We start from the raw sequence: 53780 nt of genomic DNA on the forward strand, positions 1-53780 counted from the left end.
AGGGCCCGGAGGGGCAGGCGTGGCTGGCGCGTGCCGAGGCGGAGTGGGCGCGGGCCGTGTCCGGGCCGGACGCGACGGCCTGGGCGAAGGCGGTCGCCGCGTTCGACTTCGGCGACGTGTACGAGCGGGCACGCTGCCAAGTGCGGTTCGCCGAGGCCCTGTTGGCGGCCGACCGGCGCGAGGATGCGGCCGTCGAGGCCCGCGCGGCGAGGGAGACGGCGGCCCGGCTCGGCTGCACGCCGCTGCTGGAGCAGGTGGACGCCCTGATCCGTCGCGGGCGCCTCGCGGACTCCCCGGCCGCCGATACCCGGGCCACGATGCTCACCGCCCGCGAACAGGACGTGCTGCGGCTCCTCGCCCTCGGCCGCAGCAACCGGCAGATCGGTGAGGAGTTGTTCATCAGCGGCAAGACGGCGAGCGTCCACGTCTCCAACATCCTCGCCAAGCTGGGCGCGGCGAGCCGTACGGAGGCGGTGGCCGTCGCCTACCGCGAGGGCCTGATCGCGCCGGTGCCGACCAGCCGCGGGCAGTCCTGAGCCACTGCCCTCACGCGGACAGTCCTGAGCCACTGACCTCGGCTACGGCGTCGCGTCGGTGCCCGGCGGGTCGGCGCAGTCAAGGCTCTGCAGGTCGACGGCGTCGGCCATCGCCCGCATCCCCTTGTCGTTGGGGTGGAGATGGTCGCCGCTGTCGAAGACGGGCAGGATTCGCTCGGGGTCCTGGGGGCTGCGGAGGACACGGTCGAAGTCGGTGACGGCGTCGAACTCCCCGCTGTTCCTGATGAACGCGTTGACCTCATGGCGTACGCCCGCGGTGCCGGCTTCCCATTCGGACCAGCCCTTGAAGGGCAGGACGGTGGCCGCGACGACGCACTTGCCGGCCGCGTGCACGCGCTCGACGATCTCCCGGTAGCCGTCGATCAGGTCCTCGGCGGTGACGCCGGGGTAGGCCTTGATGTCGTTGACGCCCTGGAAGAGGAACACGGTGCGCACACCCGGCTGGGAGAGCACGTCCCGCTCCAGCCGGTTCAGGGCGCTCTGGCCCGGGCCGTCCGTGAGGACCTTGTTGCCGGCCATCCCCGCGTTGGCGACGCCCTTGACGTGGGTGTCCGCCTGTAGGAGGCGGCGGGCGAGGTGGTCGGGCCAGCGGCGGTTGAGGTCGCTGGTCGACTGCCAGCCGTCCGTGATGGAGTCGCCGAGGGTGACGACGGCTCCGGTCCTCGCGGCCGCCCGCACGGAGACCGCGTCGAGGTAGAACCAGGAGCCGATGGCCTGCGTCCAGTGGGTCGCGCTCTCCTCGGCGGTGTGGTCGCCCTGTGTGGCGTAGGACGTCTGCAGGGCCATCCAGTGGCCGGTCGCCGGTCCGGCCGCGTCGGGCGAGTGGAAGCTGATCACCAGGTTGGTCGCGGCGGGCAGGCTGCCGGGCAGCGGATCGCTCAGTACGACCTCTCCGGCGGGGACGGTGACGGAGGGCGAGCCGTCGAAGGTCAGCCGCCGGTTGCTGCCCGGCACCAGTTCGGCGCCTCGCTGCTGGATACCGGCGTAGACGTTGTCGAAGGTCACGGGCCGGTCCCCGAAGGCGTTGGTGAGCCGGATCCGCAAGTCACGGCCCGCGACGCTGGTGTGCACGACGAGCCGGTAGCCGCGGTCGGCGGCGGCGGCTGCGCCCATGCGGTCGGCGCTCGCCGCCCAGGTGATGACGCCCTCGGGGACGTCGTACGCCCGGGCGGACGTGGACCGGCAGGCGGATGACGCCAACAGCACGGCCACCACGCCGCACGCGAGCGCCGAGCGGGCCGTCACCTGGCGGACTCCGCCGCGATCAGGACCTCCCGCGAGGTGCCCGGCCGGGTGGTGGTGAGCAACCTCGCCTCCCAGAACTCGTACTCGCCCTTCACCAGCGGGTTGATCCTCTCCGGACGGGATGACGGTCGGGTGAACTCGTAGTGTTCCCACAGAGCGGACGGGAACCCGCGTGCCCTGGTGCGCGTTCTCCGGACGACCCCCCGGGGTCCAGGACGACGACATCAGGGCGGCACGATGAGCGAGTTGGTCCCCGGCGGCAATGTGCCCCTCCCGAGCGGTGCGGTGACCGTCCGGGTCCCCGGCCCTTTCGACGTGTCCGCGCTCATCACGGACGACGGCGGCAAGGTCCGGGGCGACGACGACTTCGTGTTCTACAACCAGCCGGCCGCTCCGGGCGCCCGGCTGCACGGCGACACCCTGACCGTCGACCCGCCGCGGCTGCGCTCCGGAGCGAGCCGGGTCACGGTGGTCGTCAGCCCCGCCGACCCCGGCACTCCCCTGGGCCGCCTGCCCGCCCCCACGCTCCACGTCACCGGTGCGGGCGGCCGCCCGCTCGCACGGTTCGCGCCGCCCCGCCCCATACAGGAGACCCTGCTGCTGCTCGCGGAGATCTACCGGCGCGGCGACGGCTGGAAACTGCGGGCACTGGGCCAGGGGTACGCCGATGGTCTGGCGGGCCTCGCCCGTGACTTCGGGGTCGACGTCGCCGACGACACGCCGACGCCTCCGGCCTACCCCACGTCGCCCACAGGCCCGGAGCCACCCCTCCCCTCCCCCGACCCGGACGGCTTCCTCGGCCTGGTCAACTCCGCCCGTACCGCGGCCGGTTCACCGCCTGTCGTTCTCGACCCCCGTCTCACGGCCGCGGCCCGCGCCCACGCCTCCGTCATGGCCTCGGCGGGGCGCCTCGGCGTCGAGGGCCCGGACGGCGTCTCCCTCCACCAGCGGGTCACCGCAACCGGATACGCGTACCTCACCGTCGGCGAGCACCTGGTCTCCGGGTCGCGCACGCCCGCGGAGTTCGTCGCGTACTGCCTGCGCACGGACCAGCCCCGCCGCACCCTGCACGACCCGGTCTTCACCCACGCCGGTCTGGCGTACGTCGGTGACGGCCGCTCCGGCGACACGTACTGGACCGCGCTGTGGGCGAGCCCCTTCACGCCCGCCGGTCTGGCGCGGACGCAGGCCGACGTCGTCGACCTCACCAACCGGGAGCGCGCCCGGGCGGGGCTGCGTCCGCTGGCGGTGGATCCGCTGCTCACCGTCGCCGCGCAGGCGCACAGCGCGGACATGGTGGCCCGGGCCTTCTACTCCCACACCTCGCCGGAGGGTTCACAGCCCTGGGACCGGGCGGCCGCCGCGGGCTGCCGACGGCGTTCGATCGGCGAGAACATCGCCTGCGGCCAGCGCTCCCCCGCCGAGGTGGTGGAGGGCTGGATGAACAGCCCGGGCCACCGCGCCAACATCCTCAAGCCGGACTTCACCCACATAGGCATCGGCTTCGAGGGCGGCGGTCCCGCGGGCACGTACTGGACCCAGCTCTTCGGCGCCTGAGAAGGCGCCGAAGGCGGCGACACGACCACGAGCCGCGATCTTGGCGGAGCGCTCCCTTCCGGGACAGGATGCCTCCATGAAGGGTGACCTGTTTTCCAGCGAGCACATGGTGCAGCCGGCCACAGCGCCGGGCATGACGGTCGAGAACTCCAAGTGCATCAGGTACGCGGTGCACGGCGAGATGCTCGCCCGCCAGGGGGCGATGGTCGCCTACCGCGGCAATCTCCAGTTCGAGCGCAAGGGCCAGGGCGTGGGCGGCATGCTCAAACGCGCGGTCACCGGGGAGGGGCTGCCGCTGATGGCGGTGCGCGGGCAGGGCGAGGCCTGGTTCGCGCACGAGGCGCAGAACTGCTTCGTCGTCGAGGTGGACCCCGGCGACGAGTTCACCGTGAACGGCCGCAACGTCCTGTGTTTCGACTCCTCGTTGTCGTATCGGATCTCGACCGTGAAAGGGGCCGGCATGACCGGCGGCGGTCTGTTCAACAGCGTCTTCTCGGGGCACGGCAAGTTGGGGCTGGTGTGCGACGGCACTCCGCTGGTCATCCCGGTCTCGCCGCAGTATCCGGTGTTCGTCGACACGGACGCCGTCGTCGGCTGGACGGCGGGCCTGGACACCTCGCTGCACCGGTCGCAGTCCATCGGGTCGATGCTGCGCGGCGGTTCCGGGGAGGCCGTGCAGCTGATGCTTCAGGGACAGGGCTATGTCGTCGTACGGCCGAGTGAGGCCACGCCGCAGAAGGCCCAGCAGCACTGAGCACTCCCGTGAGGTGATCTGCGCCTCACGGGCAACCCGTTCGGCTCCGCCCGCGTCTTGATCGACAACAGTCCACGCCCCGGCCACTCGATCTCGCCGACCACGCCAAGGTATGGACGGAACCGGCCGCCGGCTGTCTGCTTCCCGCGGCCCGGCGGGTCCTGGAGCGGGTCGGTGACGGGGCCCGGCTGGGTCTCGTGGTCTGCGGGGGCAATGCGACGACCGGTGATGTCATGGCCTGGTCCCAGCGGTTCGGGCTGCGTTGAGCCGGGTCAACTCCGGTCAGTGGATGGACAGTTCTTACTGACTTGTCGTACAGCAAGCGAACAAAAGAAAAGAGGCGCCTTTCCGTTGAGGATTCATTGAACGCACCCCGCCGCGGCCGCCGTACCACTGTGAAAGGTGAGAGCCAGGGGTTCAGCGAGGGATGACCATGGTCAAGGCGCACGTCTCCACACACGAGTTGGTTGCCGGCAGGTACCGGCTCGTGGAGGTCCTCCACCGCGAAACGAACCGCATCTGCTGGTACGGCGAGGACATCCAGGTCGAACGCCCCTGCCTGCTCACCCAGATCGGGCTGCCGGTCGGCCTGGACGAGGAGACCTGCCGCCGGGCCACCGCACGGGTCGTCCGGATGTCGGAGACCATGGGGCTGCTGTGCCCCGGCCGGGTCGCCGTGGTCGTCGACGCCGTCGAGGAGTCCGGCACCCTGTGGACCGTCACCGAGTGCATCGACGGTATCCCGCTGGGCGAACTCATCGCCCGGCAGGGCACGTTCAACTACGTACGGGCGGCCCGCATCGGCCTGGAGCTGCTCGACGTGCTGGAGGCCGCGCACGGCGAGGGCATCACGCACGGCGAGCTCAGCCCGGGTCAGGTGTTCGTGCAGGAGGGCGGCTCCGTCGTGGTCACCGGCTTCGGGCTGGCCGGCGCGACCCTCGCACCCCGGGTCAGCGCACCCTCGTACGCCTCCCCCGAACAGGCCCGCGACGAGCGCATCGGACCGGCCGCCGACCTGTGGGCGCTCGGCGCGATCCTGTACACGATGGTCGAGGGCCGTCCGCCCTTCCGCGACCGGGACCGGCCCGAGACCACCCTGAAGGGAGTGGACCGCCTTCCACTGCGCTCGCCGGTGCGCGCCGGCCCGCTCACCCAGACCTTGCAGGGGCTGCTCCGCAAGAACTCCACAGAACGACTGACCCGCCCCGTGGTCCGCGAGGCGCTTACACGTGTCCTCACCGAGGACCCCGAAGCGGCCACGCCCATGGTGGGCAGGCCCCGGCTGCGCGGCGTGTACGGCGCGGGCCCGGGGTGGAGCAGGCGCACCATGGTCGCCGGCACGGCCCTGGCCGTCGTCACGGTCGCCGTCTCCGTCCTCGCCGTGACCCGGCAGCTGCCGGGCACCGGCACCTCCGCCGGCGAAGCGCCCCAGCCCTCCGTCTCAGCCTCGGCGCCCGACGACGGCACCGACGGACAGCAGCCCTCCCGGCCGCCGGCGACACCCACGCCCACCCCTACGCCGACACCGACACCGACCCCGACGCCCACACCCACACCCACACCCACACCGACGGCGTCCCCCACGGGCACGCCGCTGCCCCCCGGATTCCGCCTCTACCACTCCCCGGAGGGCTTCTCCGTCGCCCTCCCCGAGGGCTGGAAGCCGCAGCGCACGACGCGCGCGTCCGACCTGGCGTACCGCGTCGTCTTCGGCGCGGACGACGACCCGCGCGCACTGGCCGTCACCTACAGCGAACGCGTGGGCCCGGACCCCGTCGCCGTATGGCGCGACGACGTCGAGCCGGGCCTGAAGGAGAAGGCGGGCGACTACCAGCGGATCGGCGACATCCGCGCGACGACCTATCAGGGACGTGAGGCCGCCGACATGGAGTGGCTCGCCGACGTCAACGGCACCCGCCTGCGCACCTTCGGCCGGGGCTTCCTCATCGGGGAGGGCCGCAGCTTCTCGCTGCGCTGGGCGACCCCGGCGGAGGACTGGAACGACGCCGCGAACCAGGAGGCGCTGGACACCTTCCTGAGAACCTTCCGGCAGGCCTCAGACTGAGCCACGGGGAGCCCGCATCGCGTGCAGCGGCCCTCCGTGCAGCGGCTCGGTGCGCCAGCGCGCCGTGAACGTCCGGTCCGTGAGCGAGCACGTCACCACCAGGTGGTGCGGTGTCTCCAGGAAGGCCACGTCGACGACGAGGGTGCCGGCGTCGGCCCATCCCCCGCTCACGGCCGTCGGGACCAGGCCGTCGTCGTGGACGGTCCAGCCGTCCCCGCCGAACCGCAGGGCGAGCCGGTGACCGTCCTCGGTGAGCGCCAGACTCCAGCCGTCGGCATCCGCGCCGACCCCGACCGCCGTCAGCGTCGGCTGGTCCGCGCAGACACCGCCGTACGGCGTGAACTCGGCGCCCGACCAGGCCTCCGGCCGCTCCGGCGGGGCCGGCTTACCGGCGGCCGGCGGCAGCGCGAGCCGCGCCAGCCGCTCCCCCAGTGCCGTGTCGGCGTCCCGCCCACCGGGCAGCGGTCCGGGGCCGAACGCCGGCAGCAGATGCTCCCAGACCAGGTTCAGCAGTTTCTGCATCTCCTCGGTCGCCGCGGTCGTGGCGATCACGGCCTCGTGCTCGGGCAGCACCAGGCAGAACTGGCCGTACGCCCCGTCACCGCGGTAACCGTGCCGGGACCTCCAGAACTGGAAGCCGTAGCCCTGCTGCCAGTCCGACAGCGCGCCCTCGGGCGTCCCGTCGGCGTTCGGCACATGCGCCCGCGTTGCCTCGGCGACCCATCCCTCGGGCAGCAGCCGCTCGCCCTCCCACACCCCGTCCTGGAGATGGAGCAGCCCGAGCCGGGCGATCGCGTCGGTCGTGGCGTGCAGCCCGCTGAAGCCCAGCTCGCGGCCGGTCCGGCCGCGGATCCAGGCGACCTCGCCGATGCCGAGCGGATCCAGCAGCCGGGGCCGCAGATAGTCGGTCAGCGACCGGCCCGTGACGCGCTGGATGATGGCGGCGAGCGTGTACGTGGCGGGCTGGTTGTACGCGAAAACGGTTCCCGGCTCCTGCTCGGGCGGCAGCAGCAGGAATCCGCGTACCGGTTCCTCGCGGTCGATCGCGCGTGCGCGATCGAACGTCTCGGCGTCGTGTCCGCTGGCCATCGACGCCACGTGCCGTACGAGCATCGCGCGGCTGCGCGGGTCGGTGATGTCGGCCTCGAACTCCGGGAAGTACGAGATCACCGGGTCGTCCAGCCGGATCAGTCCCTCGGCGACGGCGAGCCCCGCGGCCGTCGCCGTGAAGCTCTTGCTGAGCGAGTACAGGAGATGTGGCCGTTCCGGGGTGTACGGCGCCCACCACCCGGACGCCACGACCTGACCGTGCCGCAGGATCATCAGGCTGTGCGGTTCGATGTCCGGGGCGGCTTCGAGGGCGTCGAGGAAGGCGTGGACACCCGACGCGTCGACCCCTTGGGCGGCGGGGGTGCTACGGGGCAGCGGACGTTCGCTCATGCCCGCATCCTCTCCCGGCGACCGGGGGGTGATCGAGGGGGATCGAGCGGTTTACCGGGCCGCGTGCGGCCTGTTTTCGCTTCCGCTGACCGGGGACTCAGCCCTTATGGTGCAAATCGGATACACGATGATGACCGAGCAGGCCGGCCCCCGTGAGCTCGTCGACCATCTGGTCCGGGCCGAGGAGGCGGGCTACGACTTCTCGGTGACCTCGGACCACTACTTTCCGTGGCTGCGCTCACAGGGTCACTCGCCGTACGCGTGGAGTGTGCTGGGCGCGGCCGCCCAGGCGACCTCGCGCATCCCGCTGATGACGTACGTGACGTGTCCCACCGTCCGCTATCACCCGGCGGTGGTGGCGCAGAAGGCGGCGACGATGCAGCTGCTGTCGGAAGGCCGGTTCCGGCTGGGGCTCGGCTCGGGCGAGAACCTCAACGAGCACGTGGTGGGCGGCGGTTGGCCGTCCGTGGACGTGCGGCACGAGATGCTCGAGGAGGCGGTGGAGATCATCCGGGCGTTGTTCGAGGGCGGCCATGTGAATCATCGCGGTCCGCACTTCGACGTCGAGTCGGCCCGGCTGTGGGACCTCCCCGACCAGCTGCCGCCGATCGGCATCGCGGTCTCCGGCGAGCAGTCCTGCACTCTGGCGGGCCGGCTGGCAGACCTGGTCATCGCCACCGAGCCCAAGGCGGGGCTGCTCGACGCCTTCGACCGGCACGGCGGCGAGGGCAAACCGCGCGTGGGCCAGCTGCCGGTCTGCTACGACCCCGACCGGGATGCGGCTGTCAAGCGCGCCCACGCGCAGTTCCGCTGGTTCGGCAGCGGCTGGAAGGTCAACTCCGAGTTGCCGCATCCGGACTCCTTCGAGGCGGCCACGCAGTTCGTCACGCCCGACGACGTCGCCGACGCGATCCCCTGCGGCGACGAGCCGGAGGATTTCGTGGAGGCCGTACGGCCTTACGCCGAGGCCGGTTTCACCGAGATCGCCCTCGTGCAGATCGGCGGGGAGTCGCAGCCGGCGTATCTCGACTGGGCGGCGAAGACGCTGCTGCCCGCGCTGCACGACGCCCTCGACTGAGCGGAGCGCGCACCCCACACGGGTGCAATAGGCTTCTGGCCTGCACATTGTGCGGTCCGACCAGCCTGCCCAGGAGAAACACCCGTGACTCTGTCGATCGTCCCGTCCGAGACGTCCCCCGTGCCCCTGTCCGACCTCGTGGCGCGGGACGCGCGCGAGTTCGGGGTCTACGCACGGACCGGAGGATGGGCCTTCGGCCTGATGGTGGCGCGCAGCGTGCGGCCCGGAGGCCAGAGCGCGGGCGAGACGCCGAAGGTGTCGGCGAAGGAGTTCGCCGAACTCGCCGGCTGCTCGCCCGAGCGCGTCATGCGCTACTACAAGGCCTGGGACCGGGCCGCCGACGACGGTCTCGTCCCGCACTTCGAGGCGCTGACGCCAGGTCAGGAGGTGGAGCTGCCGGACGCGGACGTATGGCTCAGCTACTACGTCTCCCGCAACAGCGCCACCTCCGAGCGCGGCACGGCCATCGCCGAGGCCGCCGAGGCCGAGGGCATCCGGCCGACCAAGGCGCTGGAGGTCGCCGAGAACCCCACCGCGCTGCGCGCCGCGATCCTCGCCGACCCCTCCACCGCACGGGCCGCGCGCGGCGCGCTGCTCGACCGGCTCAAGGAAGACCCGGAGCTCCAAGCCGAGTTGGCGCGTGACGTCGTACGCACCGACGACTTGAAGAAGGCCGTCGCCAATGAGAGCCGGGCCGCCGACCGGATCGGATACGTGCGGCAGATCGCCGAGTCGGGCCAGATCAAGACGCCCGCCGGGCAGACCATCGAGGCGCCCGTCGACCTCCGTCAGGAGGCCGAGCGGCATCTGTCGCTGCTGGACGAGCTGGAGGAGGACGAGGACACCGGCGAGTGGGCGACCGAGGCGTACGACACCATGAAGTCGCTCGTCGTCGAGGCGGTGGAGGCCGATCCCGAACTGCGCGTCCAGGAACGGCGGACGAAGTTCTACAGCAGTCTACAGAAGGCCACCAAGGTCTTCGAGGAGCTCACCTTCGACGACGCCCAGGAGTTCTACGAGGACGACATGGTCCAGCGGCTGGAGGAGCTCCAGCAGGCCATCGCCACGTGCATCACGTCGCTGCGCGGGGCGCGGGGGAATCACGCGGCGGGCTGAGCATCTTGTGCACGGGACGGGTACTAGAGGTCTCTACGACTGTTCTCCCCGGAGGCCCCTCTCGTGAACTCCTTCGTGCACAAGTCCCTGGTCGTGCAGCTCCAGGCGGGCACCACGGACCGCTTTCCGGTGCTCGCCCACCTGGGCTACGACGCGGCGGACCCGTTCGCCGTCACCGCGGTGTTCAGCCACGACGGCCGGGTGCTCGCGCGGTGGCGGCTGGACCGGGAGATGCTCAGCGACGGACTGCAGGGACCGGTCGGGTTGGGAGACGTGCGGCTGCGTCCCGTGTCGACGGGCGTGTGGCAGGAGCTGCGCATGGAGTTCCGCGGCGACGTCCGCCCCGACGGGGGCCGCCAGTGTGCCGTGGTGTTCGCCTGGGCCCCGGCGCTCGCGGCCTTCCTGCGGGAGACCCGCGACGTCGTGCCGCCAGGGTGGGAGGAGCTCCGCATCGACGACTTCCTCGCGGAGGTCATCGCCGGGGGCTGACCCGACCGGCGGTTCGACGCCCTCGCCGTCACTTCGACGTGTGGCGGCGCCGCGTCAGCATCGGCACGACGAACCAGCACAGCAGGTACCAGACGACCACTCCCCCGACCAGCCAGGGCACGTACCTGTCATCGGTCGCGACCCTGAGGATCAGCAGGAGCGCGGCCGTCATGGTGGCGAGCAGCAGCACCAGGCCGACGAAGGTCAACCGGGAGGCCCACTCGACCGCCTGCGGTTTGACGCGCCGCCCCACCACCAGGCGGTGCAGGGACACCGGGCCGATCAAGGCGCCGGTCGCGGCGGCACCCAGCACGACTGTCACGATGTAGATGACCTGGTCCGTGTGGGGCAGGTCCTCGTACTTGGGCGTGAACACGACGGTCAGCAGGAAGCCGAACAGGATCTGCACGCCCGTCTGGGCGACCCTGACCTCCTGGATGAGCTCTCCCCACTTCCGGTCGGCTCTCTCCTCCTCGGTCTCGTGGCGCCCCGTGTACCCCGCCTCTGCTCCGCTTCCGGTGCCCGACACGCTTCCTCCTGCCCGGGTGACCCCGTTCTCCTTCTCCGCACCGTGTTCCCTGCTTCGCGCGGAACGGAAGGTCGTGACGGACAGTCGTGACGGACAGGTCGCGACATCGATGGGCACGGCATGTGACGCAACGTGTTTGCGACGCGGGCGAGCGGCAAACCGGATCCCATGACGGAATCGGACAAGGAAACGAACAAGAAGGCAGCAGCCGCCTCGACCGCCGCCTCCAAGGCGCGGCAGAACGCGGACAGGGCGACGGCCCCGGCGGCGGAGACCGCGCGCGCCGCCGCCACGAAGACGGACGACGCGGCCTCGACGGCGAAGGCCGGCGCGCAGCGGGCAGCCGATTCGACGAGCGCGGCCGCGCACACGGCGGCCAAGAGCGTCGAAGCGGGCCGTCAGGCGATCGTGTCGGCCTCGGGTCAGGTCGCGGCCGGCGCGAAGACGGCGTGGACGGTGCTCAGCCACCGCAAGCTGGTCGCCGCGGGGGTCGGAGCGGGCCTGACCGCGCTCGGCGCGGCGTCCTACGCGGCGGGCCGCCGCGCGGAGCGCCACACCCTCGGGCCAGTCACACGGCTCACCGGCGGACGCTTCTGAGGCGCCGACCGTATGGGCGGGCGGCCGTTTCAGCGATCAGCGGAGGGTTACACGAAGCGCGAGAGGTACGGCGTCGACATCCGAGGAGTCCTGTTGACCATGTCCGGCCCCGAGCTCACTGTCACGCTCAGCGGCGGCAGCGCCGACGACGCGCAGAAGGTCGTCCGGGCCCTGGAGCCCGCCTTCGGCCCCGCGGACGACCTGCCCGCCGACGATCACGCCTCCGTCCACACGGCGACGTTCGCCGACGGTACCGCCGACCGGCCCGCCGGGACTGAGCAGGGCCACCTCGGTCACCTGTCCGCTCCGGTGACCGTCACCGTGCAGGGCACGCCGAACGCCGTGGAAGCGGCGAGCGACATGCTGTCCCGCGCTTTCCCCTTGCACGACCAGGGCTCCGCCTCGGGCGACCAGGAGCAGGAGAGGCAGCTGCTCCTGGCGCCGTGAGCGACGCGCCGTGAGCGACACGCCGGGACCTACCAGCGGCCTTCCACCTGGTCCTTGATCCGCCGGTCGTACAGGTCGCCGATCGCGGTGAGCGTCGCCTCCGACAGCTCCGGCAGCCTGGCGGCGGCCGCGTTGGCGCGGGCCTGCTCGGGTGAGCGGGCGCCCGGGATCACGGTGGTCACGCCCGGCTGCTGGATGATCCAGCGCAGGGCCAGCTGGGCCGGGGTGTACCCCTCGGGGGCGAGCGCGGCGAACTCGGCGGCGGCCTCGACGCCCGTCGTGTAGTCCACGCCGGAGAAGGTCTCGCCCACGTCGAAGGACTCGCCGTGCCGGTTGTAGGTGCGGTGGTCGTTCTCCGGGAAGACCGTGTCCTTGGTGTACTTGCCCGACAGCAGGCCGGAGGCCAGCGGGACGCGGGCGATGATGCCGACGCCGGCTTCCCGGGCCGCGGGGAGCACCTCGCGCAGGGGCTTCATGCGGAACGGGTTGAGGATGATCTGTACGCTCGCCACGCCCGGCCGGGCGATCGCGGTCAGCGCCTCCTGGCAGGTCTCCACGCTGACGCCGTAGGCGGCGATCCGCTGCTCCTCGACGAGGGTGTCCAGGGCGTCGAACACCTCGTCCGTGGAGTACACCGGCGTCGGCGGGCAGTGCAGCTGGACGAGGTCGACGCGGTCGACGCCGAGGTTGCGCCGGGAACGGTCGTTCCAGGCCCGGAAGTTGTCCAGGACGTAGTTCTCCGGGATCTGGTCGACCCGGCGGCCCATCTTCGTCGCGACCAGCACATGCAGGTCGGGCCGACCGCCCAGGAAGGCGGCGATGGTCTGTTCGCTGCGCCCGTCGCCGTACACGTCGGCCGTGTCGAAGAAGGTGACCCCCGACTCGGCCGCGGCCTCCAGCACCGCCAGGGCTTCCTTGTCGTCGACGTCTCCCCAGTCGGCGCCCAGTTGCCAGGTGCCGAGTCCGACGACGGATGCGTGCTGTTGCGACCTACCGAATGTGCGCTCGTCCATGGCGTCAGTCTGTCATCCGTCACCTGCCCACGCGGAACCGGCCGCTCCGGCCGGTCACCCGCATATCTTTCACTCACACGAGTGATGAGGCGCCATGGAAGGCATGCACTTGTCAATCTCTGCCTAGCGTGGGCCCGTGACCGAGCGCTCAGCATGCAACCTCCCGCAGGGAGACCCTTCCTGGACCCGTCGCGGCTTCCTCCGTTCCGCCGCCGCCCTGGCCGCCGTACCCGTCCTGGTGGCGGCGGATCCGGCGGTCGCGGCCGAGGAACTGCCGGACTTCCCGGCGGGTGTCGCCCTGTACCGCTCGGCGTACCGGAACTGGGTCGGCGAGATCACCGCCGACGGGCTGTGGGCCTGTGCGCCGGCCAGCCCCGACCAGGTGGTCGCCGTCGTCAACTGGGCCTGGCGGCACGGCTGGACGGTACGCGCCCGAGGCTCTTCGCACGGCTGGTCGCCGCTGACGATCACCGAGGGGACTGAGTCGGACGCGCGTGTCCTTCTCGTCGACACCGCCTCCCACCTCACCGGGCTGTCCCTGGAGTCCGCCTCCTCCGTCCGCGCCGGCACCGGCGTCACCCTGGAGGCACTGCTCACCTACCTGGAGGAGCACGGCCTCGGTGTCACCGCCGCGCCCGCTCCCGGCGTCCTCACACTCGGCGGCGCGCTGGCCATCGACGCGCACGGCACCGCCGTACCGGCGCGGGGCGAACAGCGGCTGCCCGGGCACACGTACGGCTCGCTCAGCAATCTCCTGCTGTCGCTGACCGCGGTCGTCTGGGACGAGGACAGCGGCGCCTATGTGCTGCGGACCTACCGTCGCGACGAGGCGGACTGCGCCGCGCTCCTCACCCACCTCGGCCGGGCCCTGGTCACCGAGGTCGTGCTGCGGGTGGGCGCGAACACGAATCTGCGGTGCGTGAGCCGTACGGACATTCCGGCCGGCGAGCTCTTCGCGGCCCCCGGCGGTGCCGGACGGACGTTCGCGAGCTTTCTGGAGCGGTCCGGGCGCGTGGAGGCGATCTGGTTCGCGTTCACGGAGTTTCCGTGGCTGAAGGTGTGGAGCGTGTCGCCCACGCGACCGCTCACCTCGCGGCAGGTGACGTCGCCGTACAACTACCCGTTCTCCGACAACGTCCCGACCCCGGTGGCGGACCTGGCCGGGCGGATGGTCTCGGGCGCGGCCTGGTACCTGGCGCCGGTGCTGGGCACCGCGCAGTACGAGGCAGCGGCGCTCGGGCTCGTGGCGACGCTGTCCGCCGACATCTGGGGGCCTTCCAAGAACACCCTGCTCTACCTGAAGCCCACTACGCTCAGGATCGCCACGAACGGCTACGCCGTCCTCACGACCCGGGACCAAGTGCAGCGTGTCGTCGCCGAGTTCACCTCCTTCTACCGGGAGCGGCAGACGGTGTACGCGGCGCTGGGCCGCTTCCCGGTGAACGGCTCGGTGGAGATCCGGGTGACAGGCCTGGACGACCCCGCCGACGCCGAACTGGACGGCGCCCGCACCCCGCTGCTGTCGGCGCTGCGGCCGAGCGGCGAACACCCCGAGTGGGACACGGCCGTCTGGCTGAACGTCCTGACGCTGCCCGGGACGCCGCACGCGGAAGCCTTCCTGCGCGAGCTCGAGCGGTTCCTGCTGCGTTCGTACGACGGCGGACATGCCCTCACCCGGGTCGAGTGGTCCAAGGGCTGGGCGTACACGGGCGAGGAGGTGTGGAGCGACGAGGAGGTGCTGGGCACGTCCGTACCCGCCTCATACGGCGAGACCGTGCGGGGGGAGGCGGCCGGCGTCCTGGACCGGCTCGACCCGCACGGCGTCTACGGCAACGCCTTCCTGGACCGGTTGTTCCGTTGACGCGCCGGACGCGGCCGGGACGGCCGGGCAATGCACGCCGGTCGCCGGTTTGCTCCGCAGGTCACGCGGTACCCGCGCCGGACGACGCCCGATGCGTCCCATGAATGAGTCCCATGACGACGAAGAAGGGAGCGACCCGTGTCGAAGGTCGAGGAATCCATCGAGGTCGGCGTTCCGGTGCACACGGCGTACAACCAGTGGACGCAGTTCGAGGCGTTCCCGGAGTTCATGAACGGGGTGGAGCGCATCGAGCAGCGCTCCGACACGCTCACGCACTGGGTGACCAGCGTCAACGGCGTGCACAGGGAGTTCGACGCCGAGATCACGGAGCAGATCCCGGACGAGCGGGTCGCGTGGACGACGGTCGCCGGGGAGGCCCGGCAGGCGGGTGTGGTCACCTTCCACCGGCTCGACGACGACCACACCAAGGTGATGCTGCAGATGGACTTCCATCCGGACGGCGTCACCGACACCGTCGGCGACAAGCTGGGCTTCGTGAAGCGGCAGACCAAGGGTGACCTGGAGCGCTTCAAGCAGTTCATCGAGGAGCGCGGCCAGGAGACCGGCGGCTGGCGCGGCGCGGTCGTCTGACCCGGCGCCCGCCCCGCTCGGGTAGGCCCTAACCGGCCGCTTCCGTACGGCACTCCGGGTGCCCCCAGCCCTGGGCGTTCTTGGCGATGGGCTCGCCGGCCGCGTAGGACCGTCCGCACAGACAGCGGCCGGGGAACTTCGCCTTGATCGTCCGTGCCGAACCGCCGCGCCCGGCCGACGCCTTGGTCCCGCTGCCGGCCCGGCCCCGCGCGGCACGAGCCGGTACGTCCGGTGCGGGCGGCGGCTCCGGCGAACCGAGGCCGCTGCCCGCGGGCTCCTGGACACTCGCCGCCTGGCTGGCGGCACGGTCGGCGAAGTCGTTGAGCTTGTCGCCGTCGACCTGGTGGGCCGGCACGTAGCGGAACTCGACCGACCGGCCGTCGAGCAGTTCGTCGATGCGTACGACCAGGTCCTGGTTGGCGACCGGCTTGCCGGCGGACGTCTTCCAGCCGTTGCGCTTCCAGCCGGGCAGCCAGGTGGTGACGGCCTTCATGGCGTACTGCGAGTCCATCCGGACCTCGAGCGGCACGTCCGGGTCGGTCGCCGCCAACAGGCGTTCCAACGCGGTCAGTTCCGCCACGTTGTTGGTGGCCTTGCCGAGCGGCCCCGCCTCCCAGCGGACCGGGGTCTCCGACTCGTCGGCGACGACCCAGGCCCAGCCCGCCGGTCCGGGGTTTCCCTTCGAAGCGCCGTCGCACGCGGCCACCACACGTTCATGCATGGACCCGATCATGCCACGGCCGGACAGGGCACTCGGCACAGCCGTCAGGTCACCTCGGTGACCTGCGGCATCTCGCCCTCGGTCGTCGTGACGTCGATCACCGAGAAGCTGGCGCCCTGCGGGTCGCTGAGGGCCGCGAACCGGCCGAACGGGGTGTTCATCGGTCCGAACCTGAGGACGCCGCCCAGCTTGGTGGCCCGGGCGACGGCGTCGTCGCAGTTGTCGACGGTGAAGTAGACGTTGATGTACGGCGGCACCTCGGGCGGGAACTCGTCCGTCATCTTCATGCGGCCGAGGACCATGTTGCCCTCGACCTCGAACAGGCGGAAGTCCATCGTCTCGTCCTGCATCTGCTTCGCCGAGTACGGGAAGACGGCCGGGAAGAACGCGTCCGACTTCTCGGGCTCACGGGTGAAGATCTCGGCCCAGCAGAACGCGCCGGGCTGCTCGGGCGGCGCCTCGAACCCCTCGTGGGTGCCGGCCTGCCACACGCCGAAGACGACGCCGCTGGGGTCGCGGCCCAGGCACATGGTGCCGAAGTCGCCCACCTGCATCGGCTCCATCAGTACCTCACCGCCGTTGTCCCGGATCTTGCCGGCGGTGGCCGCGGCGTCCGCGGCGGCGAAGTACAGGCACCACTGCGACTGCCCCTCCTGGCCGGGCATCGGCGGTACGACGGCGGCGACGGCCTTGCCGTCCGCGTAGGCCTGCGTGTAGTTGCCGTACTCCGACGACGCCTCGCCGAAGGTCCAGCCCAGGACGTCGCCGTAGAAGCTCTTGGCTCCCTCGACGTCCGTGAACATCGCGTCGGCCCAACAGGGGGTTCCCTCAGGTTGTACGGCCATGGCTGTGGCCCTCTCCCGATCGGTGGCTGGTCCGTTTCCTCACGCTAGCCATCGATGCGCCCGGCCGCGCGTCGAATGGTCGGGTCCGTTTCAGACTGGACAGCAGAGGTCTGCTTTCGACGGGATTTCCGGCAGGAGCCTCGGCGGGACGGGGTGCGGTATGGCGGACGGAATGATGGGCGCGTGGTCCGTGGTGGCGCCGGGGCCGGTCGAGGACGGCTCCCTCCAGTTCGTCGGGAAGCCGGTGCCGGCGCCCGGGCACGACGAGCTGCTGCTGCGGGTGCGCGCCTGCGGGGTGTGCCGTACGGATCTGCATGTCGCCGAGGGCGACCTGCCGGTGCACCGGCCGGGTGTGACGCCCGGGCACGAGGTGGTCGGGGAGGTGGCGGGCCTCGGGGCGGCGGTGCGCGGCTTCGTGCCCGGCGACCGGGTGGGCGTGGCGTGGCTGCGCCGCACCGATGGCACGTGCGGCTACTGCCGACGCGGGGCGGAGAACCTGTGTCCGGCCTCCCGGTACACGGGCTGGGACGCGGACGGCGGTTACGCGCAGTACACGACCGTCCCGGCCGCGTTCGCCTACCGGCTGCCCGACGGTCTCGACGACGTGACCGCCGCGCCGCTGCTGTGCGCGGGCATCATCGGTCACCGCGCGCTGCGTCGGGCGGCGCCCCCGCCGGGCGGACGGTTGGGGCTGTACGGCTTCGGGGGCAGCGCCCACCTGTGTGCGCAGGTCGCGCTGGCAGAGGGCGTCACCGTGCACGTCATGACGCGCGGCGCCGACGCGCGGCGGCTGGCGCTCGCCCTGGGAGCCGCCTCCGCGCAGGACGCGTACACCCCGCCGCCCGAGCCGCTGGACAGCGCGATCCTGTTCGCGCCGGTCGGCGAGCTGGTCCCGGTCGCGCTGCGGGCCCTGGACCGGGGCGGGATCCTGGCGGTCGCCGGTATCCATCTGAGCGACATCCCGCCGCTGCGCTACGAGAGCGACCTGTTCTACGAGAAGGAGCTGCGCAGCGTCACCTCCAGCACGCGTGCGGACGGCCGCGAGTTCCTGGCCCTCGCCGCCCGTTACGGTGTGCGCGCCACCACGCACACCTATCCGCTGTCCCGGGCCGACCAGGCCCTCATGGACCTCAAGGCCGGCCGCTTCGACGGGGCGGCGGTGCTGGTCGACGACCTGCCCTGAACGGGCTCGTCGGCGGGGAGCACGCACCGGCTCCGCCAAGCAGGCGGAGTTGCGCGTACGGCAGCCGTGGCCGACGCGTGTCTTCCCCCTGGTGCCCCGCTGTGCTTGCCTGGGGAACCGTTTCGGGCGCCGGGGCGGGAGTGGTCGCATGCGGAGAGCGTGGGTCGTGGGCGTGCTGCTGGCCGGTGTGCTGCTCGGGGCGTGCGGGGATCCCTCGTCCGGTCCGGAGGGCGCGCCGCCCTCCCCCGACGTACCGGCCTCGTCGGCCACCACCGAGCACCGGCGGCCGGCCGCCTCCCCGCGGGCGTCGGCGAAGGCGCCCGGCGCACCGGCCAAGACACCGACCGTGCTCTATCTCGGCGACTCGCTGGCGATGGAGAACCAGCGGGTGCTCGGCGCGGAACTGCGCCGCGACCTGCGGGCGCGGTACACCAGCGCCCCCTATTCGGGCACCACGTTGTGCGACTACCTGGAGGGCACCGGGGCGAAGTCGCTCGTACCGGACCGGGACAAGGCGGCCGCCCTGGTGCGGTCGCTGCACCCGGACTACGTGGTCCTGCAGTTCTGGGGCAACGCGTGGGGCTACACCTGGTGCATGGACGGCATCACCCACGCCGACTCGCCCACCGAGTACTTCGAGCGGTACGCCGCCGACGCCCGGCAGCTCACGGAACAGATCGCCGCGGCCGGCGGTGACCGGCGTCCGCGGATCGTCTGGGTGTCGCAGGGCCCGGACCCGATCACCCCCGACCGGGTCCGGCGCGTGAACGGGCTCTACGGGGAGCGGGCGGCCGCCTCGGGCGACCTCGTCGCCGACGCGGGAAGGACGGTGAGTGCCGCCGGAGCCCGCTACACCTGGGTCCAGCACCTTCCGTGCACCGACTACGAGCACGAGCACCCCGACTACTGCACCCAGCCGGACCGGGACCGCACCGCCCTCCACCTCGACGACGACTACCTGCACTTCTGCCTGGCGCCCACGACGTCCACGCCGAAGCCCTGCCCGGTGCGCTCCCCGGGGATCCTGCGGATCGCACGGGAGATCACGCGGGTGATCGGCGAGGATCTGTAGCGTCGGCCGCCCTGGTGCGGGCGGCCGGCACAGCGTGGCTCACTCGCCCGCGGCCGCCTTCTCCAGGGCGGCGATGTCGATCTTGCCCATCGCCATCATGGCCTTCATCGCGCGGGCCGCCGTCTCCGGGTCGGGGTCGGTGGTCAGCTCCATGAGGCGGTCGGGGACGACCTGCCAGGACAAGCCGTACTTGTCCTTCAGCCAGCCGCAGGGGCCGGGCTCGCCGCCGCCCTCGGTGAGCTTGGTCCAGTAGTAGTCGACCTCTTCCTGGTCCGCGCAGGCGATCATGAAGGAGATCGCCTCGGTGAACTTGAACTCCGGGCCGCCGTTCAGGGCCAGGAACCGCTGGCCGTTGGCCGTGAACTCGACGGTCATCACGGAACCGGCGGGACGTGGGCCGGCCTCGGTGTAGCGGGAGACCTTCCCGACGGTGGAGTTCTTGAAGACCGAGACGTAGTAGTGGGCTGCTTCCTCGGCCTGGTCGTCGAACCAGAGACACGTGGTGAATCCGTCGGTGGCCATGAGTACCTCCTGGGGTGTGGAACGCGGTCATCTGTATCGACCGATCCTCGCCGCGGAACTCATCGGTCGGACCGCCGATTAATCCAGATGGCCGATACACGGGCCGGAACTAGCATGCGGACCATGACCTCTTCGCCCACGGACACGGTCCGGCCCTTCCGCCTCGACATCCCGCAGAGCGACCTCGACGACCTGTACGACCGCCTCGACCGCACCCGTTGGCCGGACAACCTGTCCGGCACGGGCTGGGCATACGGCGTACCGGCGGACTACCTGCGGGAGCTCGTGGGGTACTGGCGGCACTCCTACGACTGGCGGGCGGCCGAGGTGCTGCTGAACGAGTGGCCGCAGTTCACGACCACTATTGACGGGGCGAACGTGCACTTCGCCCACATCCGCTCCCCCGAGCCCGACGCCACCCCGCTGATCATCACGCACGGCTGGCCGGGGTCGATCGTCGAGTTCCTCGACATCGTCGGGCCGCTGACCGACCCGGCCGCCCACGGCGGCGATCCGGCCGACGCCTTCCACGTCGTCGTACCGAGCATTCCCGGGTTCGGCCTGTCCGGGCCGGCTCCGGACACAGGCTGGGAGGGGGGCCGGGTCGCGGACGCGTGGGCCGAGTTGATGCGGCGGCTCGGCTACGAACGGTTCGGGGCGCAGGGCGGCGACTGGGGAGCGGCCATCACCCGCGAGCTGGGCCGGGCCCATCCCGATCGGGTCATCGGCGTCCATCTCAATCTGCTGCCGGGCGCACAAGCGGCCACCGAGCCGACACCGGAGGAGCTGGCGGCACTCGGCCCCGAGGAGCGGGAGCGCACGATCGCCTCCTGGCGCCGGTGGAGCGAGTATCTGCGCGAGGGCACCGGATACGCCGTGCAGCAGTCCACCCGGCCGCAGACCCTGGCGTACGCGCTCAACGACTCGCCCGTCGGTCAACTCGCCTGGATCGTCGAGAAGTTCCGTGAGTGGACGGACTCCGAGGAGCTGCCCGAGGAGGCCGTGGACCGGGACCGGCTGCTCACCAACGTGATGCTGTACTGGCTGACCCGCACCGCCGGTTCGGCCGCCCGGATCTATTACGAGCGGGCTCACGCCACGGGACGGGCCGCGCGGCCGACCGAGCCGTCGACCGCGCCGACCGCGCTCGCCCTCTTCGCGGCCGAGCCGCAGATTCCGCTGCGGTACAAGGCGGAGCGCACCGAGAACATCGTGCGGTGGACGGAGTTCGACCGGGGCGGCCACTTCGCGGCGATGGAGGAGCCGGACCTGCTGGTCGGGGACGTACAGGCGTTCTTCCGGCAGCTGCGCGAGAAGTGAACCGTTGAAGTCCCTCTGCCCGTAGCGAATCTGCTGCGGGCCTAGAAATCCCCGGCAGGGGCGGTCCCCGGCCCAGAGTGGAGATCACGGCGACGCGCACCGCGTCCCGACCATCCTCGACGACTCGACGCCTTGTCATCGGTCGTCATCGGTCGTCATAGCTCGTCATAAGGAGTGCCGATGTCTCCATTCACCGCCGGCCCGGGGCCGGCCCTGCTGCCGCGGGCGGAGGAGGGTGACACCCCTCCGACCCGGTTCGACGACCATCTCGCCGCCCAACTGCTCGGGCAGCGCATCGTCTTCCTGGGCACCCAGGTCGACGAGGTCTCCGCGAACCGGGTCTGCGCCCAGCTGCTGATCCTGTCCGCGGAGGACCCGCGCACCGACATCAGCCTGTACATCAACAGTCCCGGTGGTTCGGTCCACGCCGGCCTGGCCATCTACGACACGATGCGGCTGATCCCGAACGACGTCGCGACGCTCGCCATGGGCTTCGCGGCCAGCATGGGACAGTTCCTGCTCAGCGTCGGCGCGCCCGGCAAACGCTACTCGTTGCCGAACGCGCGGATCATGATGCACCAGCCGTCGGCAGGGATCGGCGGCACCACCGCGGACATCGAGATCCAGGCGGAGAACCTGGAGCAACTTAAGCGGACCATCGAGCGGATCACCGCCGAGCACACCGGGCAGAGCCCGGAGACCATCTCCCGGGACGGCGACCGCGACCGCTGGTTCACCGCCGAGGAGGCCAGGGAGTACGGCATGGTGGACCGGGTCGTCGAGTCGCTCGCCGACGTCCGCCCGGCCGCCTCGAAGCGACGGATGGGGCTGTGACATGGGGACCTACACGATTCCGAACGTCGTCGAGCGGACCCCGCAGGGCGAGCGGTCGTACGACGTCTACAGCCGGCTGCTGGCCGAGCGGATCATCTTCCTCGGCACCGAGATCGACGACGGCGTCGCCAACGTCGTCATCGCGCAACTCCTCCATCTGGAGTCGTCGGCCCCGGAGAACGAGATCGCGATCTACATCAACTCCCCCGGCGGCTCGTTCACTTCGCTGATGGCGATCTACGACACGATGACCTACGTGCAGGCGCCGATCTCGACCGTCTGCGTCGGCCAGGCGGCCTCCACTGCGGCTGTCCTGCTGGCCGGAGGGGATCCCGGGCGGCGGGTCGTGCTGGAGCACGCGCGGGTGCTGCTCGGGCAACCGGCCACCAGCGGCAGTCGGGGCACGGTCTCCGATCTCGCCCTGCAGGCCAAGGAGATGGTGCGGATCCGCTCCCAGGTCGAGGAGGTGCTCGCGCGGCACACACACCACGACATCACGACGCTGCGCGCGGACATGGACCGCGACAAGGTGTTCACCGCCGAGGAGGCGGTGGCGTACGGGCTGGCCGACGAAGTGCTCAGCCGGCGCCCCGTGGCGGTCTGAGACGCCGGCCGACGCCGACGGGTCAGGCGGCCAGGCAGAGCCCGTTGTAGGGCGCGGTGGACGGGCCGCGGCTCCTGCCGGAGTGGCGGGTGAGCTCGCCCTGCGCCAGCGACAGCAGGTCGCCGAGGCCCAGGCCGAGGGCGTGGGCGGCGGCCGCGAGGACCTCCGAGGAGGCCTCCTTGCGGCCGCGCTCCACCTCCGAGAGGTACGGCATGGAGATCCGGGCCGCGTCGGCGACGTCCTTGAGCGTGCGCTCCTGGGCGAGGCGTTCGCGCCGCAGGACGTCACCGATGAGGTCCCGCCAGAGGGGTTCCTTCGGCGCGCGGAGGGCTTGGGGAGCGGGGGCCGACGGCATCGCGCGGGGCGGCGACGCGGCGGGGCGTTCGGACGCTGGGCGGGCGGTCCCGGGGCGGCCGGCAGGCGGGCGCAGGGGGATGACGCGGGCTTCGTTCGGCGCTTGGTTGCTCACCTCTTCAGACTAATTTCTCTGAACCGAAGGGGAAGGGACCGGCATTCCGCCCTGGGTGGAATCACGATCGCTGGAGGTGGCTCCCGGCACCGGCCAACTCACCGTTGCGTCAGCCGAATTCTGGTGCCGGATCACGGCGTTGGAGCTGTGAGCCGCCACTCATTTCCCCTCCTCGGCGATGCGTTCGGGCATGCGCCGTCACAGGCCGGGTACGCACTACGGAGAACAACCGCGAAAACCGGAGCAGGACCCGAGACAACCGAGGCCGAAGAGGCAGACGTCGAGCCGTGACTTTCGTGGGAGAAGGCACAATGGAAACCGACACCGCCGTGATCCGGTCGAAGGCACAGGTCGTGAAGCAGACCGCCGTGACCAGGACGACGGGTGACGGACCGCTGCCGGGAGTCGAGGACCCGAAGACCGTGGCTCCGCGCGACGCGCGCGAGCTGTCCCGCCAGTTCTTCCAGCGGCTGACGGAGCTCGAGGAAGGCACGCACGAGTACCAGTACGCCCGCAACACGCTCATCGAGATGAACATGTCGCTCGTGCGGTTCGCGGCCGGCCGGTTCCGGGGCCGCGGGGACGACATGGAGGACGTCGTCCAGACCGGGATGATCGGTCTCATCAAGGCCATCGACCGTTTCGAGCTCGCGCGCGAGGTGGAGTTCACCTCGTTCGCGCTGCCGTACATCGTCGGTGAGATCAAGCGGTTCTTCCGTGACACCACATGGGCGGTGCACGTGCCGCGGCGGCTGCAGGAGCTGCGCGTGGAGCTGGCCAAGGCGCGCGAGGAACTCGCCAGCCGGCTGGACCGCGAGCCGACGGTCGCCGAACTCGCCACCCTGATGAGCATCCCCGAGGACGAGGTCGTCGAGGCCCAGATCGCCTCCAACGGCTACAACTCCTCGTCGCTGGACGCGGCGCTCACCGGCGACGGGCCCGAGGGCGGAGAGGCGGTCCTCGCCGACTTCATCGGCGTGGAGGAGAACGGGCTGCGGCTGGTGGAGGACTTCCAGTCGCTGGCCCCGCTGATGGCCGAGCTGAGCGAGCGCGACCGGCAGATCATCCATATGCGGTTCGTGGAGGAAGCCACCCAGGCGGAGATCGGCGAACATCTCGGCTGCTCGCAGATGCACGTGTCCCGGCTGATCAAGCGGATCATCACGCGGCTGCGCGAGGGCATGCTGGGCGAGCTGGGCTGCGCCTGACCCGGATACCGGCAGGCGGGTTCCGCCCCAGGTACGGTTCCGGGGCGGCATCCGCGACTCGGCTCACTGTCCGCCGAAGGGCACCACGGCGCGTACGCGCTTGCCGACGGGCACGCGTTCGACGGCGATCTCGGCCGCCAGCGCGTGGACGATCTCCAACCCGTGCCGGCCGACCCGTTCGGGATCCCGGGGGAAACGGCGGGGCAGTGCGGCGCTGCTGTCGTAGACCACCACCACGACCGCGGTGTCCGTGCCCTCCAGCTCCAGGATGTACGGGCCGTTGCTGTGCCGGTCCGCGTTGGTGACCAGTTCGCTCACCACCAGGAGCACACCGTGCTCGGTGCGGTCGTCGACGGTGGCACACCACTCGGTCCTGAGCTGGTCGAGGAAGGCCGCGGCGAAGGACCGCGCCTCCGCTATGGAACCCGGTTCGCCGCTGTAGTGCGCCGCCCGCCGTAGCGGTTCCACGGGCACGTCGAAGCCAGTGGGTATCACTGCTCCGTCCAGGTGCTCGATCATGCGTTTCTCTCTCGGAAAGCCGGACTGGCCGGACGCTGCTGCATCAGTGCTCGTACCCCGAGCCGCGCGCCGCAGTCCCCGAGTCCGCGTGACGGCCCTTACGTCGTCGACGGCGCGACGCGGACGGCCCTCCCGGCGGGCGCGCCGCGCGCGTGCTGCTTAGCGTGGCAGCGTGAGTCCGCGAACCCCCTCCGAGCAGACCGTCGTGGCCCGGCACGGCTGGCTGCAGGCGGCGGCCACCGTCCTGGGCGCACTGATCGTCATGGGCGTGGTCGCCGCGCTGGGGCTGTGGGCGGCCGGTGCGGCCGACCTGCCGGACAACGCCTTCCCCCGGGTGGTCGCGGCGACCGTCGTCACGGCCGTCGGCGGCACGATCCAGCTGTCGGGGAACGCGGGAGAACTCGCCACCACGCGGGCGGGGCTCACCGTGACTCCGCTGTCGGTCACCCTCGTCGGAGCGCTGGTGCTCGCCGCCGGCTTCCTGCGGCCTCTGCGGCACCGTACGGTCACCGGCGCCGGTCAACTGGCCGAATGGGCCGCCCGGATCGCCGTATTGTGGCTGCTCGCGCTCCTCGCCCTGGCCCTGGCGGCCCGCCAGACCTTCGCGGTCTCCCTCGGGGAGGGCACACTCGCCGACATCGGTGAGTTGTTCGGCCTGGCGCCGGAGGTCGGGTTCACCACGGATGTGCCGCTGACGCTGTTCTTCGGCCTGCTGTGGCTGGCCGGTGTGCTGGTGCTGGCGCTGCTGGTGTCGCGCGTGGTTCCGTTGCCGCCCCGGCTGCTGCGCCTCCAGCAGACGGTACGGCCCGCCGCGTACGCCATGGTCGTGCTGCTGCTCGCCTGCGTCGTTCTCGGGATCCTCATCGCGCTCGTCGTCGTGGTGACGCGCGGCCACGCGGCTCAGACGTTCGCGCTGATCCTGCTCGGCATGCCGAACCTGGTCTGGCTCTGCTTCACCATCGGCCTCGGCGCCACCTGGAACGGACGGGTGGAGGGGCCGTTCGGGCTGCCGATGCCGCACGTGCTCGACCAGGTGCTGCGGGGCCAGGAGGTCTCGGCACTCAATCTGAGCACGATCGCCGAGTACGACGGCAGGGTGTGGTGGCTCGTGGTCGTGGACGCCGTGCTGCTGCTGGGCGCCGCGGTCGTCATGGCGAGAGGCTCCCCGGCCCGGATGCCCGCCTGGCGGCAGGCCGTGCACATGGCGGTCGCCCTCGCGCTCACGGTCCTCGTGATCTGCCTCGTCGGCCGCATCTCCGCGCACTACGGCCTGTCGCTCCTCGGCATCGGCGACCTGGCCGGCGATCTGGCCGGAGAGGTGTTCCTGAAGCCGGAGGTGTGGCCCGCGCTCGGCTTCGCCCTGTTGTGGGGGCTGCTCACCGGCTTGCTGGGCGGGCTGCTGGTGCGGCCGGTGCGATGGCGGCGTGCGGACCAGGAGGGCTGGAAAGCGTGACGTGGGACATGGGAGTGTGCACTCGGTCGAGAGAAGGGCAAGGCATGACACTGGCACTCGAAGACCGCTTGGCGGTCACCGAGTTGATCGCCCTGCACGGGCATCTGGTCGACGGCGGGGAGCTGCACCGCTCGGCGGAGGTCTTCACCCCGGACGTCGTCTACGACCTGTCCGACTTCGGCCAGGGCCAGGTCACCGGGCTCGCCGCCCTCACCGAGGCGGCTCTTGCTCTGGGCACCGCGAATCCCGTCGCGCACCACGTCACCAATGTGGTGATCGAAGAGGTGGACGACGGCCGGGTGCGGGCCCGGTCCAAGGGACTGGGTGTCATGGCGGACGGCTCGTGCGGGTCCGTGACGTACGAGGACACCTTGGTGCGTGCCGCCGACGGCTGGCGGATCTGTCACCGCAGGGTGCTGGCGCGGCGCGCACCGCTGAATGGGCTGGGACAGGCCTGACGGTCCAGCACTCCCGCGGGACGCGGCTCAGGCCACGGGCGTGAACAGCGCCGCGGCGGTCCGCTGCATGCGCAGGGCGTCGACCGACTCGGCCAGCAGTTCGTATTCGGTGGTGTCGTCGCTGGCGGCGATCCGTACCAGCCGTCCCGCCGCCAACTCGTCCGCGACCAGCTCCTGTTGGGCCATGTCCCCGCACCAGGCGCGCAGCACGGCGGGTACGTCGGGCACGGTGTCGGCGACCGGGGCGAGCGCACCGGGCGGGAAGTGTCCGGCCTCGGGCTGGGGGTCTAATCGCTCGGCGATCCAGGAGGCACGGTCGCGTAACCACCACAGGGCCAGGGCGAGGGTGGGGGCGCGGTAGGTTCCGAGGGGTACGCCGATGCGCCGGCCACCGCAGGTGCCGTACCCCGTGACATGGCACAGGAATTCGTCGTGCACGATCATTCCCCCGTTGCTTCACTAGCCTGACGGCCGGGCCTCGCTTTCGGTGCGGCTCAGGTGCTGTGCTCGGCTCATGCGCTGTGCGTGACGGGAGCTTCGCTGGATGTGAAGGCTCCTAGCAGATGAGTATGTTCACTACTGAAACACTGTCACCACAACTTTCCGGCCAGTCTCTTGGCATATTCGTCACCCGGACTGGCCGAAATCTGACGAGTGCATGCCGATGCCGTCATCACCCGAGAGGTAATCGACCGCCGCGGGTCGTCCGGGCATGGTTGCGGTACCGGGGTCCCCGCGGTGCGGACCCTGTTCCGACCAGCAGATACGTCCTCGGTGGAGGCTGATGCCCCATGCCCGAGAACACCGCGGGTGCCCGCCGGGTCGTGATGGCGTCCTCGGCGATGAGTTTTCCGGCCGCCGGTGGTCTCTTGAGCAGGAGACCACCGGCACAGGAGGACGTCATGGCCACGACCGGAAAAGTGGACGCGGAATTCACCGCGGAGCTGCGCAGGAGTCCGGACAAGGGCAGCTGGACGTGTGTCCGGTGGCCCGCGTCCGTCGAGTTCTTCGGCACCCGCGGGCTGGTCAAGGTCCGCGGGACGATCGACGGGCACCCTTTCCGGAGCTCCTTCATGGCCCTTGGGGACGGCACCCACATGCTGCCCGTGAAGGCCGAGGTGCGCCGGGCCATCGGGAAGGAGGCGGGGGACACGGTGACCGTGCACCTTCAGGAGCGGCTCAGCTGATACGTGCCGGTACGTCCCCCGCGATACGGGTCAGGCCCTGACGATCTCGTCGATCCGCGCCAGCTCCTCCGCGTCGAAGTCCAGGTTGCGGATGGCGCCGACGCTGTCCTCCATCTGCTGCGGGCTGCTCGCGCCGACGAGGGCCGAGGTCACCCGGCCGCCGCGCAGGACCCAGGCCAGCGCGAGCTGGGCCAGCGTCTGGCCGCGGGACTTGGCGATGTCGTCGAGGGCGCGGAGCCTGCCGACCAGTTCCTCGGTGACCGCGTCGGAGTTCAGGAAGGGGCTGTCGCTCGCGGCCCGCGAGTCCTCGGGGATGCCCTCGAGGTAGCGGCCGGTGAGCAGGCCTTGCTCCAGCGGGGAGAAGACGATGGAGCCGACCTGGAGCTCGTCGAGTGCGTCGAGCAGGCCCTCGTCCTCGGGGCGGCGGTCGAGCATCGAGTAGCGCGGCTGGTGGATGAGGAGCGGGGTGCCCAGCTCGCCGAGGATGCGGGCGGCCTCGCGGGTCTGCTCGGCCGAGTAGTTGGAGACGCCGACGTACAGCGCCTTGCCCTGCTGGACCGCCGAGTGCAGGGCGCCCATCGTCTCCTCCAGGGGAGTCTCCGGGTCCGGGCGGTGCGAGTAGAAGATGTCGACGTAGTCCAGGCCCATCCGCTTCAGGCTCTGGTCCAGCGAGGACAGCAGGTACTTGCGCGAACCCCACTCGCCGTACGGGCCGGGCCACATCAGATAGCCGGCCTTGGTGGAGATGATCAGCTCGTCGCGGTAGGACGCGAAGTCGTCCTTCAGTGCCTCGCCGAAGGCGGACTCGGCGGCGCCGGGCGGCGGGCCGTAGTTGTTGGCCAGGTCGAAGTGGGTGACGCCGAGGTCGAAGGCGCGGCGCAGGATGGCGCGCTGCGTCTCGACGGTCCGGTCGGCGGGGCCGAAGTTGTGCCACAGGCCGAGCGACAGCGCGGGGAGCTTCAGGCCGCTGCGTCCGGTGCGCCGGTAGGGCATGTCCGCGTAGCGGTCGGGGTGTGCGGTGTACAACGCGACTCCAGAGGGGTTGGCACACGAAGGTCGGTTCCGATGAACCGGTATCCACTCTTTCGCGACCTGCGGGCAGTGGTCCAACAGGTAAATCAGATGGAATTCAGCGGATAGGCTTCTCAATCATGGAACTACGTCATCTCCAGCACTTCGTCGCGGTGGCCGAGGACCAGCATTTCACCCGTGCTGCCGAACGCCTCATGGTGTCCCAGTCGGGTCTTTCGGCCTCGATCCGGGCGCTGGAGAGGGAGTTGCAGACCCCGCTGTTCGTGCGGACGACCCGACGGGTGACGCTGACGCCTGCCGGGCGGGCGCTCCTCGGTGAGGCGGAGCGGATCCTGGCGCAGGTGCGGGCCGCCCACGAGGCGGTGGCCGCGGTGCAGGGCGTGCTGCGCGGGATGCTCGCGCTCGGATCGGAACAGTGCATCGCCGGGGTGAATGTGGCGGGGCTGCTCGCCGCGTTCCGGCGGCAGCACCCGGACGTGGAGATCTGCCTGCGGCAGGCGGGCTCGGGCGCGCTCGCGGAGGAGGTCGCGGCCGGGCGCCTCGACCTGGCGTTCGCCGTAAGGTCGGCGCACGGGGAGGACGAGCAGCTGCGCGTCGTACCGGTGACCAGCGAGCCGATGACGGTGCTGTGCCACCCCACCCACCGGCTCGCGGCAGCCGGTGCCGCCGTCACCCCGGAGGAGCTGGGGGGCGAGGTCTTCGTCGACTTCCACCCGGACTGGGGGCCGCGCCGCACCACCGACGCCGCGTTCGCCGCGGCGGGAGTCCGACGGACCGTCGCGCTGGAGGTGAACGACGTGCACAGCCTGCTCGACCTGGTGGACGAGAACCTCGGCATCGCCGTCGTACCACGGCACTTCCGGTGCAAGCGCGCGTCGCTGACCGCCCTGCCCGTGAAGGACACCGCCGAGACGGTGTACGAGACCGTCGCCCTGCTGCCGCCCCCGCAGGCCACCAGCCCGGCGGCCCGGGCGCTGATGGCGCTGCTGGCCACCGAGAGCGCGTGACGGACGCGGATGCGCGATGGTGGATGCATGCATGCCAAGGACATCCTCATCGACGGGTACAGCCGCATCCAGGAAGAGGTCCACGCCGCCGTCGAGGGCCTCGACCCCGACGACCTGCACGCCCGCCCCTCCGACGCCGCCAACTCCATCGCCTGGCTGATCTGGCATCTCACCCGGGTCCAGGACGACCACATCGCCGACGCCTTCGGCCTCGACCAGGTGTGGCTGTCCCAGGACTTCCAGAAGCGGTTCGGGCTGGATCTGCCGCGCCGCGACACCGGGTACGGCCACACCCCGGCGAAGGTCGCGAAGGTGCGGGTCGACTCCGGTGACCTGCTGACCGGCTACTACGACGCCGTGCACGCACAGACCCTCCAGGCCCTGCGCGAGCTGACCGCCAAGGACCTGGAGCAGATCGTGGACGAGCGCTGGGATCCGCCGGTCAGCCTGGGCGTACGGCTGGTCAGCGTCCTGTCCGACGATCTCCAGCACGTCGGACAGGCCGCCTACGTCCGGGGGCTGGTTCAGAGCGCGGGCTCGTAGCCCGGCAGGACGACGTCCTCGATGAGCGCCTTGCGCTCGTCGAAGGGGAGGAACGCGCTCTTGACGGCGTTCACGGTGACCGTGCGCAGGTCCTCGACCGTCCAGCCGGCCTGCTCGACCAGCAGGGACATCTCGCGGGTCATCGTCGTGCCCGACACCAGGCGGTTGTCGGTGTTGAGGGTGACGCGGAAGCCGAGGTCCTTCAGTGCGGTGATCGGGTGCTCGGCGATCGAGATCGCGGCGCCGGTCTGGAGGTTGGACGTCGGGCACATCTCCAGCGCGATACGGCGGTCGCGGACCCAGCCCGCGAGGCGGCCCAGCTTGCCGTCGACGATGTCGTCGGCGATGCGGACGCCGTGCCCGATGCGCTGGGCGCCGCACACCTGGAGGGCCTGGTGGATGCTGGGCAGGCCGTGGGCCTCGCCGGAGGTTATACGTAAAACCTGTGCGCGCCAGTCGGCCGGGGTGGGGAACGCGACCGATGTACCGAACGCACCCAAGCCCTGGCAGACTTCCTGCACACCTACAACCACCACCGCTGCCACACCGCACTCGGCGGTCAGCCACCCATCAGCCGCGTGAACAACCCTGCGGGTCAATACATCTAGTCCCGGGAGCCGGTGTGCAGCACAGCGAACAGCCCCCGTACGCGGGTGCCGTCCGGCAGGTGCCAGGCGCCGGCGACGTGACCGCTCGCGCTCGGCCCCGGCGTGTCCGGGGCCGGCCGCAGGACCCGCTGCAGGCGCAGCGTCGCGTCCTGCGGGAGGGACAGCTCGGTGCCCTCTTCGTCGTCGGTGGCGGGGGCGCGGAAGGCCGCAGAGACGGAGCCGTCACCGGCGTAGGAGCGGACGACGTCCCGGTCGGGGGCATCACTGGTGTTCTGGTCCTGGGCGTGCACCCGGCCCTCGATCAGGGCGAGCAACTGGGTGACCAGCACGGGGTCGTGGCAGCCGTCGTAGGCCCAGCGGCGCCCCAGCACTCCGTGCTCCATGGTGCCGACGAGGGCGTGCTCCGCCCCGTCGAGCGGGGCGCCGCGATAGGTGAGCGGCACCAGATACGCGGCCGGGTCGGCGCCGGACGCGTCAGCTGTGTCGATGACCACCATGAACTCGATCCCGACCTCACCCTGCGGATCGTCCAGCCGGAACCCGCCGGCCTTCGTCAGCACCGGTTCCCCCGCGCCGCCGGTGTACCACGGGCGGGTGGGAAGCCAGGCGGTGAGCAGTTCCAGCTTGGTCGGCTTGAGGGTGGTGTGGTGGATGACGGCCATGCCGAAGTCCTCTCTCTTTCTCTCAGTCGGCCTGCTGGTGCAGTGCGTCGAGCGTGGCCATTTCCTCGTCCGTGAGGTGTACGGCGCCCGCGGCCACGTTCTCGACGAGGTGGTCGGGGTTGCCGGTGCCGGGGATGGCCAGGACGTGCGGGCCCTGCTGGAGGGTCCAGGCGATGCGGATCTGGGCGGGGCTCGCGTCGTGGGCCTGCGCGATGGCGAGCACCTCGTCGTCGTGGGAGGCGGTGGCGCCCTGGGAGCCGCCTTCGCCCGCGATGGCGAAGAACGGTACGAAGGCGATGCCCTGTTCGCCGCAGATCCGCAGGAGTTCGTCGGTCGCGGGGTCGTGGAGGTCGAGCCCGAACCGGTTCTGCACGCACACCACCGGTGCGATGGCCTGCGCCTCGGCGAGGTGGCGGGGTTCGACGTCGGAGATGCCGAGGTGCCGGATCAGGCCCTCCTCGCGCAGCTCGGCGAGGGCGCCGAAGTGCTCGGCGATGGAGTCCTGCCGCATGCGGCGGAGGTTGACGACGTCGAGGTGGTCGCGGCCGAGCTGGCGCAGGTTCTCCTCGACATGGCCGCGCAGGTCGTCGGGGCGGGCCGAACTGCCCCACTCCCCCGAGTAGTTGCGGAAGGGGCCGACCTTGGTGACCACGACCAGGTCGTCGGGGTACGGCGACAGCGCGCTGTTGATGAGTTCGTTGGCGGAGCGCAGGGCGGAGAAGTAGAAGGCGGCCGTGTCGATGTGGTTGACGCCGAGTTCTCTCGCCTTGTGCAGTACGGCGATCGAGCGCTCCCGGTCGCTCGGCGTCCCGAGGTGGAAGGCGGCACTGCCCGTCAGCCGCATCGCGCCGAAGCCGATGCGGTGGACGGACAGGTCGCCGAGCTTCCAGGTGCCCGCGGCGTCCGCGGTGATCGTTTCCGTGGTCATCGGCGGAGTGTCGCACATGCGGCGAGCGCCTGCCCAGGCACGCCACTCCGCCGGCTCCCGGTCCTCAACAGGCCACCGTCTCCTCGCACTTGCGCAGAGCCTCCTGGACATCGCGGCTCCAGTTCCGGGCGGGCCGCGGAGAGGCCGCCGTGCTGCCGTTCGGGGAGGGCGGCGATGGCGTGGAACAGCCGCAGGTTCTGCTCGATCACCTCGAAGGCGTCCTCGGCGCCCTGCAGGGTCACGGTCTCGAACACCGCGGTGTCCATGAGCGTGGCGCGACGGCCGCGGGCTCGGGCGTGGTCGATGACGCGGTTCTTCACCACCCGCCAGGCGTAGGCGGCGGGGTTCTCGGTGCGCAGTATCTGCCGCCACTCCTGGGCGAGTTGGACGAAGGCCTCGTCGACGGCCTCCTCGGCGTCCGCCCGGCAGCGCAGGCAGCGCTCGGCCTCGCGGACGTAGCGCGGGCGGTGCATCTGGTGGAAGGCGGAGAAGTCCAGGGGCAGCTTCTCCGGGGCCCGCGGGTTTCCGGCGGGACGCAGCGACGACTCCTCCTGGGTCACCGATCGCCTCCCGGCAGTCGGCGATCCATCTCGCTGACGCCCACCCGCACGAGGGCGGCCGCGGCCCGGCGCGAGAGGGCGACGACGCCTGGCCCGAAGACCCGCAGGGCGAGAAGGGACAGCGCCACGTCCCGGGCAAACTGTTCGAACTGGTGGTTCACGGACCCTTCGGTCCTCTCCGCTGGCTGGTCGGGGCCCGCGGGCCCCGGAAGGCGACGGTTACACCTTCTGCCCCTACGGCGTCCGGCCGTGGCGTTTCGTGCATGCCGGATTCGAAAGTCTTTGGGAATTGGCTCCGTTTCGGACTACGTACCTTGCCGTTCCGGACTAAGTACCGTGGCGTTCCTACCACTTGGTGGGCTACTTGTGCCCACAGATGTCCGGAAGGCGACACTCAGCCGGTCGACCCAGCCGGATGACTCTCGACCGACCCAGCCGGATGACTCAGCCGGTCGGCTCCGCCGCAGCCCCGTCGAGGGTGTTCACCAGCCGCTCCAGCAACGCCCGCAGCAGGTCGTCGTCGCTCTCGCTCAGCACCGGCCACTGCGCGTGGACTTCACGGCTGATCCGGCGCCAGTAGTCCTGCCCGCGCGGGGTGAGGTGGGCGAGTATGCGGCGGCGGTCCAGGGGGTCGACGCGGCGGTAGACCAGGTTCTGGTCCACGAGGTGGTCGACCAGTTTGGTGAGCGTCGGCGGCGGCAGGAAGACCGCTTCGGCGACCGCCGTCATGTGGTGGCCCTCGCCGTCCGCGAGCAGGGCGAGCACCCGCCAGGCGTCGAGCGAGCAGCCGTCCTCGTCGAGGACGGCCTGCAGCCGCCGCGCGGCAAGTCGTTCGGCCCGCGTCAACAGCTGCATCAGGTCCTGGGGCTGACGCGGAGGTGGGGTAGGCATCCTGCTCCTCGGTCGCGGGGTGCGGACATCGTACAAGTGCCGCCTGGCGAAAGGATCGTGTGCGTCTTCCTCTACCCCGTCTCCCCCTCCCCCTGTCCGCCCCCGCCGACCGGTCCACGAGACGGACTGGAGTTCACCGGGCGGACCCGGAATCATGACCGCATGTTCGAGCTCGATCCCCATCCGCTCGACTGGTTCACAGTCGACGACTCCGCGATCAGCGTGGCGCTGGTGTTCCCCATGCAGGGCGCGGCGGGGATCTTCGGACCCACCTGCGAGCTGTGCGCGCGGCTGGCCGCGGAGGAGGTCAACCACGCGGGCGGGGTGCTCGGCAAGGAGCTGCGGCTGCTGCCGGTCGACGGCGGCGCCGAGCCCGGGGAGATCGCCGACCGTGTCCAGACGCTGGTGGACCTGGGTGTCGTCCAGGGGGTCACCGGCTGGCACATCTCCTCAGTGCGCCAGGCACTGGCCCCGCGCATCGCCCACCGGGTGCCGTACGTCTACACGGCCCTGTACGAGGGCGGGGAGCACACCACGGGCGTCTTCCTGACCAGCGAGACGCCCGACGACCAACTGCGCCCCGCGATACGGCTGTTGGCGCGCGAGCACCGGGTGCGCCGCTGGTTCGTGGTCGGCAACGACTACGTGTGGCCGCGCCGCACCGCACGGGCCGCACGCGCCTACACGCGCGAGTCCGGGGGCGGCATCTGCGGCCAGGACTATCTTCCGCTCGGCACCCACGAGTTCGACGGAGTGCTGCGCCGGATCGAGCAGACCGACGCGGACGCCGTGCTCATGCTTCTCGTGGGCAGTGACGCGGTCCGCTTCAACCGCGCGTTCGCCGCGGCCGGGCTCGATCAGCGGTGTCTGCGGCTGAGCACGCTCATGGACGAGAACATGCTGATGGCCAGCGGGCCCACCGCCACCGTGGACCTCTACAGCACGGCCGGGTTCTTCACCTCGCTCGCCAACCAGGACACCCTCGACTTCCACGGCCAGTACGCCGGGAGGTACGGCATCGAGGCGCCCGCTCCGGGCAGTCTCGGCGAATCGTGTTACGAGGGCGTGCTGCTGCTCGCGGCGCTGATCGCCCGGGCCAGAACGCTGGATGTGACGGCCATCGGCGCGACGGCGGAGTCCGTGTCGTACGAAGGGCCGCGCGGGCTGCTTCGGTTGCGGGGCGGCCACGTCAAGCAGCGCATCTATCTCGCCCAGGCGGACGGGGTGGACTTCGACGTCCTCACGCAGCTGGACCTGGATCCGGCCCGCTCTTGACATGGCCGCACCACAGCCAGATACTTCCCGCAGGAAGTATCTAGAATGCCTCGGGCGACTTGTGAATTCTGGTCAAGAATTCAGCCCGGGGATTTTTTGTTTCCCGCGTTGTTTCCCGCGAAGGGCCGAAGATACAGCCGGGAAAGTAGCGCGAAACGCGTCGGAAACAGGGTGACTTGAGGCTGTGGACCGCACTTCAGGGACCAGCCGGAACACCATCGCGCCTGAAGGGCTGCCGATTCATGACTGATTCCTGCTGATTCCTTCCCTTTCAGGTCTCCTCGTAAGGGGCAAGGGGGTTCTTTTGTCCAGCGTTCCCAGCGTTCCCAGCATTCACCGGCGCCGGCTCCTGGCCGGCACCGCGGCACTCGCGGCCGTCGTCGCGCTCTCGGCGTGCGGCGCGAAGACCGACGCGGCCGACTCGTCCGACAAGGCCGCGAAGATCGACGCCAGTGGCGACACGGTCAAGGTCGGCCTGCTCAACTCCCTCTCCGGCACGATGGCGATCAGCGAGGTCACCGTACGCAACTCGCTGCTGCTCGCCATCGACGAGATCAACGCCAAGGGCGGTGTGCTCGGCAAGAAGATCAAGCCGATCAGCGAGGACGGCGCCTCCGACTGGCCGACCTTCGCCGAGAAGGCGACCAAGCTCATCAAGGAGGACGGCGTCGCGGCCACCTTCGGCTGCTGGACCTCCGCCAGCCGCAAGGCCGTCAAGCCGGTGTTCGAGAAGAACAAGTCGCTGCTCTTCTATCCCGTGCAGTACGAGGGCCTGGAGGAGTCGCCGTACATCTTCTACACGGGCGCGACCACCAACCAGCAGATCGTCCCGGCGCTGGACTACCTCAAGAGCCAGGGCAAGAAGAAGCTCTACCTGGTCGGCAGCGACTACGTCTTCCCGCGTACCGCCAACAAGGAGATCAAGGCGTACGCGAAGGCCAACGGCATGACGATCCTCGGCGAGGACTACGCGCCGCTGGGCTCCACGGAGTTCAGCACGATCGCCAACAAGGTGAAGGCGTCGAAGGCGGACGCCGTCTTCAACACCCTCAACGGCGACTCGAACGTGGCCTTCTTCAAGGAGTACAAGTCCGCCGGCCTGAGCGCCGCGACCATGCCGGTCGTCTCGGTGTCGATCGCCGAGGAGGAGGTCAAGTCGATCGGGACGCAGTACCTGGAAGGGCAGTTGACGGCCTGGAACTACTACCAGACCACTCCGGGCGCGGCGAACACCACGTTCGTGAAGGCGTACAAGGCCAAGTACGGCGCGGACAAGCCGACCAGTGACCCGATGGAGGCCGCGTACACCTCGGTCTACCTGTGGAAGGCGATGGTCGAGAAGGCGAAGTCCTTCGACCCGGAGAAGGTGAAGGCCGCCTCCGACGGCATCACCTTCGACGCGCCCGAGGGCCTGGTCACCGTGGACGGTGCCTCGCAGCACATCTACAAGACCGCGCGGATCGGCAAGATCGGCAGCGACGGTCTGATCGAGCAGGTGTGGGACTCCGGCAAGCCCATCAAGCCGGACCCGTACCTCAAGGGCTACTCCTGGGCCTCCGGCCTGTCCTGACCGCCCGTCACGCGGGGGCCCGACCGGCCCCCGCGTACCGCCCTTCCCGGAGCCGCCGTATGACCGTGATCCTCGGTCAGACCTTCACCGGCATCAGCATCGGTGCCGTCCTGCTGCTCATCGCGCTCGGTCTCTCGCTCACGTTCGGCCAGATGAACGTCATCAACATGGCCCACGGCGAGTTCATCATGGCCGGCGCCTACACCACGTACGTCCTGCAGAAATCCATTTCCGGCGCCGGAATCTCACTTCTCGTCGCGCTGCCCGTCGCCTTTCTCGTCTCCGGTGCCCTCGGGGCGCTGCTCGAATGGCTGCTGATACGGCGCCTGTATCTGCGGCCGCTCGACACTCTTCTCGTCACGTGGGGTGTCTCGTTGATGCTCCAGCAGCTCGCCCGGGACATCTTCGGCGCGCCGAACGTGCAGACCCGGGCGCCCGACTGGCTGACCGGGAACATCACTCTCATCGGCGGTGACGATCCGCTCACCGTCGCCAACAGCCGCCTGTTCATCCTGGGGCTGGCCGTGGCGGCGGTGGTCGCGCTGTCCCTGACGCTGCGGCTGACGCCGCTCGGCCGCCGGATCCGGGCCGTGGTGCAGAGCCGGGACCTCGCCGAGGTGTCCGGGATCTCCACCAGCCGGGTCGACCGCACGGCCTTCTTCATCGGGTCCGGGCTCGCGGGCGTCGCGGGGGTCGCGTTGACGCTGGTCGGGCCGATCGGGCCGACGATGGGCACCAACGTCATCATCGACGCCTTCCTGGTGATCGTGGTCGGCGGCATCGGGCAGCTCAAGGGGACGGTGATCGTCGCCTTCGTGCTGGGCGTGCTGCAGTCGGTCCTGGAGTACTCCACGACCGTCAGCGTCGCCAAGGTGCTGGTGCTCGTCGCCATCGTCGCGTTCCTCCAGTGGCGGCCGCAGGGGCTGTACACGCTGCGCACGAGGAGTCTCGTATGAACCTTCTGAAAGGTGGCTCGGCGCGGGCCTGGGCCGGTTTCGCCGGGGCCGCGGTCCTCCTCTTCGCCCTCGCCCCGCTCGCCCTGTCCGACTTCCGGCTCGGGCTGCTCGCCAAGTACCTGTGCACGGCCATGGTCGCCGTCGGCATCTGTCTGGCCTGGGGCCGCGGCGGTCTGCTGACGCTCGGTCAGGGCGTGTTCTTCGGCCTCGGCGGCTACGCGATGGCGATGCACTTGAAGATCGCCGACGCAGGGCCGGGGAATCTGCCGGACTTCATGCAGTTGTACGGCACCGCCAGCGAACTGCCGTGGTGGTGGCGGCCGTTCGCGAACCCTGTGTTCGCGCTCGTGGCGACCGTGCTGCTGCCGATGGTGGTCGCGGCGCTGCTCGGCTTGTTCATCTTCCGGCGCCGGGTCAAGGGTGCCTACTTCGCGATCCTGAGCCAGGCGCTCGCCGCCGCCTTCGCGATCTGGCTGATCGGCCAGCAGGCCACCACCGGCGGCACCAACGGACTCACCGACATCCAGGGCTTCTTCGGCTACGACCTCAACGATCCCGTCAACCAGCGGATGGTGTACTTCATCATCGCCGCCGCCCTGCTGCTCCTGATCGCCCTCGCGCGCCAGCTGATCCAGAGCCGGTACGGCGAACTCCTGGTCGCCGTACGGGACTCGGAGGAGCGGGTGCGCTTCCTCGGGTACGACCCGGCCAACGTGAAGCTGGTCGCGTACGTCGTGGCGGCGGGCATGGCGGGCCTCGCCGGCGCGTTGTTCGTGCCGGCGGTCGGCATCATCTCGCCCGCGCTGATCGGCATCGTGCCGTCCATCGAGTTCGTCATCGGCGCCGCGGTGGGCGGCCGGGCCAGCCTGGTCGGCGCCGTGCTCGGCGCGGTCGCGGTCGCCTGGGCGAAAACGGCGCTGTCCGAGGAGTTCCCGGCGGCCTGGACCTACTTCCAGGGGCTGCTGTTCATCGTCGCCCTGGCGTTCCTGCCCGGCGGCCTCGCCTCGCTGGCGGTGTTCGTACGGCGGCGCGGGAACGGGCGGAAGACGGCGGCCGTCGTACCGGTGGGAGAAGCGGCATGAGCGAGCTCGCGGGACTCGAGATACGTCAGCTACGGGTCTCCTTCGACGGGTTCACCGCCGTCGACGGGGTGGACCTCGACGTCCGCCCGGGCGATCTGCGCTTCCTCATCGGGCCGAACGGCGCGGGCAAGACCACCCTGGTCGACGCGGTCACCGGGCTGGTGAAGGCGGAGGGCTCGGTGCGCTTCGGCGGCGCGGAGCTGCTCGGGCGGAGCGTGCACCGGATCGCCCGGTCCGGGATCGGCCGTACGTTCCAGACGGCCACCGTCTTCGAGGAGTTGACGGTACTCCAGAACCTGGACATCGCGGCGGGTGCCGGCCGCGGCGTGTGGACCATGCTGCGCCGCCGCAAGGGCGTGCCCGAGCCGGTCGCCAAGGCTCTGGAGACGGTCGGGCTCACCGAGCTCGCCGACTCCCCCGCCGGGACGCTCGCGCACGGCCAGAAGCAGTGGCTGGAGATCGGCATGCTGCTCGTGCAGGACGTAACTCTGCTGCTGCTCGACGAGCCGGTGGCCGGCATGAGCCATGACGAGCGTCAGGCGACGGGCGAGCTGCTGGAGCGGATCAGCGTGGAGCGGACCGTGGTCGTCATCGAGCACGACATGGACTTCATGCGGTCCTTCGCGCGCAGCGTCAGCGTGCTGCACGCGGGCAAGGTGCTCAGCGAGGGCACGGTGGCCCAGGTGCAGGCGGATCCGAAGGTGCAGGAGGTGTACCTCGGGCACGCGGCCGCCGAGGAAACCGCCACCGACGTGGCCGTACAGGAGGCGTGATGCTGCGGATCGAGGACGTCCGGGTCGGCTACCACCGCAGCACCGTCCTGCACGGGGTGAGCGTCGAGGTGCCGAAGGATGGCGTGGCCGCCGTGCTCGGGCACAACGGCGCCGGCAAGAGCACGCTGCTGCGTGCGGCCGTCGGCCTGCTCTCCCCGACCAGCGGCACGGTCCGCCTGGACGGCGAGGACATCACCCGCCGCAAGCCGCACGAGCGGGTGGCGCGCGGAATGGCGTACGTCCCGCAGGGCCAGCAGTCGTTCCCGCACCTGACGACCGCCGAGAACCTCCAGCTCGTCGCCGACGGCCGCAAACGCGGCAGGGAGGCGATCGCCGAGGCGCTGGACCTGTTCCCGGCGCTGCGCGCGCTGTCGAACCGCCGCGCCGGGCTGCTCTCCGGCGGTCAGCGGCAGCAACTCGCCATCGCCCGTGCCCTGGTGACGGGGCCTCGGCTGCTGCTGCTCGACGAGCCGACGGAGGGCATCCAGCCGTCGGTCGTGGCGGAGATCGAGGAGACGATCCTCGCCCTGGCCGCCCGCGGCGGGCTCTCGGTGCTGCTGGTCGAGCAGCATGTGGGCTTCGCGATGCGGGCGGCGCAGCGGTACTACGTCCTGGAGGCCGGGCGGGTCACCTCGTCCGGGGAGGGCGGCAAGGAGGCCGAGGTGGCGGTGCGGGAGGCGCTCAGCGTGTGAGGGCGAGCGGTCACGTCGTGTCGATTTCCCGTCGGCGGCGTTCGAGGAAGGCGCGCTCCGCCGGGTTCTCCGTCAGCGCGAGGGCCGCCTCGTACGCCCGTACGGCCTCCGTGTCGCGGCCGAGGCGGCGCAGGAGGTCGGCGCGGACCGCGTGGAAGACGTGATAGCCGTCGAGGTCCAGATCGAGGTAGTACTTCATGACGGCCTCCTCGGGCGTCGTGGCGTTCTCTCACCTCCTACACGAACAGCGGGCCCCCGGATCGACAGCGCGCACGGCGAGACCGGGAGAATCTTGTTCATGACCACCGCGACCCACCCTCTCGTCACCCGTGCCCGACAGCTGGCCTCCGGCGTACTGGCTCCCCAGGCGGAGCGCGTCGACCAAGAAGGAGTGCCCGCGAGCCATGTCGAGGCGGTCAAGCGGTCGGGGCTGCTCGGGGTGAGCGCACCGACGGAGTACGGCGGTGCGGCCGCCCCCGGCGCGGTGGCGCGGGAGACGGCGGAGATCCTGTCCGGGGCGTGCTGCTCGACGTGGTTCGTGCAGACACAGCACTACACGCCGGTGCAGCTGCTGGCGCGGTCCGAACTCCCCGTGCGGGTACGGCTGTTGCGTCCGCTGGCGACGGGGGAGCTGCTGTCCGGGATCGCGTACGCCCATGTCCGCGCCTTCCCCCGGCGCCCCGTACGGGCCACCCCCGAGCGCGGCGGCTGGCGGTTCGACGGCACCGTGCCCTGGTACACCGGCTGGGGTCTGAACGACGTGATGCTGCTCGCGGGTGTGACGGACGGCGGCGAGGTGGTGTTCGCGTTCACCGAGGCGCGCGCGCAGCCGGGCCTGCGCCCGTCGGCGCCGATGCGGCTCGCGGCGCTCACCGCCACCCGCACGGTGTCCCTGGAGCTGGAGGGCCTGTGGCTGCCGGACGAGACCGTGGTCCTGCGGGCGCCGTACGAGAAGTGGAGCGCTGCCGACCGCACAAAGACCGTGAGCGCCTCGCCGGCCGTCTTCGGGATCGCCGAGGCCGCGCTGGACATGCTGGACGAGGACGTCGCCGGACCGCTGCGCACCCGCCTCGTCGAGGTCCGGCGCCGGGCCTACGCCCTGGCCGATCATCCGGTGCCGAACGAGCACCTGGAGGAACGGCTGGCCCTCAGGACACGGGCGTACGAGGTGATGCGCACGGCCACCACAGCGGCGGTGGTGGCCGGGGGCGGCCGATCGATGACCTTGACCAGCAAGGCCCAACGACTGGCGCGAGAGGGCCTGTTCCTTCTGGTCCAAGGCCAGACGGCAGAGTCGCGCCGAGCACATCTGAACACGCTGACGAACACCATGCCTTAGGGGGCGCGGGGCTGCATCGATATGCGGTCACCTCGCGAACGGGTGCTCCCACAGCCCCTCCGCAGCAAGCCTCGGCAGGATCCCCTCCCCGAACCAGTACGCCTCCTCCAGATGCGGATATCCGGAGAAGATGAACTCCTCGATCCCCAACGCGGCGTACTCCTTGATCCGCTCGGCCACCTCCTCGTGACTTCCGACCAGTGCCGTCCCCGCCCCGCCTCGCACCAGCCCGATCCCGGCCCACAGGTTGGGATGGATCTCCAGCCCGTCCCGGCCGCCACCCCCGTGCAGGGCGAGCATCCGCTGCTGCCCCTCGGACTCGCTGCGGGCGAGCCCGGCCTGTACGGACTTGACGGTCTCCGCGTCGAAGCCCGCGAGGAGACGGCCGGCCTCCGCCCAGGCCTGCTCGGAGGTGTCCCGGGTGATGACGTGCAGCCGGATCCCGAAGCGCAGCGTGCGCCCCTCCTTCGCCGCCAGCGCCCGGATCCAGGCGATCTTCTCCGCGACCTGCGCGGGCGGCTCGCCCCACGTGAGGTACACGTCGGCGTACTTGGCCGCGACCTCCCCGGCCACGGGCGAGGATCCCCCGAAGTACACCTCGGGGATCGGATCGGGCACGCGGGCCAGCTCGGCATCCTCGACCCGGAGGTGCTCGCCGTGCAGATCGACGGTCCTGCCCTCCCACAACTCCCGTACGGTTTCCAGGAATTCGCCGGTACGGCGGTAGCGGGCGTCCTTGTCGAGGAAGTCGCCGTAGGCGCGCTGCTCCTGGCTCTCGCCGCCCGTGACGACGTTGAGGAGCAGCCGTCCGCCGGTCTGCCGCTGGAAGGTGGACGCCATCTGCGCGGCGAGCGTCGGTGAGACGAAGCCGGGGCGGAAGGCGACCAGGAACTTCAGGCGTTCGGTCTGCTGGCTGACCATGGCGGTGGTCAGCCACGCGTCCTCGCACCAGGCGCCCGTCGGCGTGAGCGCGCCGACGAAGCCGAGGTCCTCGGCGGCGCGGGCGATCTGGCTCAGGTAGGCGACCGTCGGCGGCCGGTCCCGTCCGGTGGCGGTGGCCGGGGTGCCGTGGCCGCCGCCGACGACATGGCGGCTGTCGCCGTTGGTGGGGAGGAACCAATGGAAGGTGAGGGACACGGGGGGCTCCGTTCAGGGGATGTCCGCGTGGCCGCGCCGCATCGAAAGGGCGCGGAATATCGCCGTAGTCAGGCGGCGGTGGGGAAATGACGCGGCACGCCACTGTCCCCAGTGGCTGACATCAGCGGAGGACGGGCGCGGCGAGGAAAAGCGGAGGGCGGCGGCTCAGGAGGATCGAGGATCAGGCCGCGGAGCAGCGACAGCAGGCGCTGGAGACGCGCGCGAGATCGACATGGCGTCGCCGCGTGAGGTCCAGTCGCATCGTCATGCCGATGATCGTCGCAGCAGGCGTCGAAGGGCGTCAAGGAGAACGGGGATCCTTGAACGGGCCGTTGCATCCCGGTGCGGGCCGCCTCGCACTCCCCGGTCAGTCCTCGTCGCGAGCCGGGACGACGACGAGGAACGCGTCCGACTTCAGGTCCATCACGACCGTCGCGGGCTCACCCTCGGCGCGGAGCGCCGCGGCGTACTCCTCCGCCGGCCACGATCCGCGCGGAGCCCCCGCAGGAAACCGCTCCAACACCTTCGCGCCCATAGCGGCACCTCCACGTTCCACCACCGACCGGCGTCACCAAGCTCTGGTAACAACCCGCTTGCCCGCGATCTGCGCGGACATGTCATGCCACCTCAAAACTGCCCGTCACCACTGCGACCTCTACACATAAGGAAAAAATAAGCGCAGAATGAACCTACGTGACGCTTACCGCATACCGCACCAGACGCGGTCAGGCCTGTAAGTCAAAGGAGACGAATCATGGCCAACGTCTCGCCCACCAGAGGTGACATAACCAGCCACCCTGATGTCTCAGAAATGCGGGCACGCTACGCCCGTGTGCTCGGCGGTCGCGATGTGGCGCTCGTGGACGGACCGGTGTTCCTGCTCGGTCTGTACTGCGCCGTATCCCCCTGGATACTCCACTTCACGACGAACCAGCCCCCGCTCGTGACCCACAACCTGATCGTGGGCATCGCGATCGGTCTGCTGGCCCTCGGGTTCACCCGTGCTCCGGAGCGCATGTACGGCCTGAGCTGGGCCATGTGCGCCATCGGCGCGTGGATGATCGTCTCGCCGTGGATCGTCGGCGAGAGCCCGGACGCCGGGGTCATCTGGAACAACGTCGTCATCGGCGCCCTGGCCGTGATCCTGGGGCTGATGTGCATCGGTACGGCGGCGAGGAGCGCCAGGAGCTGACCCCCGGAGGAGGACAGGACACGTCGGGCCGGTCCGCGGGGGCGTGGACCGGCCCGACGCATGCCGGGTGCCGTCCGCTCAGCCGGCCGGCACCGCCCACGGCTCCTGCGGCAGCGGCCTGCCGGTCTCCAGGAGCGACTTGAGGTTGGACAGCACGGCCGGCCAGCCGGAGGCCGCGTCGGCGCGCTCATCCTCGTCGTTGAGATCCTCATGGGTGACGGTGAGCCGGACGATGTCGTCGTGCGGCCGGATGTCGAAGGTCACCCGGGAGTGCCGGTCCTGCTGCCCCTCCTCCTCGGGCGCGGCCCAGGTGGTGACGAGGCGGGACGGGCGCTCGCTCTCCACCACGGCGCCGACCACGTCGGCGATGCCGGAACCGTCCGTCCGTACATGCTCCCAGCGTGAGCCGGGCTGCCAGTCCGAGACGTTGCCGTGGCCCCATGTCAGCGCCGGCCAGCACCGTTACTACAGGCAGGCCGACAGTTCCCGACGGTGAGCGCGCACCCACTCCCACGCGGACCGCACCTCGTCCACGGCCCCGCTCTCGCGCAGACCGACCATGGCCGGCTCACCGCGCTCGGCACCCGCCTCGATCCCCCGCCAACAGCGGTCCTGCCACCACAGGATCGTGTCGAGGAGGCGGCCGCGCCCCTCGAGGCCGTAGGCATCGCAGAGGAGCCGGATCCGGCGGGCAGCCTCCGGCACGTCGGTCACCCCGGGCCCCAGGTCCAGGTACTGCCAGCACACATGGGCGACGTCCTGAATGCGCTCCCCCGGAGCGGCGATGTCCCAGTCGATGAAGGCGACCGGCCACCACTCGTCGCCTGTCACGGTGTACACGGTGTTCTTCGGGGCCAGGTCGTTGTGGCACACGACGTCCTGGCCAGCGGCGAGCGGCGTGCCGTGTGTCAGGTCGTGGAACGCGCGGACGAGCCGGGCCACGCGCACGAGACCGGCGTCGGTGCGGGCGGCGGCCCGTTCCCGCGGTGTGAGCGCCGCCCGCCCCTCGACGTAGTCGAAGATCTCCCGGCCCCGCTCGTCCGTCCCCAGGAACCGGGGCGCCCCCGCCCACCCCCGCCGCTCGAACAGCGCGAGCACGTCCCGTACGTACCGTGTCCTCGGCGAGGGCGTTCGCCGTACGGTCGCACCGACCCGGACGACCTCGTTCACCGCGCCGCCGCCGAGCACCGACTCCTCCACCTGACCGCCTCCGCGTCACACCTGCCCCATCCCGGTCGGCCCGATCAGGCGCCCGGGGCAGGATCAACTCATGAACGACAACGGGAGTTTCGCCCCTCCCTCGGCGCTGCGGCTTGAAGGGTACGGGATCCGCCTGCGCGCCTGGTCGGACGAGGATCCCGCCGACCTCGTCGCCCTGTACCACGATCCCGAGATGGCCCGCTGGACCCCGGTCGCCTCGCCCTTGGAACGCGGCGAGCGAGGCGGTGGCCCGTTCCTGCGGGTTCGAGCCCGCGGACGACGCCCCGGTCCGGCGCCGGTCGAGGGGCCGGGAGACCGCCCTGCGGACCTGGAGCCTGCGCGGGTGAAACTCCTGGCCCGGCAAGGCCTTGGGCTGGCACGCTGCCCGTATGGATCACGCGGAGGTACTGCTCATCGGCGGACGCGCCGGCGTCGGCAAGACGACGGTGGGGTGGGAGGTCTCGGCACGGCTGCGGGCGGCCGGGGTCGCGCATGCCGTGATCGACGGCGACTTCATGGGGCAGGTGCATCCGGCGCCGGAGGGCGACCCGCACCGGGCGGCCGTCGCCGAGCGGAACCTGACCGCGGTATGGCGGAACTACGCCGCACTGGGCTACCGGCGTCTCGTGTACACGAACACCGTGAGCATCCTCGAGGAGGCGGCGGACATGTTCCGGCGCGCGATGGGCGACGACGTACGGATGGTGCGGATGCTGTTGACCGCCTCCGACGAGACGGCCGAGCAGCGCCTGAAGTCGCGGGAGCTCGGTTCCGAGCTGGAGCACGAGATCAGAGGCAGCGTCCGCAAGGCCCGGATGCTGGAGGAGCGGGCGCCCGCGGACGCCCTGCGCGTGGTGACCGACGGGCGCACGGTGATCGACATCGCGAGTGAAGTGGTCTCGGCCACCGGGTGGGTCGGGGGTGACGGACGGGGCCTCGGAGCCGGGTCCACTTTGGCCAGTGGTTGACCGGAGCCGGACTGTCCCCGCCCCCAGGGGGAACCCGAACTACAGACGGGGGTCTTGACGAAAAGGGGCGGAGATGGAGATCGACGGCATCATCAGTGCCATCGTGATCGGCATCGTCATCGGTGTCCTGGGCCGGCTCGTGGTCCCCGGGCGCCAGCGCATCGGGATCCTGTGGACGATCGTCGTCGGCATCGTCGCCGCGCTGATCGGTTCGGCGATCGCCGGCGCGTTCGACGTGGCCGACACCGACGGCGTCGACTGGGTCGAGTGGCTCATCCAGATCGGCCTCGCCGCACTCGGCGTGGCCACGCTGGACCGGTCGCGGGCACGCCGCTGACGACGTACGACGGCGGCACGCGGACGGCTGAGCGGGAAAGGTGACGCGCGCGGGCCGGCCCACGGACGGCGGCGCGCGCGTCGCCTCGGCATGCGCGGAGGGGTGAGCGGGTGGTCGCGGCCGCCGAGGCGGTGGCGAAGCGCGGAGCGGTGGAACACCAGCTCGACCTGTAGACCATTGGGCCCACGGGCGGTCAACGGGCTGCCGCACGCATGGCCGCGAGGCCCTCCCGGCTGGACGGGTACACCGGCGTCCAGCCCAGTTCCCGCTCCGCCTTCGCCGTGGAGACCCGCAGCGTCGTCGACATCACCGTGTGCGCGTACGACATCGGCTTCATCAGCCATCGAGGTACGGTCATCGGCTTCGACAGCCCGAACTCCTCGGCCACGCACAGGACATGGGCCCGGAAGCCGAGCGGGACGCGGTCCGCGACGTTGTACGCCTGGCCGGGGCGGCCGCGTTCGACGGCGGCGGCCACCGCGCGCGCCGCGTCGGTGAGCTCCACCCACGGCAGGACCCGGCCGCGGTCGTCGGGGACGGGCAGCTGCCGCTTGCGCAGCAGGGTCAGCAGGGCGTCGGTGCCGCCGGGCCCGTAGAACAGGCCGAAGCGGAGCGCGATGCCGTCCAGCCCCTCTGTTCCGAAGGCGAGTCGCTCCTTGGTGCGCATGGCCGCGATGTGCCGTTCCAGCTCCGGTGAGGTGCCGGGCGGGCCGAAGGGGTCGTCCTCGGTGACCGGGCGGGCGCCGTGGTCCCCGTAGCCGTATCCGAAGACCATCGACTCGGCCACGAAGCGGCGGGCGCCGACGGCCTGGGCGGCCTCGACGAGGTGCGCGGTGCCGTCGATGCGCAGGGCGTTGGTGGCGTGCATGCCGCCGTGGCGCATGGGTGGCTTGCGCAGGGCGGTCGCGGCGTGGATCACCGTGTCGAAGCGGTGCCCGTCGACTGCACGCAGCAGCGCGTCGCGGTCCATGAGGTCGGCCCGGATGCCGTTGTCCTCGCCCCGGCCGAGCCCGGTGACCTTGTGGCCCGCGTCGGTCAGGGCGCGGGCGACGTGCCGGCCGAGGACACCGCTCGCGCCGGCGAGGAGGATGGTCTGGTTCGTGTGCATGGTCGCCATACTCGTGCGACGGACCGGGCGGGCCCGGACGTGACATCCCCCGCGACGGCGTTGTCACCCGGTGGCGGCTCACCGGACGGCGACGCCCTGAGGCACATACACGTACGGCGTGGTCGTGGTCAGCGCGTGGAAGCCGAGGCGTTCCAGGATGGGGCGGCTCTGGCTGGAGGCGTCGACCTGGAGGTAGCGGTAGCCGCGGCCCACGGCGGCGCGGGCCCGGTGTGCGACAAGCGAGCGGTAGATGCCCCGGCCGCGCCAGTCCTCGACGGTGCCACCGCCCCACAGGCCGGCGAAGCGGGTGCCGGGCACGAGCTCCATGCGGGCCGCGCTGACCGGCGTGTCGCCGGCGAGGGCGACGACGGCGACGACGGTGTCCGGATCGTCCGTCAGCCGGGCGAGCAGCTGGTGGCGCAGCCGGGAGGCGTCGGTGCCGAACGCCTGCTCGTGGACGTCCGCCACGAGGTCGACGCCCGCCCGGTCGGTGACGGGCAGGACGCGGATGCCCTCCGGCGGCTCGGCGTCCAGGATCAGGTCGGCGACCTCGCCGATCATCAGCGTCTCCTCGGGCTCGGGCGTGAACCCGGCGGCCCGCAGGCGCTGTCCGAGATCCACCGGCCGGTCGTGCCCGTAGAGCTTCCATTCGAACGCGTGGCCGAGTCCGGTGTAGTGGGCGATCTGGTCGGCGATCGCCGCGTCGGCGCCCGCCGCGTCCAGGTCGGACCAGACGACGCCGTTCCAGCCCTGTGCCGGGGCCACCTGGCGGATCACCTTCCCCACCCGCTCGATGCGGGCGTCGGGGCCGTCGGGCTGGGCGCCTTCGCGCAGGTCCCGGTCGAAGAGTGCGAGTACCGCGGCATGATCCATGCGCTCACTCCACCATTCGGACGCCCCCGCGGCAACGTCGTTTACGACTGCCGTACGCACCCCTCACCGGATGCGCGGCGCCCCGTAGTCTGCGCTGCGGAGACCACCACGTCACGAGGAGGCCGTACGCCATGGTCGTGAAGGACGCCGAACTGCCGTATCTGCGCCGCTGCGTGGAGCTGGCGACCGAGGCCCTGGAGGCCGGGGACGAGCCGTTCGGCTCGGTGCTGGTGGGCGGGGACGGCGCGGTGCTCGCCGAGGACCACAACCGGGTGGCCTCCGGCGACCGCACCCGGCACCCCGAGTTCGAGCTGGCGCGCTGGTCCGCGGCCCACCTGACGCCGAAGGAGCGGGCGGCCGCGACCGTCTACACCTCCGGCGAGCACTGCCCGATGTGCGCGGCCGCGCACGCCTGGGTGGGTCTCGGACGCATCGTGTACGTCGCCTCGTCGGAGCAACTGGCGTCCTGGCTGGGCGAGTTGGGGGCACCCGCGCCGCCGGTGCGGAGCCTGCCGGTCCACGAGGTGGCGCCCGGTGTGACCGTGGAGGGCCCGGTACCCGAACTCACCGAGGACGTCCGCACGTTGCACCGCCGCTTCCATCGAAGCGCGGGCTGAGTCGGCCGCGTACCGCCAGCCCTAGCCCAGTTCCAGCGTCGTGACGCCGAAGACCCGGTCCTGGGCGTACGGCCGTACCGGCCCGGTGTACATGCGGGCCGTCTCGAAGGAGGGCGTGAGGCCCGCCGCCTCGGCGAGGGCGATGCCCGCCCGGTTCGTCCCGGGGACGTCGACGGCGATCTCACTCCCGGCCGCTTCGGCGGTCAGGGCGGCGAGCAGGGACCTGGCGTCCTCGGCGGTGTCGGCGAACAGTGGCCCGATGCGCAGCGCGTCGCGGCCGGGGCGGATCACTCCGTAGCCGGTGACGCGGTCGCCGGTGCGGCGTACGACGGCGCGGTGGCCGCCGGCGGTCAGCCAGGCGGCCACGAAGCGCGGGCGGTCCGCCGGGGTACAGACGCTGTCGTACGCGGTGATCTCCGCCAGGTCGGCCGGCCGCACGGCACGGACGTCGGCCGGGATCTCGGTCGCGGGCGCGGTTCCGGTGAACCGGACGGTGCGGTGAGCGGGTTCGAAGCCGGACCGGCGGTAGTTGGCCTGCTGCGCCACGACTCCGTCGAGGCCGATGGTGCGGTTTCCGGCGTGGGCGATCGCGGTCTTCCACGTGGTGAGGCCGTGGCCGCGGCCGCGCAGGTCGGGCCGTACGAGGTAGAAGCCGAGGAAGGCGTAGTCGGCGCCGTAGTTGACGACGGAGATCGACGACACGGGTTCGCCGTCGATCCGGCCGATGAAGAAGCCGTCCGGGTCCTGGGCGAAGAACGCCGGCCCGTCGGCGAGTCCCGGGTTCCATCCCTCGTCCGCCGCCCATCCGCTGACGACCGACCAGTCGTCGAGGCGTGCCTGCGTGACGACGAGGCCTTCGGAGGCCGGTGAGGTCATGGGTGCGCTCCGTTCCGTGGGGTGGTGGGCGGTGATCGGCCGTACCCGAGCATCCTTGCCGATCTTCCGGGAGGGCGTCAGGGTGCGATCAAGCCGTCGGCCGACGGACGTCGGCCACCGTGGCGTGCCGCCGTACGGCGGAGGGCTCCACCGGTCACCGCCGGTGGAGCCCTCCGTCCTCCTCGGTCGGTCAGCGCTCCGCCCGGGGGCGGAAGCGCCGGTACACCGCGGCCCCGCCCATGATCAGCGCCGCGCTGCCCGCGACGGCGGGCAGCGCCAGGTCCGCTCCCGTGGCGGCGAGGGCCTCCGTGGAACGGTGCCCGTGGGTGTGCGGGGCCGGCCGCGGACCCGGATTCGCCTTGGTCGGCGGGGTCGGCTTCGGTGCCGGCCGGACGGGACGCTCCGGGCCGTCGGGGCGGCCGGGCCGGTCCCCTCGGGTGTTCACGGACTCGTTGCCGACGGCCGCGTTGCCGACGCCGACCACGTTCACCGTGTTGCCGCTGACGTTCACGGGAAGGTCGACCGGGAGCTGCACACCGTTGCCGGAGAGCACGCCCGGTGAATCCTTTCCGCCGCCCTCCGCCACCGCTCCGCCGGACGCCTTGCGCCGGTCGCCGCCGCCTTCGTCGACGTTGGCGCAGCTGTTGCCCGCCGCGGGGTTGAGGACTCCCACCACATTCACGGTGTTCCCGCACACGTTCACCGGGACGTGCACCGGGAGCTGCACGGTGTTGCCGGAGATCACCCCGGGCGAGCCTGCCGTGGCGCCGTCCGCCGCTGAATCGGCGTACACCGGGACAGCCATGGCCATCGCCCCGGAGGCGGCGGCAGCCGCGATCACACCGTTTCGGGTAACCCGTCTCATAGGTTCCCTGCCTTCCAGACATGGACGCGGGCACTCGCCCGCATCGCATAAAACGTGAGTGAACCAATCCGAGTTATGGCTAATCGGCCTTTCACCCCATCGAGTGGCATGGTTGTCGAACTGGTGGCAAAGCCGTCGTTCGCTCATCGAGGGGGCGCAGGGTAGGGCACTTCCCGCGGTCCCGCTCGTGCGGAGGCGTGCCTTCCGAGGTCCGCTTATCGTGATCCAGGACGCCGACTTTCCGGACCGCGGCAGGCGTCCTGGAGGCATTCATGCTGGCCAAGCTGTCGACGCGGCCCACGTTCCGGCGCTGCGCCCTCTCCTCGGGCGTGGGCCTGGCTCTCCTCGGCGTGGGGCTGCCGGTCATGACCGCGGGTGACTCCGAGCCCGATCTGTCGCGGTTCTACCGGCAGAAGGTCACCTGGTCGAAGTGCGAGGGCGTGGAGATGCCCGAGGACCTCCAGTGCGGGAAAGTCACCGTCCCCCTCGACTACGCGAAACCGGAGGCGGGCACCCTCGAACTGGCCCTCGCCCGCTACCGGGCGACGGGGAAGTCCCGGGGCTCGGTGCTGCTGAACTTCGGCGGGCCGGGCAGCGCGGGTGTCAGTGAGCTCGCCGCCGGATCCAAGGACTTCATGGACCTGACGGACGGCTACGACGTGGTGAGCTTCGATCCCCGGGGCGTCGGCAGGTCCTCGCCGGTCAGCTGCGGCGACTCCACCTACGGGGCCGCGGCGGTGATGGACGAGGACGCGGATCTCGGTGGCGACCCGCAGGCCGTCCTGCGGCGGCTGCGGAAGGCGGCCGACGCGTGCGCGAAGCACTCCGGGCCGGTCCTGCCGCACATCGGCACGGTGAACGCCTCACGGGACCTGGACGTGATGCGCCAGGCCCTCGGCGACGACAAGCTCAACTACCTCGGCTTCTCCTACGGAACCCGGCTGGGCGCGGTGTACTCGGCGCAGTTCCCCAAAAAGGTCGGCCGGTTGGTGCTGGACGGCGTGGACACGCTCACCGAGCCGCTGTCCGAGCAGGGCGTGGCGGGCGCCGCGGGGCAGCAGACGGCGCTGGAGGACTTCGTCGACTGGTGCGTGAAGGACATCGCCTGTCCGTTCGGTACGGACGCCCGCACGGCCCGGGAGCAGGTCGTACGGCTCGTCGAATCGCTCGACCGGGATCCGGTGCCGACCGACTTCGGCGACGAGTTCACCGGGCAGGACCTCGTGGGCGCCATCGGTCAGGCGCTCTACAGCAAGGAGATGTGGCCGTCCTTGGAGCGGGCGCTCGCCGCACTGGTCGAGGACGGCGACACGCGTCCGCTCCTCGGGTTCACCGGCCGAGGGGCCGGCTCCCGCGCCGGGACCGCGACCGACGGCGGCCTGGTCGATCAGGAGGACGTGCCCCTCGACAATCTTCCGGCGGCGCTGATGGCGATCAACTGTGCGGACGATCCCGATCGCCCCGACGCCGACCGGATCACCCGGGACCTCGGCAGGTTGCGCGCCGCGTACGAGCAGGCCTCCCCGGTCTTCGGCCGTTATCGGCTCGCCGAGTACCTGATGTGCTACGGCCGTCCCAAGGGCACCGACTTCATCCGCGAGCGCGTGCGTGACGTCCGTACGCCGAAGATGCTCCTGGTCGGCACTCGGGGCGATCCGGCGACGCCGTACCGCTGGACCGTTCAGACGGCGCGGCGGCTCGGCGACTCGGCCGTGGTGCTCGACAACAAGGGCGAGGGCCACACCGGTTACGCGTCCTCCAAGTGCGTACACCGGAAGGTCGACGCCTTCCTGCTGTACGGCTCCCTGCCGCCCGACGGCAGCTCCTGCGGAGCCGAGGACGACCGCGACTGATGTACGGCCGCCACGGACGGCCGGCTCAGGACGGGGCCGCGTCGCTCCCTCCGGGTTCCCAGTCGGCGAGACGGCCCATCGCGCGAGCCGCCTGCGTGAAGCCGTCGTCGCCGAGCAGCGCGCGCAACTCGGCGTTGAAGCGGTCGATCTCCGGCTGCGCCGCCCGCAGCGCCGCGGTACCCGCCTCGGTCAACTCCAGGACCACGGCCCGGTGTTCGCTCGGGTGCGCCCGCTTGGCGAGGAGACTCGCCGTGGTGAGCCGTCCGACCAGCCCGGTGACGGCGGATTCGCGCAGGCCGAGCGTGTGGGCGAGGTGCCGCTGGGTGATGCCCGGCTGGTCCCGCACCGCGAACAGCGCGCCGAGCTGGGCCGTGGTGATCCCGGCCGCGGCCAGACAGCGCCGGTCCGCGACGGTTCGCAGCCGGTGCGCGGCCTGCTGCAACAGGAAGAACAGGCGCTGATCGGGCTCGGACATGGCCCGATCTTGGCAGAGGCGGCAGACCCGCGCCACGCCTACTTCACTAGTGAAGTGAGGTCGATGTGAACGACTCCCCGGATGACGTGAACGACTCCCTGGATCTCGTGCTCGCTCGGAAGGTCCTGGCCGCTCAGCCCTTCAGCGTGCTGCTCGGCACGCGGCTGGTGGCCTTCGGTGACGGTACCGCCACGCTGGAACTGGACATCCGTGACGAGCTGCGCCAGCAGTACGGCTTCGTGCACGGCGGAGTGCTCGGCTACGCGGCGGACAACGCGCTGACCTTCGCGGCGGGCTCCGTCGTCGGCGCCCGGCTGATCACCGCCGGTTTCACCATCGACTACCTGCGGCCGGCCCAGGGCGACGTCCTGCGCGCCGACGCCCGGGTGGTCCGGGCCGGTCGCACCCGTGTGGTCTGCCGCTGCGACCTGTCCACCGTCGAGGGCGACGGCACCCCGACCCTGTGCGCGGTGGCCCAGGGCACGATCGCCGTGAACGGGACGGGACAGTCCTCGGCCTGAGCCGGCAGCCGTCAGCCGTCAGCCGTCAGCCGTCAGCCGTCAGCCGTCAGCCGTCAGCCGTCAGCCGTCAGCCGTCAGCCGTCAAGGCATTGCACCATCGCGAGTC

General features: G+C 71.0%; 60 protein-coding genes and 4 pseudogenes. 36 read left to right on the plus strand and 28 right to left on the minus strand.

Annotated elements, in window-relative coordinates:
• Window positions 1–536: response regulator transcription factor (locus tag CLM62_RS47940; protein WP_143659306.1), on the plus strand; the 536-nt coding region annotated here is incomplete at its 5' end.
• 42 nt (window positions 537–578) lie between these two features.
• On the opposite strand, the gene CLM62_RS47945 is transcribed toward CLM62_RS47940, so the two are convergent.
• Window positions 579–1802: an SGNH/GDSL hydrolase family protein gene (locus CLM62_RS47945; protein WP_095756217.1), complete on the minus strand. Its 1224-nt coding sequence runs from the start codon at window positions 1800–1802 to the stop codon at window positions 579–581.
• A 237-nt stretch (window positions 1803–2039) separates the two neighbouring features.
• Between CLM62_RS47945 and CLM62_RS47950 the strand changes: the two genes are divergently transcribed.
• The 4 genes and pseudogenes from CLM62_RS47950 (at window position 2040) to CLM62_RS47965 (ending at window position 6178) form a co-directional block, all read left to right on the plus strand.
• Window positions 2040–3359, plus strand: a complete 1320-nt coding sequence (locus CLM62_RS47950) for a CAP domain-containing protein (protein WP_095756218.1) — start codon at window positions 2040–2042, stop codon at window positions 3357–3359.
• A 76-nt stretch (window positions 3360–3435) separates the two neighbouring features.
• Window positions 3436–4113 (plus strand): AIM24 family protein, encoded by a 678-nt coding sequence (locus tag CLM62_RS47955; RefSeq protein ID WP_095756219.1) that lies wholly within the window; start codon window positions 3436–3438, stop codon window positions 4111–4113.
• 86 nt (window positions 4114–4199) lie between these two features.
• Window positions 4200–4379 (plus strand): annotated as a pseudogene (locus CLM62_RS52590) (threonine/serine dehydratase); the annotation flags it as partial.
• A 161-nt stretch (window positions 4380–4540) separates the two neighbouring features.
• The gene (locus CLM62_RS47965) at window positions 4541–6178 is read left to right on the plus strand and encodes a protein kinase (protein WP_095756220.1); all 1638 of its coding nucleotides are present in this window, start codon (window positions 4541–4543) and stop codon (window positions 6176–6178) included.
• Here the strand turns inward: CLM62_RS47965 and CLM62_RS47970 are convergent.
• The gene (locus tag CLM62_RS47970) at window positions 6170–7618 is read right to left on the minus strand and encodes a serine hydrolase (protein ID WP_095756221.1); all 1449 of its coding nucleotides are present in this window, start codon (window positions 7616–7618) and stop codon (window positions 6170–6172) included. The genes CLM62_RS47965 and CLM62_RS47970 overlap by 9 nt on opposite strands.
• Window positions 7619–7724: 106 nt before the next feature.
• On the opposite strand from CLM62_RS47970, the gene CLM62_RS47975 reads away from it, so the two are divergent.
• The 3 genes from CLM62_RS47975 to CLM62_RS47985 all read left to right on the plus strand — a co-directional run bounded on the left by CLM62_RS47975 (window position 7725) and on the right by CLM62_RS47985 (window position 10301).
• The gene (locus CLM62_RS47975) at window positions 7725–8696 is read left to right on the plus strand and encodes an LLM class F420-dependent oxidoreductase (RefSeq protein ID WP_095756222.1); all 972 of its coding nucleotides are present in this window, start codon (window positions 7725–7727) and stop codon (window positions 8694–8696) included.
• 84 nt (window positions 8697–8780) lie between these two features.
• Window positions 8781–9812, plus strand: coding sequence for a hypothetical protein (locus CLM62_RS47980; RefSeq protein WP_095756223.1), 1032 nt, complete (start codon window positions 8781–8783; stop codon window positions 9810–9812).
• A gap of 63 nt (window positions 9813–9875) precedes the next feature.
• Entirely contained in the window at window positions 9876–10301 is a 426-nt protein-coding gene (locus tag CLM62_RS47985; protein WP_095756224.1) for an SsgA family sporulation/cell division regulator, read from the plus strand.
• A 28-nt stretch (window positions 10302–10329) separates the two neighbouring features.
• Here the strand turns inward: CLM62_RS47985 and CLM62_RS47990 are convergent, their stop codons facing one another.
• Window positions 10330–10830: a DUF6328 family protein gene (locus CLM62_RS47990; protein ID WP_095756225.1), complete on the minus strand. Its 501-nt coding sequence runs from the start codon at window positions 10828–10830 to the stop codon at window positions 10330–10332.
• Between the two features lie 168 nt (window positions 10831–10998).
• Between CLM62_RS47990 and CLM62_RS47995 the strand changes: the two genes are divergently transcribed.
• The gene (locus CLM62_RS47995) at window positions 10999–11427 is read left to right on the plus strand and encodes a hypothetical protein (protein WP_095756226.1); all 429 of its coding nucleotides are present in this window, start codon (window positions 10999–11001) and stop codon (window positions 11425–11427) included.
• A gap of 99 nt (window positions 11428–11526) precedes the next feature.
• Window positions 11527–11874, plus strand: a complete 348-nt coding sequence (locus CLM62_RS48000; protein WP_095756227.1) for a hypothetical protein — start codon at window positions 11527–11529, stop codon at window positions 11872–11874.
• A 29-nt stretch (window positions 11875–11903) separates the two neighbouring features.
• Here CLM62_RS48000 and CLM62_RS48005 read toward each other — a convergent pair whose 3' ends face one another.
• Window positions 11904–12887, minus strand: a complete 984-nt coding sequence (locus CLM62_RS48005; RefSeq protein ID WP_095756228.1) for an aldo/keto reductase — start codon at window positions 12885–12887, stop codon at window positions 11904–11906.
• A gap of 136 nt (window positions 12888–13023) precedes the next feature.
• Here CLM62_RS48005 and CLM62_RS48010 point away from each other — a divergent pair, with 136 nt between their 5' ends.
• Together CLM62_RS48010 and CLM62_RS48015 are read left to right on the plus strand one after the other, a co-directional pair.
• The gene (locus CLM62_RS48010; protein WP_095756229.1) at window positions 13024–14748 is read left to right on the plus strand and encodes a cholesterol oxidase substrate-binding domain-containing protein; all 1725 of its coding nucleotides are present in this window, start codon (window positions 13024–13026) and stop codon (window positions 14746–14748) included.
• Between the two features lie 138 nt (window positions 14749–14886).
• Complete coding sequence (locus CLM62_RS48015) at window positions 14887–15339, plus strand: SRPBCC family protein (protein ID WP_095756230.1); 453 nt, start codon at window positions 14887–14889, stop codon at window positions 15337–15339.
• 28 nt (window positions 15340–15367) lie between these two features.
• On the opposite strand, the gene CLM62_RS48020 is transcribed toward CLM62_RS48015, so the two are convergent.
• Entirely contained in the window at window positions 15368–16072 is a 705-nt protein-coding gene (locus CLM62_RS48020) for a ribonuclease H (protein ID WP_095756289.1), read from the minus strand.
• Window positions 16073–16104: 32 nt separating this feature from the next.
• The gene (locus CLM62_RS48025) at window positions 16105–16905 is read right to left on the minus strand and encodes a VOC family protein (protein WP_095756231.1); all 801 of its coding nucleotides are present in this window, start codon (window positions 16903–16905) and stop codon (window positions 16105–16107) included.
• Window positions 16906–17080: 175 nt separating this feature from the next.
• Here CLM62_RS48025 and CLM62_RS48030 point away from each other — a divergent pair, with 175 nt between their 5' ends.
• Together CLM62_RS48030 and CLM62_RS48035 are read left to right on the plus strand one after the other, a co-directional pair.
• Window positions 17081–18088, plus strand: coding sequence for a zinc-binding alcohol dehydrogenase family protein (locus tag CLM62_RS48030; RefSeq protein WP_179382544.1), 1008 nt, complete (start codon window positions 17081–17083; stop codon window positions 18086–18088).
• 148 nt (window positions 18089–18236) lie between these two features.
• The gene (locus CLM62_RS48035; RefSeq protein WP_095756233.1) at window positions 18237–19160 is read left to right on the plus strand and encodes a hypothetical protein; all 924 of its coding nucleotides are present in this window, start codon (window positions 18237–18239) and stop codon (window positions 19158–19160) included.
• Between the two features lie 39 nt (window positions 19161–19199).
• Here the strand turns inward: CLM62_RS48035 and CLM62_RS48040 are convergent, their stop codons facing one another.
• Window positions 19200–19682, minus strand: coding sequence for a VOC family protein (locus CLM62_RS48040; RefSeq protein WP_095756234.1), 483 nt, complete (start codon window positions 19680–19682; stop codon window positions 19200–19202).
• 123 nt (window positions 19683–19805) lie between these two features.
• Here CLM62_RS48040 and CLM62_RS48045 point away from each other — a divergent pair, with 123 nt between their 5' ends.
• From CLM62_RS48045 to CLM62_RS48055, 3 genes are all read left to right on the plus strand, one after another.
• Complete coding sequence (locus tag CLM62_RS48045) at window positions 19806–21002, plus strand: epoxide hydrolase family protein (RefSeq protein ID WP_095756290.1); 1197 nt, start codon at window positions 19806–19808, stop codon at window positions 21000–21002.
• 180 nt (window positions 21003–21182) lie between these two features.
• Complete coding sequence (locus CLM62_RS48050; protein ID WP_095756235.1) at window positions 21183–21836, plus strand: ATP-dependent Clp protease proteolytic subunit; 654 nt, start codon at window positions 21183–21185, stop codon at window positions 21834–21836.
• 1 nt (window position 21837) lies between these two features.
• The gene (locus CLM62_RS48055; RefSeq protein WP_095756236.1) at window positions 21838–22440 is read left to right on the plus strand and encodes a ClpP family protease; all 603 of its coding nucleotides are present in this window, start codon (window positions 21838–21840) and stop codon (window positions 22438–22440) included.
• Window positions 22441–22462: 22 nt separating this feature from the next.
• Here the strand turns inward: CLM62_RS48055 and CLM62_RS48060 are convergent, their stop codons facing one another.
• A complete protein-coding gene (locus CLM62_RS48060) occupies window positions 22463–22909 on the minus strand; it encodes a helix-turn-helix domain-containing protein (RefSeq protein ID WP_095756237.1) in 447 nt (148 codons plus the stop codon).
• 311 nt (window positions 22910–23220) lie between these two features.
• Here CLM62_RS48060 and CLM62_RS48065 point away from each other — a divergent pair, with 311 nt between their 5' ends.
• On the plus strand, window positions 23221–24117 hold the full coding sequence (locus CLM62_RS48065; RefSeq protein WP_095756238.1) for an RNA polymerase sigma factor SigF: 897 nt from the start codon (window positions 23221–23223) through the stop codon (window positions 24115–24117).
• Window positions 24118–24180: 63 nt separating this feature from the next.
• Here the strand turns inward: CLM62_RS48065 and CLM62_RS48070 are convergent, their stop codons facing one another.
• Window positions 24181–24636, minus strand: coding sequence for an ATP-binding protein (locus CLM62_RS48070; RefSeq protein ID WP_095756239.1), 456 nt, complete (start codon window positions 24634–24636; stop codon window positions 24181–24183).
• A gap of 172 nt (window positions 24637–24808) precedes the next feature.
• Here CLM62_RS48070 and CLM62_RS48075 point away from each other — a divergent pair, with 172 nt between their 5' ends.
• Both CLM62_RS48075 and CLM62_RS48080 read left to right on the plus strand, forming a co-directional pair.
• Window positions 24809–26089 (plus strand): streptophobe family protein, encoded by a 1281-nt coding sequence (locus CLM62_RS48075; RefSeq protein WP_095756240.1) that lies wholly within the window; start codon window positions 24809–24811, stop codon window positions 26087–26089.
• A 44-nt stretch (window positions 26090–26133) separates the two neighbouring features.
• The gene (locus CLM62_RS48080) at window positions 26134–26547 is read left to right on the plus strand and encodes a nuclear transport factor 2 family protein (protein WP_095756241.1); all 414 of its coding nucleotides are present in this window, start codon (window positions 26134–26136) and stop codon (window positions 26545–26547) included.
• A gap of 27 nt (window positions 26548–26574) precedes the next feature.
• Here CLM62_RS48080 and CLM62_RS48085 read toward each other — a convergent pair whose 3' ends face one another.
• Window positions 26575–26985 carry a hypothetical protein gene (locus CLM62_RS48085; RefSeq protein WP_095756291.1) on the minus strand — a complete coding sequence of 137 codons (411 nt, stop codon included), beginning with the start codon at window positions 26983–26985 and terminating at the stop codon, window positions 26575–26577.
• A gap of 464 nt (window positions 26986–27449) precedes the next feature.
• On the opposite strand from CLM62_RS48085, the gene CLM62_RS48090 reads away from it, so the two are divergent.
• Window positions 27450–27734 (plus strand): DUF1905 domain-containing protein, encoded by a 285-nt coding sequence (locus CLM62_RS48090; RefSeq protein ID WP_095756292.1) that lies wholly within the window; start codon window positions 27450–27452, stop codon window positions 27732–27734.
• 30 nt (window positions 27735–27764) lie between these two features.
• Here CLM62_RS48090 and mgrA read toward each other — a convergent pair whose 3' ends face one another.
• Complete coding sequence (gene mgrA / locus CLM62_RS48095) at window positions 27765–28760, minus strand: L-glyceraldehyde 3-phosphate reductase (protein ID WP_095756242.1); 996 nt, start codon at window positions 28758–28760, stop codon at window positions 27765–27767.
• A 125-nt stretch (window positions 28761–28885) separates the two neighbouring features.
• Between mgrA and CLM62_RS48100 the strand changes: the two genes are divergently transcribed.
• Window positions 28886–29773, plus strand: coding sequence for a LysR family transcriptional regulator (locus CLM62_RS48100; RefSeq protein ID WP_095756243.1), 888 nt, complete (start codon window positions 28886–28888; stop codon window positions 29771–29773).
• 27 nt (window positions 29774–29800) lie between these two features.
• The gene (locus tag CLM62_RS48105; RefSeq protein ID WP_095756244.1) at window positions 29801–30316 is read left to right on the plus strand and encodes a DUF664 domain-containing protein; all 516 of its coding nucleotides are present in this window, start codon (window positions 29801–29803) and stop codon (window positions 30314–30316) included.
• Here CLM62_RS48105 and CLM62_RS48110 read toward each other — a convergent pair.
• From CLM62_RS48110 to CLM62_RS48135, 6 genes and pseudogenes are all read right to left on the minus strand, one after another.
• Window positions 30298–30750: pseudogene (locus tag CLM62_RS48110) on the minus strand (adenosine deaminase); the annotation flags it as partial. The gene CLM62_RS48105 and the pseudogene CLM62_RS48110 sit on opposite strands and share 19 nt — an antisense overlap.
• 170 nt (window positions 30751–30920) lie before the next feature.
• Window positions 30921–31586 (minus strand): 1,4-alpha-glucan branching protein, encoded by a 666-nt coding sequence (locus tag CLM62_RS48120; protein WP_095756245.1) that lies wholly within the window; start codon window positions 31584–31586, stop codon window positions 30921–30923.
• Window positions 31587–31608: 22 nt separating this feature from the next.
• The gene (locus tag CLM62_RS48125) at window positions 31609–32514 is read right to left on the minus strand and encodes an aldo/keto reductase (protein ID WP_095756293.1); all 906 of its coding nucleotides are present in this window, start codon (window positions 32512–32514) and stop codon (window positions 31609–31611) included.
• The gene (locus CLM62_RS48130; RefSeq protein ID WP_257004528.1) at window positions 32511–33074 is read right to left on the minus strand and encodes a sigma-70 family RNA polymerase sigma factor; all 564 of its coding nucleotides are present in this window, start codon (window positions 33072–33074) and stop codon (window positions 32511–32513) included. The genes CLM62_RS48125 and CLM62_RS48130 overlap by 4 nt, the downstream gene beginning before the upstream one ends.
• Window positions 33071–33235 carry a hypothetical protein gene (locus CLM62_RS50605; protein WP_179382541.1) on the minus strand — a complete coding sequence of 55 codons (165 nt, stop codon included), beginning with the start codon at window positions 33233–33235 and terminating at the stop codon, window positions 33071–33073. Before CLM62_RS50605 ends, CLM62_RS48130 begins: the two co-directional genes overlap by 4 nt.
• A 283-nt stretch (window positions 33236–33518) precedes the next feature.
• The gene (locus CLM62_RS48135; RefSeq protein ID WP_095756246.1) at window positions 33519–33965 is read right to left on the minus strand and encodes a MarR family winged helix-turn-helix transcriptional regulator; all 447 of its coding nucleotides are present in this window, start codon (window positions 33963–33965) and stop codon (window positions 33519–33521) included.
• Between the two features lie 162 nt (window positions 33966–34127).
• Between CLM62_RS48135 and CLM62_RS48140 the strand changes: the two genes are divergently transcribed.
• The 6 genes from CLM62_RS48140 (at window position 34128) to urtE (ending at window position 40313) form a co-directional block, all read left to right on the plus strand.
• Window positions 34128–35240, plus strand: a complete 1113-nt coding sequence (locus tag CLM62_RS48140) for a substrate-binding domain-containing protein (RefSeq protein WP_095756247.1) — start codon at window positions 34128–34130, stop codon at window positions 35238–35240.
• Between the two features lie 304 nt (window positions 35241–35544).
• Window positions 35545–36810, plus strand: coding sequence for an urea ABC transporter substrate-binding protein (urtA, locus tag CLM62_RS48145; RefSeq protein WP_095756248.1), 1266 nt, complete (start codon window positions 35545–35547; stop codon window positions 36808–36810).
• Between the two features lie 59 nt (window positions 36811–36869).
• Window positions 36870–37766 carry an urea ABC transporter permease subunit UrtB gene (urtB, locus tag CLM62_RS48150; RefSeq protein WP_095756249.1) on the plus strand — a complete coding sequence of 299 codons (897 nt, stop codon included), beginning with the start codon at window positions 36870–36872 and terminating at the stop codon, window positions 37764–37766.
• A complete protein-coding gene (gene urtC / locus CLM62_RS48155; protein WP_095756250.1) occupies window positions 37763–38848 on the plus strand; it encodes an urea ABC transporter permease subunit UrtC in 1086 nt (361 codons plus the stop codon). The genes urtB and urtC overlap by 4 nt, the downstream gene beginning before the upstream one ends.
• Complete coding sequence (gene urtD / locus CLM62_RS48160) at window positions 38845–39621, plus strand: urea ABC transporter ATP-binding protein UrtD (RefSeq protein WP_095756251.1); 777 nt, start codon at window positions 38845–38847, stop codon at window positions 39619–39621. Before urtC ends, urtD begins: the two co-directional genes overlap by 4 nt.
• Window positions 39621–40313, plus strand: a complete 693-nt coding sequence (gene urtE, locus CLM62_RS48165) for an urea ABC transporter ATP-binding subunit UrtE (protein WP_095756252.1) — start codon at window positions 39621–39623, stop codon at window positions 40311–40313. Before urtD ends, urtE begins: the two co-directional genes overlap by 1 nt.
• 10 nt (window positions 40314–40323) lie before the next feature.
• On the opposite strand, the pseudogene CLM62_RS48170 reads toward urtE, so the two are convergent.
• Window positions 40324–40494, minus strand: a pseudogene (locus tag CLM62_RS48170) (RNA polymerase sigma factor); the annotation flags it as partial.
• A gap of 117 nt (window positions 40495–40611) precedes the next feature.
• On the opposite strand from CLM62_RS48170, the gene CLM62_RS48175 reads away from it, so the two are divergent.
• On the plus strand, window positions 40612–41652 hold the full coding sequence (locus CLM62_RS48175) for an acyl-CoA dehydrogenase family protein (RefSeq protein WP_095756253.1): 1041 nt from the start codon (window positions 40612–40614) through the stop codon (window positions 41650–41652).
• Window positions 41653–41679: 27 nt separating this feature from the next.
• Here the strand turns inward: CLM62_RS48175 and CLM62_RS48180 are convergent, their stop codons facing one another.
• From CLM62_RS48180 to CLM62_RS50610, 3 genes are all read right to left on the minus strand, one after another.
• Entirely contained in the window at window positions 41680–42789 is a 1110-nt protein-coding gene (locus CLM62_RS48180; RefSeq protein ID WP_095756254.1) for an LLM class flavin-dependent oxidoreductase, read from the minus strand.
• 181 nt (window positions 42790–42970) lie between these two features.
• On the minus strand, window positions 42971–43057 hold the full coding sequence (locus CLM62_RS53415; protein WP_373559262.1) for a putative leader peptide: 87 nt from the start codon (window positions 43055–43057) through the stop codon (window positions 42971–42973).
• 99 nt (window positions 43058–43156) lie between these two features.
• On the minus strand, window positions 43157–43324 hold the full coding sequence (locus CLM62_RS50610) for a hypothetical protein (RefSeq protein WP_179382542.1): 168 nt from the start codon (window positions 43322–43324) through the stop codon (window positions 43157–43159).
• Between the two features lie 219 nt (window positions 43325–43543).
• On the opposite strand from CLM62_RS50610, the gene CLM62_RS48185 reads away from it, so the two are divergent.
• A complete protein-coding gene (locus tag CLM62_RS48185; RefSeq protein WP_095756255.1) occupies window positions 43544–43981 on the plus strand; it encodes an SPW repeat protein in 438 nt (145 codons plus the stop codon).
• Window positions 43982–44059: 78 nt separating this feature from the next.
• Here CLM62_RS48185 and CLM62_RS48190 read toward each other — a convergent pair.
• Both CLM62_RS48190 and CLM62_RS48195 read right to left on the minus strand, forming a co-directional pair.
• A pseudogene (locus CLM62_RS48190) lies at window positions 44060–44431 on the minus strand (SRPBCC domain-containing protein); the annotation flags it as partial.
• A 15-nt stretch (window positions 44432–44446) separates the two neighbouring features.
• Window positions 44447–45181: a phosphotransferase gene (locus CLM62_RS48195; protein WP_095756257.1), complete on the minus strand. Its 735-nt coding sequence runs from the start codon at window positions 45179–45181 to the stop codon at window positions 44447–44449.
• Between the two features lie 389 nt (window positions 45182–45570).
• Between CLM62_RS48195 and CLM62_RS48200 the strand changes: the two genes are divergently transcribed.
• Together CLM62_RS48200 and CLM62_RS48205 are read left to right on the plus strand one after the other, a co-directional pair.
• Entirely contained in the window at window positions 45571–46149 is a 579-nt protein-coding gene (locus tag CLM62_RS48200; RefSeq protein ID WP_095756295.1) for an AAA family ATPase, read from the plus strand.
• Between the two features lie 73 nt (window positions 46150–46222).
• Window positions 46223–46486 carry a GlsB/YeaQ/YmgE family stress response membrane protein gene (locus CLM62_RS48205; RefSeq protein WP_095756258.1) on the plus strand — a complete coding sequence of 88 codons (264 nt, stop codon included), beginning with the start codon at window positions 46223–46225 and terminating at the stop codon, window positions 46484–46486.
• A gap of 193 nt (window positions 46487–46679) precedes the next feature.
• On the opposite strand, the gene CLM62_RS48210 is transcribed toward CLM62_RS48205, so the two are convergent.
• Window positions 46680–47603 (minus strand): NAD(P)-dependent oxidoreductase, encoded by a 924-nt coding sequence (locus CLM62_RS48210; RefSeq protein WP_095756259.1) that lies wholly within the window; start codon window positions 47601–47603, stop codon window positions 46680–46682.
• Window positions 47604–47672: 69 nt separating this feature from the next.
• On the minus strand, window positions 47673–48467 hold the full coding sequence (locus tag CLM62_RS48215) for a GNAT family N-acetyltransferase (protein ID WP_095756260.1): 795 nt from the start codon (window positions 48465–48467) through the stop codon (window positions 47673–47675).
• Window positions 48468–48598: 131 nt separating this feature from the next.
• Here CLM62_RS48215 and CLM62_RS48220 point away from each other — a divergent pair, with 131 nt between their 5' ends.
• The gene (locus tag CLM62_RS48220) at window positions 48599–49084 is read left to right on the plus strand and encodes a nucleoside deaminase (RefSeq protein ID WP_095756261.1); all 486 of its coding nucleotides are present in this window, start codon (window positions 48599–48601) and stop codon (window positions 49082–49084) included.
• Between the two features lie 21 nt (window positions 49085–49105).
• Here CLM62_RS48220 and CLM62_RS48225 read toward each other — a convergent pair whose 3' ends face one another.
• Window positions 49106–49960: a GNAT family N-acetyltransferase gene (locus CLM62_RS48225; RefSeq protein ID WP_095756262.1), complete on the minus strand. Its 855-nt coding sequence runs from the start codon at window positions 49958–49960 to the stop codon at window positions 49106–49108.
• 190 nt (window positions 49961–50150) lie between these two features.
• On the minus strand, window positions 50151–50825 hold the full coding sequence (locus tag CLM62_RS52860) for a chaplin (protein WP_095756263.1): 675 nt from the start codon (window positions 50823–50825) through the stop codon (window positions 50151–50153).
• Window positions 50826–51097: 272 nt separating this feature from the next.
• Here CLM62_RS52860 and CLM62_RS48235 point away from each other — a divergent pair, with 272 nt between their 5' ends.
• A complete protein-coding gene (locus CLM62_RS48235) occupies window positions 51098–52678 on the plus strand; it encodes an alpha/beta hydrolase (RefSeq protein WP_095756264.1) in 1581 nt (526 codons plus the stop codon).
• A 25-nt stretch (window positions 52679–52703) separates the two neighbouring features.
• Here the strand turns inward: CLM62_RS48235 and CLM62_RS48240 are convergent, their stop codons facing one another.
• A complete protein-coding gene (locus CLM62_RS48240) occupies window positions 52704–53153 on the minus strand; it encodes a MarR family winged helix-turn-helix transcriptional regulator (RefSeq protein ID WP_095756265.1) in 450 nt (149 codons plus the stop codon).
• Between the two features lie 86 nt (window positions 53154–53239).
• Between CLM62_RS48240 and CLM62_RS48245 the strand changes: the two genes are divergently transcribed.
• Window positions 53240–53674 carry a PaaI family thioesterase gene (locus CLM62_RS48245; protein ID WP_095756296.1) on the plus strand — a complete coding sequence of 145 codons (435 nt, stop codon included), beginning with the start codon at window positions 53240–53242 and terminating at the stop codon, window positions 53672–53674.
• The last annotated feature ends 106 nt before the right edge of the window (window positions 53675–53780 follow it).

The organism is Streptomyces sp. SA15 (assembly GCF_002291145.1).
Classification (GTDB): domain Bacteria; phylum Actinomycetota; class Actinomycetes; order Streptomycetales; family Streptomycetaceae; genus Streptomyces.

Bases quoted from the DNA above. Each gene is read 5' to 3' on its own strand.
- CLM62_RS47970 (WP_095756221.1), bottom strand. From the start codon at position 7,618: ATGAGCGAACGTCCGCTGCCCCGTAGCACCCCCGCCGCCCAAGGGGTC.
- CLM62_RS48185 (WP_095756255.1), top strand. From the start codon at position 43,544: ATGGCCAACGTCTCGCCCACCAGAGGTGACATAACCAGCCACCCTGAT.
- CLM62_RS48200 (WP_095756295.1), top strand. From the start codon at position 45,571: ATGGATCACGCGGAGGTACTGCTCATCGGCGGACGCGCCGGCGTCGGC.
- CLM62_RS48205 (WP_095756258.1), top strand. From the start codon at position 46,223: ATGGAGATCGACGGCATCATCAGTGCCATCGTGATCGGCATCGTCATC.
- CLM62_RS48005 (WP_095756228.1), bottom strand. From the start codon at position 12,887: ATGGACGAGCGCACATTCGGTAGGTCGCAACAGCACGCATCCGTCGTC.
- CLM62_RS48035 (WP_095756233.1), top strand. From the start codon at position 18,237: ATGCGGAGAGCGTGGGTCGTGGGCGTGCTGCTGGCCGGTGTGCTGCTC.
- CLM62_RS48045 (WP_095756290.1), top strand. From the start codon at position 19,806: ATGACCTCTTCGCCCACGGACACGGTCCGGCCCTTCCGCCTCGACATC.
- CLM62_RS48220 (WP_095756261.1), top strand. From the start codon at position 48,599: ATGGTCGTGAAGGACGCCGAACTGCCGTATCTGCGCCGCTGCGTGGAG.
- CLM62_RS48225 (WP_095756262.1), bottom strand. From the start codon at position 49,960: ATGACCTCACCGGCCTCCGAAGGCCTCGTCGTCACGCAGGCACGCCTC.
- CLM62_RS47965 (WP_095756220.1), top strand. From the start codon at position 4,541: ATGACCATGGTCAAGGCGCACGTCTCCACACACGAGTTGGTTGCCGGC.
- CLM62_RS48080 (WP_095756241.1), top strand. From the start codon at position 26,134: ATGACACTGGCACTCGAAGACCGCTTGGCGGTCACCGAGTTGATCGCC.
- CLM62_RS48120 (WP_095756245.1), bottom strand. From the start codon at position 31,586: ATGGCCGTCATCCACCACACCACCCTCAAGCCGACCAAGCTGGAACTG.
- CLM62_RS48030 (WP_179382544.1), top strand. From the start codon at position 17,081: ATGGGCGCGTGGTCCGTGGTGGCGCCGGGGCCGGTCGAGGACGGCTCC.
- CLM62_RS48100 (WP_095756243.1), top strand. From the start codon at position 28,886: ATGGAACTACGTCATCTCCAGCACTTCGTCGCGGTGGCCGAGGACCAG.
- CLM62_RS48000 (WP_095756227.1), top strand. From the start codon at position 11,527: ATGTCCGGCCCCGAGCTCACTGTCACGCTCAGCGGCGGCAGCGCCGAC.
- urtB (WP_095756249.1), top strand. From the start codon at position 36,870: ATGACCGTGATCCTCGGTCAGACCTTCACCGGCATCAGCATCGGTGCC.
- CLM62_RS50610 (WP_179382542.1), bottom strand. From the start codon at position 43,324: ATGGGCGCGAAGGTGTTGGAGCGGTTTCCTGCGGGGGCTCCGCGCGGA.
- CLM62_RS48065 (WP_095756238.1), top strand. From the start codon at position 23,221: ATGGAAACCGACACCGCCGTGATCCGGTCGAAGGCACAGGTCGTGAAG.
- CLM62_RS48070 (WP_095756239.1), bottom strand. From the start codon at position 24,636: ATGATCGAGCACCTGGACGGAGCAGTGATACCCACTGGCTTCGACGTG.
- CLM62_RS47975 (WP_095756222.1), top strand. From the start codon at position 7,725: ATGGTGCAAATCGGATACACGATGATGACCGAGCAGGCCGGCCCCCGT.
- CLM62_RS53415 (WP_373559262.1), bottom strand. From the start codon at position 43,057: ATGACGATGCGACTGGACCTCACGCGGCGACGCCATGTCGATCTCGCG.
- CLM62_RS48240 (WP_095756265.1), bottom strand. From the start codon at position 53,153: ATGTCCGAGCCCGATCAGCGCCTGTTCTTCCTGTTGCAGCAGGCCGCG.
- CLM62_RS48175 (WP_095756253.1), top strand. From the start codon at position 40,612: ATGACCACCGCGACCCACCCTCTCGTCACCCGTGCCCGACAGCTGGCC.
- CLM62_RS48210 (WP_095756259.1), bottom strand. From the start codon at position 47,603: ATGGCGACCATGCACACGAACCAGACCATCCTCCTCGCCGGCGCGAGC.
- CLM62_RS48105 (WP_095756244.1), top strand. From the start codon at position 29,801: ATGCATGCCAAGGACATCCTCATCGACGGGTACAGCCGCATCCAGGAA.
- CLM62_RS48215 (WP_095756260.1), bottom strand. From the start codon at position 48,467: ATGGATCATGCCGCGGTACTCGCACTCTTCGACCGGGACCTGCGCGAA.
- CLM62_RS47950 (WP_095756218.1), top strand. From the start codon at position 2,040: ATGAGCGAGTTGGTCCCCGGCGGCAATGTGCCCCTCCCGAGCGGTGCG.
- CLM62_RS48025 (WP_095756231.1), bottom strand. From the start codon at position 16,905: ATGGCCGTACAACCTGAGGGAACCCCCTGTTGGGCCGACGCGATGTTC.
- urtC (WP_095756250.1), top strand. From the start codon at position 37,763: ATGAACCTTCTGAAAGGTGGCTCGGCGCGGGCCTGGGCCGGTTTCGCC.
- CLM62_RS48140 (WP_095756247.1), top strand. From the start codon at position 34,128: ATGTTCGAGCTCGATCCCCATCCGCTCGACTGGTTCACAGTCGACGAC.
- CLM62_RS48135 (WP_095756246.1), bottom strand. From the start codon at position 33,965: ATGCCTACCCCACCTCCGCGTCAGCCCCAGGACCTGATGCAGCTGTTG.
- CLM62_RS47995 (WP_095756226.1), top strand. From the start codon at position 10,999: ATGACGGAATCGGACAAGGAAACGAACAAGAAGGCAGCAGCCGCCTCG.
- CLM62_RS48125 (WP_095756293.1), bottom strand. From the start codon at position 32,514: ATGACCACGGAAACGATCACCGCGGACGCCGCGGGCACCTGGAAGCTC.
- CLM62_RS48090 (WP_095756292.1), top strand. From the start codon at position 27,450: ATGGCCACGACCGGAAAAGTGGACGCGGAATTCACCGCGGAGCTGCGC.
- urtE (WP_095756252.1), top strand. From the start codon at position 39,621: ATGCTGCGGATCGAGGACGTCCGGGTCGGCTACCACCGCAGCACCGTC.
- CLM62_RS52860 (WP_095756263.1), bottom strand. From the start codon at position 50,825: ATGAGACGGGTTACCCGAAACGGTGTGATCGCGGCTGCCGCCGCCTCC.
- CLM62_RS48040 (WP_095756234.1), bottom strand. From the start codon at position 19,682: ATGGCCACCGACGGATTCACCACGTGTCTCTGGTTCGACGACCAGGCC.
- CLM62_RS48235 (WP_095756264.1), top strand. From the start codon at position 51,098: ATGCTGGCCAAGCTGTCGACGCGGCCCACGTTCCGGCGCTGCGCCCTC.
- CLM62_RS48020 (WP_095756289.1), bottom strand. From the start codon at position 16,072: ATGATCGGGTCCATGCATGAACGTGTGGTGGCCGCGTGCGACGGCGCT.
- CLM62_RS48055 (WP_095756236.1), top strand. From the start codon at position 21,838: ATGGGGACCTACACGATTCCGAACGTCGTCGAGCGGACCCCGCAGGGC.
- CLM62_RS47955 (WP_095756219.1), top strand. From the start codon at position 3,436: ATGAAGGGTGACCTGTTTTCCAGCGAGCACATGGTGCAGCCGGCCACA.
- CLM62_RS48050 (WP_095756235.1), top strand. From the start codon at position 21,183: ATGTCTCCATTCACCGCCGGCCCGGGGCCGGCCCTGCTGCCGCGGGCG.
- urtD (WP_095756251.1), top strand. From the start codon at position 38,845: ATGAGCGAGCTCGCGGGACTCGAGATACGTCAGCTACGGGTCTCCTTC.